This window comes from Paenibacillus sp. UNC499MF (genome assembly GCF_900107975.1).
Classification (GTDB): Bacteria; Bacillota; Bacilli; order Paenibacillales; family NBRC-103111; genus Paenibacillus_F.
Genome location: NZ_FNVF01000001.1, coordinates 245,098 through 294,310 on the forward strand (window position 1 = coordinate 245,098; position 49,213 = coordinate 294,310).

At 58.1% G+C, this 49,213-nt stretch carries 38 protein-coding genes (1 of these 38 cut by a window edge); 33 read left to right on the top strand and 5 right to left on the bottom strand.

All coding sequences use genetic code 11. The annotated features are described in order from the left end of the window. Together C4S74_RS01060 and C4S74_RS01065 are read left to right on the top strand one after the other, a co-directional pair. On the top strand, nucleotides 1-402 hold the final stretch of the coding sequence (locus C4S74_RS01060; RefSeq protein ID WP_103993525.1) for an aliphatic sulfonate ABC transporter substrate-binding protein. Its footprint begins 669 nt before the window's first position; 402 of the gene's 1,071 nt are visible here — the last part of the coding sequence; its start codon lies beyond the left edge, outside the window; its stop codon occupies nucleotides 400-402. 237 nt (nucleotides 403-639) lie between these two features. After that, nucleotides 640-3,078 (top strand): transglycosylase domain-containing protein, encoded by a 2,439-nt coding sequence (locus C4S74_RS01065; protein ID WP_103993526.1) that lies wholly within the window; start codon nucleotides 640-642, stop codon nucleotides 3,076-3,078. Nucleotides 3,079-3,605: 527 nt separating this feature from the next. Here C4S74_RS01065 and C4S74_RS01070 read toward each other — a convergent pair. Next, the gene (locus tag C4S74_RS01070; RefSeq protein ID WP_258042346.1) at nucleotides 3,606-4,565 is read right to left on the bottom strand and encodes a peptidoglycan-binding protein; all 960 of its coding nucleotides are present in this window, start codon (nucleotides 4,563-4,565) and stop codon (nucleotides 3,606-3,608) included. Between the two features lie 290 nt (nucleotides 4,566-4,855). On the opposite strand from C4S74_RS01070, the gene C4S74_RS01075 reads away from it, so the two are divergent. Together C4S74_RS01075 and deoC are read left to right on the top strand one after the other, a co-directional pair. Further along, the gene (locus C4S74_RS01075; RefSeq protein ID WP_103993528.1) at nucleotides 4,856-5,299 is read left to right on the top strand and encodes an NUDIX hydrolase; all 444 of its coding nucleotides are present in this window, start codon (nucleotides 4,856-4,858) and stop codon (nucleotides 5,297-5,299) included. Beyond that, entirely contained in the window at nucleotides 5,296-5,973 is a 678-nt protein-coding gene (gene deoC, locus C4S74_RS01080; protein WP_103993529.1) for a deoxyribose-phosphate aldolase, read from the top strand. The genes C4S74_RS01075 and deoC overlap by 4 nt, the downstream gene beginning before the upstream one ends. Here the strand turns inward: deoC and C4S74_RS01085 are convergent. Next, a complete protein-coding gene (locus C4S74_RS01085; protein ID WP_103993530.1) occupies nucleotides 5,939-7,183 on the bottom strand; it encodes a Na/Pi cotransporter family protein in 1,245 nt (414 codons plus the stop codon). The two genes, deoC and C4S74_RS01085, sit on opposite strands and share 35 nt — an antisense overlap. Before the next feature lie 164 nt (nucleotides 7,184-7,347). Here C4S74_RS01085 and C4S74_RS01090 point away from each other — a divergent pair, with 164 nt between their 5' ends. From C4S74_RS01090 to C4S74_RS01105, 4 genes are all read left to right on the top strand, one after another. Then, nucleotides 7,348-8,712, top strand: coding sequence for a class I SAM-dependent rRNA methyltransferase (locus C4S74_RS01090; RefSeq protein ID WP_103993531.1), 1,365 nt, complete (start codon nucleotides 7,348-7,350; stop codon nucleotides 8,710-8,712). A gap of 103 nt (nucleotides 8,713-8,815) precedes the next feature. After that, on the top strand, nucleotides 8,816-9,346 hold the full coding sequence (locus tag C4S74_RS01095) for a DinB family protein (protein WP_103993532.1): 531 nt from the start codon (nucleotides 8,816-8,818) through the stop codon (nucleotides 9,344-9,346). 125 nt (nucleotides 9,347-9,471) lie between these two features. Beyond that, complete coding sequence (locus C4S74_RS01100; protein WP_103993533.1) at nucleotides 9,472-9,921, top strand: NucA/NucB deoxyribonuclease domain-containing protein; 450 nt, start codon at nucleotides 9,472-9,474, stop codon at nucleotides 9,919-9,921. A gap of 56 nt (nucleotides 9,922-9,977) precedes the next feature. After that, the gene (locus C4S74_RS01105) at nucleotides 9,978-10,253 is read left to right on the top strand and encodes a hypothetical protein (RefSeq protein ID WP_103993534.1); all 276 of its coding nucleotides are present in this window, start codon (nucleotides 9,978-9,980) and stop codon (nucleotides 10,251-10,253) included. Nucleotides 10,254-10,321: 68 nt separating this feature from the next. Here C4S74_RS01105 and C4S74_RS01110 read toward each other — a convergent pair whose 3' ends face one another. Next, nucleotides 10,322-10,675 carry a hypothetical protein gene (locus C4S74_RS01110; protein WP_103993535.1) on the bottom strand — a complete coding sequence of 118 codons (354 nt, stop codon included), beginning with the start codon at nucleotides 10,673-10,675 and terminating at the stop codon, nucleotides 10,322-10,324. Nucleotides 10,676-10,797: 122 nt separating this feature from the next. On the opposite strand from C4S74_RS01110, the gene C4S74_RS01115 reads away from it, so the two are divergent. From C4S74_RS01115 to C4S74_RS01170, 10 genes are all read left to right on the top strand, one after another. Beyond that, nucleotides 10,798-11,721 carry an AEC family transporter gene (locus C4S74_RS01115; protein WP_103993536.1) on the top strand — a complete coding sequence of 308 codons (924 nt, stop codon included), beginning with the start codon at nucleotides 10,798-10,800 and terminating at the stop codon, nucleotides 11,719-11,721. A gap of 217 nt (nucleotides 11,722-11,938) precedes the next feature. Then, nucleotides 11,939-12,373, top strand: a complete 435-nt coding sequence (locus tag C4S74_RS01120; protein WP_103993537.1) for a GNAT family N-acetyltransferase — start codon at nucleotides 11,939-11,941, stop codon at nucleotides 12,371-12,373. A gap of 209 nt (nucleotides 12,374-12,582) precedes the next feature. Continuing rightward, nucleotides 12,583-12,807 carry a spore germination protein gene (locus C4S74_RS01125; RefSeq protein ID WP_103993538.1) on the top strand — a complete coding sequence of 75 codons (225 nt, stop codon included), beginning with the start codon at nucleotides 12,583-12,585 and terminating at the stop codon, nucleotides 12,805-12,807. Nucleotides 12,808-12,930: 123 nt separating this feature from the next. Continuing rightward, on the top strand, nucleotides 12,931-16,512 hold the full coding sequence (addB, locus tag C4S74_RS01130) for a helicase-exonuclease AddAB subunit AddB (protein WP_103993539.1): 3,582 nt from the start codon (nucleotides 12,931-12,933) through the stop codon (nucleotides 16,510-16,512). Then, nucleotides 16,509-21,290: a helicase-exonuclease AddAB subunit AddA gene (gene addA / locus C4S74_RS26895; RefSeq protein WP_258042347.1), complete on the top strand. Its 4,782-nt coding sequence runs from the start codon at nucleotides 16,509-16,511 to the stop codon at nucleotides 21,288-21,290. Before addB ends, addA begins: the two co-directional genes overlap by 4 nt. A 78-nt stretch (nucleotides 21,291-21,368) precedes the next feature. Further along, nucleotides 21,369-22,556: an exonuclease SbcCD subunit D gene (locus tag C4S74_RS01150; protein ID WP_103993540.1), complete on the top strand. Its 1,188-nt coding sequence runs from the start codon at nucleotides 21,369-21,371 to the stop codon at nucleotides 22,554-22,556. Between the two features lie 15 nt (nucleotides 22,557-22,571). Further along, nucleotides 22,572-26,189: an AAA family ATPase gene (locus tag C4S74_RS01155; RefSeq protein ID WP_103993541.1), complete on the top strand. Its 3,618-nt coding sequence runs from the start codon at nucleotides 22,572-22,574 to the stop codon at nucleotides 26,187-26,189. 326 nt (nucleotides 26,190-26,515) lie between these two features. Continuing rightward, nucleotides 26,516-28,951, top strand: a complete 2,436-nt coding sequence (gene nirB, locus C4S74_RS01160) for a nitrite reductase large subunit NirB (protein ID WP_103993542.1) — start codon at nucleotides 26,516-26,518, stop codon at nucleotides 28,949-28,951. Nucleotides 28,952-29,004: 53 nt separating this feature from the next. Then, a complete protein-coding gene (gene nirD / locus C4S74_RS01165; RefSeq protein WP_103993543.1) occupies nucleotides 29,005-29,343 on the top strand; it encodes a nitrite reductase small subunit NirD in 339 nt (112 codons plus the stop codon). A 104-nt stretch (nucleotides 29,344-29,447) separates the two neighbouring features. Further along, nucleotides 29,448-30,236, top strand: a complete 789-nt coding sequence (locus tag C4S74_RS01170) for a formate/nitrite transporter family protein (RefSeq protein ID WP_103993544.1) — start codon at nucleotides 29,448-29,450, stop codon at nucleotides 30,234-30,236. Between the two features lie 291 nt (nucleotides 30,237-30,527). Here C4S74_RS01170 and C4S74_RS01175 read toward each other — a convergent pair whose 3' ends face one another. Both C4S74_RS01175 and C4S74_RS01180 read right to left on the bottom strand, forming a co-directional pair. Continuing rightward, a complete protein-coding gene (locus C4S74_RS01175) occupies nucleotides 30,528-31,253 on the bottom strand; it encodes a Crp/Fnr family transcriptional regulator (protein ID WP_103993545.1) in 726 nt (241 codons plus the stop codon). 288 nt (nucleotides 31,254-31,541) lie between these two features. Further along, complete coding sequence (locus C4S74_RS01180) at nucleotides 31,542-32,069, bottom strand: hemerythrin domain-containing protein (RefSeq protein ID WP_103993546.1); 528 nt, start codon at nucleotides 32,067-32,069, stop codon at nucleotides 31,542-31,544. Nucleotides 32,070-32,233: 164 nt separating this feature from the next. On the opposite strand from C4S74_RS01180, the gene adhE reads away from it, so the two are divergent. The 15 genes from adhE (at nucleotide 32,234) to C4S74_RS01255 (ending at nucleotide 49,133) form a co-directional block, all read left to right on the top strand. Continuing rightward, the gene (gene adhE, locus C4S74_RS01185; RefSeq protein ID WP_103993547.1) at nucleotides 32,234-34,840 is read left to right on the top strand and encodes a bifunctional acetaldehyde-CoA/alcohol dehydrogenase; all 2,607 of its coding nucleotides are present in this window, start codon (nucleotides 32,234-32,236) and stop codon (nucleotides 34,838-34,840) included. A 198-nt stretch (nucleotides 34,841-35,038) separates the two neighbouring features. Continuing rightward, complete coding sequence (gene pflB, locus C4S74_RS01190) at nucleotides 35,039-37,309, top strand: formate C-acetyltransferase (RefSeq protein WP_103993548.1); 2,271 nt, start codon at nucleotides 35,039-35,041, stop codon at nucleotides 37,307-37,309. Nucleotides 37,310-37,350: 41 nt separating this feature from the next. Beyond that, nucleotides 37,351-38,109, top strand: a complete 759-nt coding sequence (gene pflA, locus C4S74_RS01195) for a pyruvate formate-lyase-activating protein (protein ID WP_103993549.1) — start codon at nucleotides 37,351-37,353, stop codon at nucleotides 38,107-38,109. A 328-nt stretch (nucleotides 38,110-38,437) separates the two neighbouring features. After that, nucleotides 38,438-39,382: a polysaccharide deacetylase family protein gene (locus C4S74_RS01200; protein ID WP_258042348.1), complete on the top strand. Its 945-nt coding sequence runs from the start codon at nucleotides 38,438-38,440 to the stop codon at nucleotides 39,380-39,382. A gap of 175 nt (nucleotides 39,383-39,557) precedes the next feature. Then, complete coding sequence (locus C4S74_RS01205) at nucleotides 39,558-40,967, top strand: hypothetical protein (RefSeq protein WP_103993551.1); 1,410 nt, start codon at nucleotides 39,558-39,560, stop codon at nucleotides 40,965-40,967. A 20-nt stretch (nucleotides 40,968-40,987) separates the two neighbouring features. Then, on the top strand, nucleotides 40,988-41,704 hold the full coding sequence (locus C4S74_RS01210) for a response regulator transcription factor (RefSeq protein ID WP_103993552.1): 717 nt from the start codon (nucleotides 40,988-40,990) through the stop codon (nucleotides 41,702-41,704). Then, entirely contained in the window at nucleotides 41,685-43,091 is a 1,407-nt protein-coding gene (locus tag C4S74_RS01215) for a HAMP domain-containing sensor histidine kinase (protein ID WP_103993553.1), read from the top strand. Before C4S74_RS01210 ends, C4S74_RS01215 begins: the two co-directional genes overlap by 20 nt. 560 nt (nucleotides 43,092-43,651) lie before the next feature. Next, nucleotides 43,652-44,728: a ribosome small subunit-dependent GTPase A gene (rsgA, locus tag C4S74_RS01220; protein ID WP_103993554.1), complete on the top strand. Its 1,077-nt coding sequence runs from the start codon at nucleotides 43,652-43,654 to the stop codon at nucleotides 44,726-44,728. Nucleotides 44,729-44,855: 127 nt separating this feature from the next. Next, the gene (locus C4S74_RS01225; RefSeq protein ID WP_103993555.1) at nucleotides 44,856-45,176 is read left to right on the top strand and encodes a hypothetical protein; all 321 of its coding nucleotides are present in this window, start codon (nucleotides 44,856-44,858) and stop codon (nucleotides 45,174-45,176) included. Nucleotides 45,177-45,350: 174 nt separating this feature from the next. Further along, complete coding sequence (locus tag C4S74_RS01230; protein WP_103993556.1) at nucleotides 45,351-45,698, top strand: histidine triad nucleotide-binding protein; 348 nt, start codon at nucleotides 45,351-45,353, stop codon at nucleotides 45,696-45,698. Between the two features lie 122 nt (nucleotides 45,699-45,820). After that, a complete protein-coding gene (rpsU, locus tag C4S74_RS01235) occupies nucleotides 45,821-45,994 on the top strand; it encodes a 30S ribosomal protein S21 (protein ID WP_024094532.1) in 174 nt (57 codons plus the stop codon). Between the two features lie 16 nt (nucleotides 45,995-46,010). Continuing rightward, nucleotides 46,011-46,451, top strand: a complete 441-nt coding sequence (locus C4S74_RS01240; RefSeq protein ID WP_103993557.1) for a GatB/YqeY domain-containing protein — start codon at nucleotides 46,011-46,013, stop codon at nucleotides 46,449-46,451. A gap of 219 nt (nucleotides 46,452-46,670) precedes the next feature. Next, entirely contained in the window at nucleotides 46,671-47,441 is a 771-nt protein-coding gene (locus C4S74_RS01245; RefSeq protein ID WP_103993558.1) for an NfeD family protein, read from the top strand. A gap of 51 nt (nucleotides 47,442-47,492) precedes the next feature. Continuing rightward, the gene (floA, locus tag C4S74_RS01250; protein ID WP_009675041.1) at nucleotides 47,493-48,476 is read left to right on the top strand and encodes a flotillin-like protein FloA; all 984 of its coding nucleotides are present in this window, start codon (nucleotides 47,493-47,495) and stop codon (nucleotides 48,474-48,476) included. 159 nt (nucleotides 48,477-48,635) lie between these two features. Beyond that, nucleotides 48,636-49,133 carry a hypothetical protein gene (locus C4S74_RS01255; RefSeq protein WP_103993559.1) on the top strand — a complete coding sequence of 166 codons (498 nt, stop codon included), beginning with the start codon at nucleotides 48,636-48,638 and terminating at the stop codon, nucleotides 49,131-49,133. Nucleotides 49,134-49,213: the final 80 nt, after the last annotated feature.

The window sequence follows — 49,213 nt, forward strand, 5'->3', positions numbered from 1 at the left end:
GTGGCGGGAGGAGCGTCGGTGCTGGCGGACGGAAAGCAGCTCGATCTTCTCGGGCCGGGCTTTATCGTGGCGCGCAGCGAATTTGCACAGGAGCATCCGGATTTGACGGTGCTTTTCTTAAAAACGTACGAAAAAGCCAGACTTTGGCTGACGGAGCATGAGGAAGAAGCGGTAGGTATTTTGGCCAGGGCCAAAAAGCTGAACCCCGATATTGTCCGGCAGGTGCTGGACAACCTCGAACCGATGAACGCGGTCATAACTCCGCAATTTGTGGAAGCGCAGCAGTCGACGGCGGATTTTATGCTGTCGCAGGACGCGATCAAGCAGAAGATCGACGTCACCCGGGTGGTGGATAATTCGTTCATCGAGCAGGCGCTGAAGCAGGCTGCGGCAGGCAAATAAGCGGCAGGGAGATCGTAAGCACATTCATTTGTTTGAGCTTTCCGGAGTACCGGAGAGCGGCGGCACAATTTTTTATCGGATAGGAAAATAGAGAGAAATGAAGCTGCGGATCGGCCGCCTGCAGGGGCGGAGATCCGTTTTTTCATGGGCAAAAACGCGACGTGTGTTTAAAACCTGTTTTTCCGGTGGTAATAGGTAGCAGGCATGTTACATACACAGCTGGATGGAGGGGGACGCATGACCGACACCGAGCAGACGGATAAGCCCGGAAAAAAAGACCGAACGACACCGAAGAAGAAGAGAAAAGCGCGTAAAATAGCCGGTTTTGTCGTTCTGGGAGCGTTAGTCGTTGTACTTGGTGCAGGAGCGTGGGCAGCGAAGACGGGGATCGAGATGTACCGGCAGACGGATCTTTCGAAGCTGGCGCAGGAGCCGCCGATGCCGCTGCGGGTTTACGATGCGAATAAGGAGCTGATCACGGAGCTGACCAATTCCAGAATGGAATATGTTCCGTATTCGGCGTTTCCGAAAATGCTCACGGATGCGATTGTTGCGGTGGAAGACTCCCGGTTTTACGAGCATGACGGGATTGATTACAAAGGTCTGAGCCGCGCGTTGTTTACAAATGTGAAAAACGGGGAGGTTGTGCAGGGAGGGAGTACGATTACCCAGCAGCTCGCCAAAGTGAAGCTGTTCAGCTCGGAGCAGACGCTTCAGCGTAAAATCAACGAAGCGGTCGCAGCGCTCAAGATCGAGAACAATTACGGCAAAGAGCAGATTCTTGAGCTGTACCTCAATTACATTTATTACGGGCGGGGGGCGTGGGGGATCGAGCGGGCTTCGCAGATCTATTTCGGCAAAAAGACGCCGGAGCTTACGCTGGCGGAAGCGGCGCTGCTTGCGGGGCTGCCCAAGTCGCCGAATGCGTATTCGCCGCTTAACAATCCCGATAAGGCGAAAGAACGCCGGGACCTTGTGCTCAGCATGATGGCGTCTCAAGGGAAAATTACGGCGGAAGAGCGCGATCTTGCCCAGAACGAGCCTATTAAGCTGACGGAGAATACGTCTTTGTCGGCAAGCAACAAGTATCCCACTTACGTGGATTATGTCATTCAGGAAACGCTGGATAAAACGAAAATGTCCGAGCAGGACATTTTATCGTCGGGGCTGGAAATTTACACGAATCTGGACCCGAAAGTCCAGGATGCGGCGGAAGCCGTCTACCGGGACAAGAAAAATTTCCCCGGGGACAAAGGCGGGCTGCAGAGCTCCGTTGTCGTTCTGGATGCGAAAACCGGCGCGGTTAAAGGGCTGGTCGGCTCCCGCAGCGAAACGAAGGAGTTCCGGGCGTTTAATTACGCGACGCAGCTTCAGCGCCAGCCGGGCTCGACGATCAAGCCGCTTGTCGTATACACCCCGGCGCTGCTGGCCGGATTCAAGCCCCAGGATCTGATCAACGACACGGAAACGGAATTCGCCGGAGGCTACAAGCCGAACAATTACGGCCACCGTTTCCATGGCTGGGTGACGATGGAGGAAGCGCTGGCCCAGTCATACAACATTCCCGCCGTGGCGATGATGAAGGAAGTGGGCGTCGAGAAGGCGCTGGCGTTCGGACGCAAAGCCGGGCTTCCGCTGGAAGACGATGACCGTGGTTACGGCCTTGCCTTGGGCGGCATGAAATACGGAACTTCTCCGCTTGTAATGGCGCAGGCGTACACGATGTATGCGAACGGCGGCAATCTGGCCCGCGCTTATGCCGTCACTCAGGTAAAGGACCGCAGCGGCAACGTTATTCTGGAGCAGAAAACGAATACGGAGCGCGTAATCGACGCCAATACGGCGTACACGATGTCGGAGATGCTCCAGAAAGTCATTACGGAAGGTTCGGGCCGCAACGCAAGGCTTAACCGCGATGTGGCGGGCAAGACGGGTACGACTCAGCTTCCCGATGTAGCCGAGTTCCGAACTTCATCCGGAGGCGTTATCGACGGCTCCAAGGATGCTTGGTTTGTCGGCTATACGCCGGAGCTGGTGACGGCCGTCTGGGTCGGTTACCCCGTTACGAACCGCGAGCATTACTTGACGACAGGCGGAGATAAGCTTCCGGCCGCCATCTTCCAGAAAATCATGAGCCAGGCGCTCAAGGGAAAGCCGGTCACGGCATTCAAAGCCCCCCAAGGCTACCGCCTTGCTGGAGGAAAAATCCAGCGGATCAACGGAGAAAACGGCAAAGCCTACGCCTCGGCAGATTCCAGAGAGCGCAAAAGCGGAAGTCGCACGCGGACGGCGGATTCCACGGCGGGGGAATCTCCCGCGACTGCGACGCCGTCTCCGTCACAAACGCCGGTAGAAGGAGCGGGCGCCACTCCCGGAGGGAAAGAGACTCCGGCGGGCACCGGCAGCCCGCCTCCCAAGGACGGGACGGCAAGCGTGAAGCCTCCCGCCGCGGGCAGCGAGCCTCCGGAAGGCACGGCGAAGCCTTCCGGAGAAGTAACCCCGTCGCCTTCGCCGGGAGTCAAACCGCCCTCCGGAGAGGCAACGCCTTCGGCTTCCGCGAAGCCGACTCCGAAGCCTCAGGCGAAGAAGGAGGAGGGCGCTGGAGTAAGCGCCGCCCGGCCGAGCCCCGTTCCTTCGCCTTCTCCGTCCGGCGCAGGAACGGCTGTCGGTTACTGAACCGGCAGGAGCTTGGCTGAGACGGGAAATGTCCTGAAGGACGGAGTCCGTTTGGCCCATGAGGATGCCGAGAGAGTATCCTTTGCCATCAAGAAACCGCGTTTATCGCGGTTTTTTTTGTGCGCGAAATGAGGGTTTTACTTGGGGATTGAAAGAAATCTTACCAAGGAAATCCGCTGAAAATCCGAAGGCTCGCAAACCTAAATAATGGGGAGCGTGAACGCAAAGCGGCAATGTGAAGCAATTCCGAAACAAGCCGCGAACGTAAACCGGGAGAAAGCAAGGCTTAAAAGTAAAACTGAAAAGCCAAAAACGGAAAAGCTAAAAACGGAAAAGCTAAAAACGGAAAAGCTAAAAACGGAAAAGCTAAAAACGGAAAAGCTAAAAACGGAAAAGCAAAGCCCAAAAGCAAAACGAAAAGCAAAACGAAAAGCAAAACGAAAAGCAAAACGAAAAGCAAAACCCGCTCACTATAACGTGAGCGGGCTCTATTTTATAAACAGGCATGAAATATTTGAGTCCCAAAATTACTGTCTTAGTTTAGACCATGTGGCGGAACCGACGATTCCGTCCGAAGTAAGCGAGTTAGCCGTCTGGAACTTCTTCACGGCCGTTTCCGTACCGCTGCCGAAAATTCCGTCGGCCGTGACCGTGTAGCCTTTTTTGGTCAGCAGGCGCTGAAGAACTTTCACTTCATCGCCGGAGCTGCCCGAGCGGAGCACGGTCGTCGTGGTGGAGAGCGCGTCCAGCTTGGCATTGGTCGCCACGCCTACGATCCCATCGGAAGTCAGGCCGTGCGCGGACTGGAACTGCTTCACCGCGGTGTCCGTGCCGCTGCCGAAGATGCCGTCCGTGGATACCGTGTAGCCGACTTTGTTAAGCTGCTGCTGCAGCTCCGTTACTTCCGGCCCCTGATCTCCGAGTCTCAGCACGCCGTCGTCCGGTGTGGTGGAGCCGCCAGCAACGATATGGTGAACGCCGTCGGTCGTCGGAAGCGGGAAGCTGAGGCCAGCCTGGGCCGCCACGTCTCTCAACTGGCTGTTGACGAACGTTCTGCCGTTCAGGGCGTTGCCCGCCGAGTCTCTCACGGTGGCGTCAAACGCGATGCCGCGGGTGTGCGGAGCGGTATTGCTGGGTCTCGCGACTTCCGTGCCGAGTCCGTGCGCCGCTTTTTCCGCCGCCACGCAGGACGATTTGGAAGCATTCTGTACGATTTCATACAAATGCCGCTGATACTGGTATGGACGGTAAGCCGAGTTGAACGTGATCGTCCAGTTTTTCTGCTTCAGCAGGCTGACGTACTTGTCCCGTTTTTGAATCAGGACGGGGTCTACATTGTCCCAGATTACTTTTTCTCCGTTTTCCATTCTGATTGCGAGAGGATCCGTCATATTCGACAAATATCCCCCGCACGTCTCGGTTGCGGATGCGGAGTTGGCTATCATCAGGGAAGAGAACATGAGGCCCGTACACGTGACTGCGATCATTGATTTTTTTCCTAACATAAGTTACCTCCAGTAAATATAAATTTGGGAAAGATACCCAACTATAATTAAACAAAATAAAAGTTTTATAAGCAATAAATTCCATATTAAGATTTTATAAACATAATTTCGGAAGTTTCTTCTCTAAAGAAAGCTCCTAAAATTTGATACACCCGTAAGAACAAGGCCGCTTCTCAAAAAAAAGAAGCCGTGCGCGTGATGCACCGTTGCTTGTCTCCCCGTATATTCGGTAGAATGTAACAATGACCCGGCTCAGGCCGGAGGCCGAAAGGATGGTTCCGATGAAGGAGATTTCAGGAGGCGGCGTTGTGTTCCGCAAGCAAGGGGAACGTACGGAGGTGCAGCTGATTCAGGACCGATTCGGGAAAATGACGCTGCCCAAAGGAAAAATGGAGCCCGGCGAAACGATCGAGGAAACGGCGCTGCGGGAAATCGCGGAAGAGACCGGCATTACGGGCCGGATCGTGGAACCGCTGGACGTTATCGCCTATCGCTACGAGCATCCCGACCACGGTATCGTGGAGAAGGAAGTGCACTATTATCTGGTGGAAGCCATCGGCGGCGATCTGCAGGCTCAAATTGAAGAAATCAGCGGAGTGGAATGGATGAATCCGGAAACGGCCTGGAAGAAGCAGGCGGAATCGGGATACGATAATAACGACGGGGTTGTGCTTGCGGCGCTGCAAAAACTCGGATACGAGGTGAGGCTTGTATGACGGCGGCTCTCGATCTTGCGTCTTATATCGATCACACGCTCTTGAAACCGGATGCGCAGAGCGGCGCTGTCCGTAAGCTGTGCGGGGAAGCGAAGGAGTTCGGCTTCTACAGCGTGTGCGTGAACAGCGGGTGGGTGCCGCTGTGCCGGGAGGAGCTTCAAGGCACCGCGGTGAAAATATGCGCGGTCGTCGGTTTTCCGCTTGGGGCGTCTCTGCCGGAGGTTAAAGCTTTCGAAGCGGTAAAAGCGGCAGAGCGCGGCGCCGAAGAAATCGATATGGTTCTGGCGGTCGGCAGCCTGCTGGAAGGAAACGCAGAAGCGGTAAGAGACGATATCCGGCAAGTCGTGGACGCCGTGAAAGGCCGGGCGATCGTAAAAGTGATTCTGGAGACGGGATTCCTGAGCGACGAGCAGATTGTGCTCGCCTGCCGTCTTGCGGAGGAGGCCGGTGCCGCTTTCGTCAAAACGTCAACCGGGTTCGGACCCGGAGGCGCGACTGTTGAGCACGTGCGTCTGATGCGGCAATCCGTATCATCCTCGGTACGCGTCAAGGCTTCCGGCGGGGTACGCGATCTGGAAACGGCCCGCAGCATGATCGAAGCCGGAGCGCAGCGTCTGGGCACAAGCTCCGGCGTCGCCCTCATGTCCGGGGCTGCAGGTTCTTCTTCCTACTGATGGGGAGATAGCAGAACGGCAGCGCAATCAGCGAACTGGCCACGTTAAAAAGCGTCTGGGCACGGGCGATCTGAGCCGACGGATCGGCGGTCATCCAGGACGAGACTTCATGAAGCAGGCCGATCAGCGGGAAGAAGAGCACCGTGCCTCCCACGTTGAGCAAAATATGCGACCAGGCGACGAAAACGCCCGCCCGTGTGCCGCCTACACTGGCGAGCCAGGCGGTTACGCACGTTCCGATGTTGGAACCCAGCGTGAGGGCGATGCCGAGCTCCGGCGATATGACGCCGCCGGCAGCAAAGCCCATGGCCATCGCGATAACCGCACTGGAGCTGTGAATCAGGGCGGCGACGGCCGCGCCGGCAATGACGCCCCACAGCAGGCTGACTTTGGCCTGCTCGATAAACCAGGCGAACAGGCCCAGGTGCTGGAGGGCCGGACCAATGCTCTGCATGATCCGGATGCCGATCAGCACGAGGGCGAAGCCGGCCGCGGCCAGCGCCGCATAGCGGACGGCGTGCAGCCAGCCGCTCGCGGCGGGCGGCTCCTGCGCGGGGCCTTGGGCGCCGGCCTGCGGGGCCGCCGGGCGGACGACCTCCTGCGCGGGGGAGGGCCCGTGCGCCTGCGTGCGCACCGCCGGACGAGCGCGGTCCGGCGCCGGGCGGGAACCCGCTGCGGGGCCGCCCGCGTGCGCCGAGCCGGCAGGCCGTTCCCCCGCGCGGCCGCCGCTTCGCTGAACCGGCGCCGGAGTGCCGGCCCGGCCCGTCTTTGCGCCGCCGGAAGCGTTCCCGCCGCCGACCGCCGCGCCGGCTCGGCCCCGGGCCGGACCCGGCAGCCAGCTGGCGAGCCACACGGCGCTGGACGCCAGAAGCAGCGGCAGCGCGGCGGCGCCGAGGTTCAGCCCGATCAGCTCGGTCGTCAGGCACGTGCCGATGTTCGTGCCGAGTATGATGCCGAGCGTTCTCGGGAAGGTCAGGACGCCGGCGTTGACCAGGCCGATCGAGATCACCGTAACGGCGCTGGAGCTTTGAAGCAGCGCCGTCAGCGCGGTTCCGGTGACGAGGCCGTGGGCCGGGGTCCGGGTGGCGGTTTCGAGAAACCGGTATATACGGGGCCCGGCCAGCTGGTTCAGGGCGAGCTCCATCATCTTCATCCCGAAGAAGAAAACAGACAGCCCGGCGAGTAAGGGAAGAGCCAGTGATAGCCACATAGATCCTGCTCCTTTGATCGTTATTCCGTGAATAACGGGTTGTCTTAGCAGTATATGAACGGGCGGGTGAGGGCATGACAAGCACCCCTGCCCGCCCCGATCGATTTGAAGTGCTTCCCGTCCGGGCAGGACGGGGGGCTTTGGCAGGAGGAAGGAGCCTTACAATGGCAGCAATCGTTTTACAGAAAAAAAGAAAAAAACGGCTTGAACAGGGTCATCCCTGGATCTTCGCGAGCGAAATCGAACGCGTGGAGGGAGAGGCCGTTCCCGGTCAAGTCGTGGAAGTGCGGTCCCATGCCGGGCAGCCGCTCGCATCGGCTTACTATAATCCGAAGTCACAGATTACGGGACGCGTAGTCAGCTATAAGCCGCTTGAAGCCATGACGAAGGAGTTTTTTGTCGAGCGTTTCGAACGCTGCGCCAGACACCGGTCGCGGTTTTTGCACGATTCGGATTCTTACCGTCTCGTATACGGGGAAGCGGATTTCCTCCCGGGGCTTACCGTCGATAAGTTTGCGGACGTGCTCGTCGTGCAGATTTTGACGCTCGGCATGGATGTATGCCGGGAAGCGATCACGGCCGCTCTGGCGGAAGTGTTCGCACCGCAGGGCATTTACGAGCGCAGCGACGTTCCGGTGAGAGAGCTGGAAGGTTTGACGCAGACCACGGGTCCGCTTTACGGGGAATGCCCGCGGTACGTCCGCATTCTCGAGAACGGCCTTCAAATCGAGGTCGATATCGAGCAGGGACAGAAGACGGGCTATTTCTTCGACCAGCGGGAAAACCGCGCGGCAACCGAGCCGCTTATGAAGGGCTGGGGAGCCGAAAGCGGCATCAAGGTCCGCGAGGTGGAGCACGAGGGACGCCAGCAGCGGCTGCCGGTCAACGCGAACGGCAAGGTCGTCACGTTCCCGTACTGGGACGGCGCCACGGTGCTCGAATGCTTCTCGCATACGGGAAGCTTTACGCTGCATGCCTGCAAATACGGCGCGAAGAAAGTCACCTGCCTGGACATTTCCGAGCATGCGGTGGAGAGCGCCCGTACGAACGTCAGGCTGAACGGGTTTGAAGACCGGGTGGAATTCGTCGTGGCCGACGCATTCGACTATCTGCGCAAGCAGGTGAAGGGAGTCGAGGAACGGCGTCAGAGGGCGTCGGCCGGCCAAGGCGCCAAGGTCGACACCTCCAAACCGGTCGGAGAAGGACGGACGTGGGACGTAGTCATTCTCGACCCGCCCGCGTTCGCGAAGACACGCGGCGCCGTCGAGGGCGCCTGCCGCGGCTACAAAGACATCAACCTGCACGGGATGAAGCTGGTCAACGAAGGCGGCTATCTGGTGACGGCGTCCTGTTCGTATCACATGGCGCCGGAGCTGTTCCTGGAGACTGTCCACGCGGCCGCCGTCGATGCCGGAAAGATACTCCGCCTGGTCGAATTCCGTGCCGCGGGCAAAGATCATCCGCGCCTGCTCGGAGTCGACGAAGGAAATTATTTAAAGTTCGCCATCTTTGAAGTACGGAGCCGCTGACCGCGGTCTCCGGCTTTTTTTATTCCGGCATCCGGCGTGGTACAATAAAAGAGGGAAAAAGCATACAGACAAGCAGACAACACGAGACCCGGAGGGGATTGGATTGGTAACGTTTAAAGATATCGTGCCTTTTATGGATAATGTGCGCCGGCAGCTTACGGAAGTGCTGGACTCGTTCGGTCCGGACGAAAAGCGGCTCCGCGAGAAGCCGGACGGCTGGACTGTGACCGAAGTGGTGGAGCATCTGGCGAAGCTGGAAGGAATGATCCTGCACCAGCTTAAGCAGGTTGTGGGCCGGACGCCGGCCGGACCGTCCGAGCCGCTGGACGATAAGGTGACGGACGTGATGGGCATTCTTCAAGCCAGCGGCATTATCGGCAAAAAGATCGAAGCGCCGGACCCGGCCAAGCCGACGGGCGCCCTGTCTTATGAAGAAGCGCTGCAAAAGCTGGATGAAGTCCGCGCGGCGACGAAGGCGCTCATTCCGAAGCTGGCCGAGCGGAACACCAACGATCTTCTGTTTCCTCATCCGTCGGGCTTTGAAATGAACGCCGCCCAGTGGGCGCATTTTATCGCTATTCACGAGACGGCCCACGTCAATCAGCTCAGAAGAATCCGCGAAGCCAACCGCTGATACGGCGGCAGGCGGAATAAACCGCTCGGGGCGAAAGCCCTGCGGCGGTTTTTTTGCGTCCGGAAAGCGCGTTTGTATGATACAATGGCAAAGATCGCCACTCTATAGAAATTCGGATGGACACCATGGCCCAAACACGAAAAAAGAACAAAAAAACGGTCTCTATTTTTCTTTTTCTGCTGATTGTACTCGTCTCGGTCGTCGCCAAAAACACCGGTCTGTTCGACGGCGGGACGGGCAAGAGCCCTGCTGCCGATCTGACGATCTATTTTCCGAGCGAGAAGTATCCGGAAACCGCCAAACACATCAAAGACGCGGTGGCAAAAGGCGCGTCGCCCGTCTGCACGATCGACCGGAAGGGAGCCGATGAGAACCGCAGGCAGTCCCTGGCCGGTGTCGCGACCAAAAAAAATTACGACCGCGACGAATGGCCGATGGCCATGTGTGCCGAAGGCGGCAAGGGAGCGGATATCGCTTATATTAAACCCGCGGACAACCGGGGAGCCGGATCGTGGATCGGCAATCAGCTAGATAAACTTCCCGATGGAACACGGGTCGAGATCGTGGTAAAGTGAAGAGTCGGAACGTCAATGACGGAATTTAATTTGTACAAACAGGGGAGTTAATGAAGATGGGTAAAAGAAAGAACGCAGGCGCCGAGTCGCTGGACAAGCTGGATTACCGGGTTAAGGTCCTTTTGAAAGAATGGGCCGGACTCAGCGGCTTTTACGGATATAAATCCATGAGCCTGGACGAGATTCTGGAGCTGTTGAACACGGAAGGCTGGGAAACCAGAGTCGATAAATCGGATCCTTCTGTCAGAGGAGTGGTTATGATTAAAGAAGATACCGTGCGGAAGGCGAAATTTTTCCTGGATGACAAAGGAAGAGCGCTGAAGGCCGATTAAAAACAAGCGAAAACAAAAAACAACCACTGAAGAAACGATCAGTGGTTGCTGCGTTTTCCGGCGTCCGTTTAAAAAGACGGATAAAGACTGACGGGACCCAGACTGCCGTAACTGCCTTGAAATTCTCCCTGGATAACATACGTTCCCGGGGCCAAGTAACCTACGGATAATTCTACCGGGCTTGGAACGGCCGGACCGATAGTTACGGTTTTGGAGAAGACGGGGCTATGCTGACCGTTCGGGCTCTTGGAATAAACCGTTAGCTGGACGATTTCGTCCTTAGCACTCCACAGCCCTACGCTCGCTTTGTGCGGCGCAGCCTGGCTGACGTACAGGTCGTGGGAGACGGCCGTATAGGCTGCCGATGCGTTGGCGGAAAAAGCGAAAAAAACGGCAAAGATCAGGATGACGATTTTTTTCATTCGTTTACCTCCTTTCCTGCTTATAAGAGAATAGATTTCGAATACTCCTGGTCATTTTACCATATATAGGTTTATTTGTCTGATTTATCTTTCCCGACTAACTGACGAGAAGTGATGAAAGCATGACGTATTTTATACATATCTTTCTCAATAATATCGTGCCGCTGGCCGTGATGATTCTGATCGGCGCGGCGATGTTCCGGGCTTTTCACCTGGATATCAAAACATTGTCAAAATTAAATTTTTACGTGTTTGCACCTGCGTTGGTTTTCGTCAAGCTGTACGAATCGGAGCTGTCTGTGGCGATTCTCGGTCAGGTGCTGCTGTTCTTCCTCCTGTTTTTCACGGCTATTTCCGTGATGACCGAAATATTCGTGCGCATCCGGAAGTACAAGGGCGGAATGAAAGGAGCCATGCGCAACAGCATTATTTTTTACAACAGCGCCAATTACGCGATTCCGCTCAATCAGATGGTATTTGTCGGGGATGCATTTACCTTATCCGTGCAAATGATCGTGATGATGATGCAGAATCTGCTGCCCAATACGCTCGGTGTATATAACGTAAACGCGCACAAGAGCAGCTGGAAAGATATTGTGAAAACGGTCGCTTATCTGCCGACGATTTATATGATTCCGCTCGCTTTCGTTCTGCGCCATTTTCAGATTCCCGTTCCCCAGCCGCTCAGTATTCCGCTGCATTATATCGCGGACGGTTTTATGGCGACGGCGCTTCTCACCCTGGGTGTGCAGCTCGGCGGAATGAAATGGTCTTTCCGGTTCTCCGACGTGCTCTGGTCCAATTTCCTGCGGCTGTGCATGGGCCCGCTGATCGGTCTCGGCGTTGTATACGCGCTGGGACTTCACGGCGTGATGGCGCAGGCGCTTGTCCTGTCGTGCGCGGTTCCGACCTCCCTCAGCAGTGTCCTGCTCGCGGTCGAGTACGACAACGAGCCCGAGTTTTCTTCACAGGCCGTGTTTATGTCTACCGTGCTCAGCATGTTTACGGTTACGCTCGTGATTTACCTTCTGCCTTATATCGGATAAACGGGCTGGACGTAAACCCGGGACGCTTGATGCAAAAGAATGCCGGACAACTGCGGGGTTTGTCAGCCGGACAGCCGTGCACACGTATACTTGACGACGGGACAGGCATGCTTGTAAGAGGCAGCGCGGATAAGCCGGACGCAGGACAAAATTAGACGTCGGACACTTACAGGTCCTTATTTTACGGAATGGTACCGATACGAATGGAGGAATTTCCATGCTCAAAAACATAAAATCGCAGAGGGACGAGGAGAAGGTAAGGGAACTGCTCGGCTATGCCGTGTTTCCGGACCCTGAATCGGTGGACAAGACGGTGGAATTCTACGGGCAGGCACCGGAGCGCGAGCTGTACGGCTACGAATCGGAAGGCGACCTTATCGGCTTGATCGGCTTTTCGGCGGACGCGGAAGGGACGCTTACGATCCATCATCTGGCCGTGCATCCGGAGTGCAGAGGAGCCGGCTACGGCCGGGGGCAGATCCTGGAGCTGATTCAACTCCAGAAGCCCCGGGTAATCGTGGCGGAGACGGACGAGGACGCCGTCGATTTTTACCGCAGCATCGGATTTACGGTGAGTTCGCTGGGAGAGAAATATCCCGGCACCGAAAGATTCGTCTGCCGCTACGAGGCGGAGCCGGAAGACGAAGAGTAGGCGGAGCGCTCTCGTTCCGAGGTGCGGCGCGTGCTTTTTCGGGATATAGGTGGTAAGAAGGGCGGTCCCCGGACCGTCTTTTTTTTATGCGCAAAAGTGTCTGACCGCGGGTGCGCCGCCGTCTCCGTAACGAAATGAAAAGCCAAGTGACACTTGGGCGGGGGGATACATACAATAGTACACGGCCAACAGGTTTGGAGGGGGTTCGGATGTTGGGTTCAATTGTCGGGAGCATCAAAATAAACAGCGTATCTAACAGCTCTAATGTACAGATCGGAAATGCCGCCTATATCGTGATGTCCAGCAACAACAAAATGAACGGAGGAAGCAACTCGTTCTCCCCGGGTGACAGTTTCGGCAGCATTACCAACGTTCCCAATAACATTACGAATGACCGTGATATCGTTGAAGGAAACAGCGCCGCCGCCGTGTAAAATTGGAAATAGTCCCATGTCCGCCCGCTTGCCTTCCCTCTCTCAACTTATGGTACAATAGAGCGATAGAGAACATAGATTCCCCATGGGGCAAGTAACAAGGCGAAAGGGGCGTGCCCGAAAATGCCCGTACGTTTTATAACCGGCCGTGCAGGGAGCGGCAAGAGCAAGCTCTGCATGGATGAAATTATAGAGAACTTGAAGGACCGGCCCGAGGGGCCGCCCTTGATTCTGATCGTTCCCGAGCAGGCGACCTTTCAGACGGAGCTGGCGCTTGTCGACCATCCCGACGTGGGAGGAACGATACGCGCGCAGGTGCTCAGCTTCCGCCGTCTGGCCTGGAGAGTGATGCAGGAGAGAGGCGGAACGGCCCGCCAGCCGATTGACGAAGTCGGGAAAAAGCTGCTGCTTCACAAGCTTTTACATAAGCGGAAGGGCGACCTGCGCTTTTACCGGTCGGTCTACGAGCAGACGGGTTTCGTCGACCGGCTTAATGACCTGTTCGCGGAGTGGAGGCGCTACTGCGTGACCGGAGAGAGTCTCCGCGAGCATGTGGACAGATACGACGATTTTCTCGGCAGTAAGAAGCAGCTCCTGCGGGATAAAATGCGGGATCTCCAATTGATTTACGGGGCTTTCGAACACGAAATTTCGCTCCGTTATCTCGACGGGGAAGGAACGCTATCCAAGCTGGCCGAAGAGCTCGGGCAGTCTTCGCTTATTCGGGACGCGCAGATTTGGATCGACGGGTTTCACGGCTTTACGCCCCAGGAGCTCATGGTGGTGAAGGAGCTGTTTGAGCACGGTGACCGTACCACGGTGTCGCTCTGCGTGAACCGGCCTTATTATGCCGGAGAGACTCCGGACGAGCTGGATTTGTTCCACCCGACGGCACGGACGATGGTGCAGCTCCAGGAGCTGGTGGATGCTTTAGGCGCCGGACCGGCCGAAACCGTCACCGTTAAGCCTGTCCTGCCGCCCCGGTTTGCCGCAAGTCCCATGCTCGCGCATCTGGAGAGCTCGTTCGAGCAGCGAATCGGGCGTTACGGCAGCCCGTATCTTCCGGCCGGACCCGGCGAACGGGAGCAGTTGTCGCTGTATGCCGCCGTCAACCGCAGGGCCGAGGCCGAAGGCGTTGCCCGCGAGATGACGAGGCTGGCCCGTGAACAGGGAGTGCGGTGGCGGGATATGGCCGTGATGGTCCGCAATATGGCGGACTATGAGGATCTGCTGGAGACCGCTTTTACCGATTACGGGATTCCGCACTTTTTTGACCAGAAAAGAACGGTGCTGCATCACCCGCTTGCGGAATTTATCCGCTCGGCTCTGGAGACGGTTTTGCATAACTGGGGATACGATGCGGTATTCCGCTGTGTAAAAACGGACCTGCTCCTGCCTTGGAACGGAGACGCCGATGACAGGGCAAAGACGCTGACGGAGCAGCGTTCGGCGATGGACCGCCTGGAGAATTACGTGCTTTCCTACGGGATCCAGGGAAACCGCTGGACCGACGGCAGGCCGTGGACGCACCGCAGCCGGGCCTCGCTGGAAGACGAGGAGAAGGCGGCGAATGAAGCGGAGGAGCTGTATCTGCAGGAAATTCAGCAGACCCGGGAATGGGTGGCGGAGCCTCTGCTGCGTTTTCAGAAAAATCTCAAACGGGCCAAAACGGTCCAGTCGCGCACGCAGGCGCTGTACGAGCTTCTCGAAGACGTGCATGCGCCGGAGCGGCTGGAGCAGTGGTATGCCGAGGCGGCCGAAGGCGGCCGGCCGGAGAAAGCCCGGGAGCACAGCCAGATCTGGGGCAGCCTGATGGACCTGCTTGATCAGCTTGTCGAGCTGATGGGCGAGGAAGAAATATCGGCCGAGCTGTACGGCGAGCTGCTGGAAACCGGACTGGAGAGCATCAAGCTCGGTCTGGTGCCTCCGGCGCTCGACCAGGTTCTGGTCGGAAGCATGGACCGCACCCGCTCCATGAAAATCCGGTACGCGTTCATACTCGGCGTTAGCGACGGAGTCATTCCGGCGTCGCCGACCGAGGACGGCGTGCTGGCCGAAGCGGAGCGTGAGCTGCTGCTGCAGACGGGACTGCCGATGGCGGACGGCAACCGCCGGAGGCTGCTCGACGAGTCCTTCCTAATCTATTCTTCGCTTGCCGTTCCGAGCGTACGGCTGTCGTTGTCTTACCCGCTTGCCGATGAAGAAGGCAAATCGCTGCTTCCTTCGGAACTGATCCGGCAGGTGAAAGGATTATTTCCGGAACTGCGGGAAATCCAGTGGATGGGCGAGCCTTCGCCGCTTATGTCCGCAGAGGAGCAGCTTTCCTATATGCAAAATCCGTCGCGGGCCATGTCTTACCTCGGAGTCCAGCTGAAGCAGTGGATGAGAGGAGCGGCCATCGGGGACTTGTGGTGGGGCACCTACAACTATTTTGCGGGAGAGCCGGAGTGGAGAGGCAGCATGAACCGCCTCGTTCAGGGGCTGCTTTATGCCAACCGGGAGGACAAGCTGCCACGGGAAACGAGCCGTCTTCTGTACGGACGTCATCTACGTGCGAGCGTATCCCGGATGGAGCGCTACGTAGCATGCCCGTTCGCCCACTTCCTGACGCACGGCCTCAAGCTCAAAGAGCGCCGGGTGTTCCATCTGGAAGCTCCCGATATCGGGCAGCTGTTTCACGGCGCGCTCAACTTGTTCGTACGCGGTCTTCAGGAGGACAAGGTCGATTGGGCGAGTCTGAGCACGGAAGAAACCTACCGCCGCACATCCGACGTCGTCGACCGGCTTGCGCCACGGCTGCAGGGCGAAATCCTTCTGAGCTCGAAGCGGTACCGGTATATTTCCCACAAGCTCAAGCAGGTCGTGGGCAAAGCGGCCGTCATGCTGGGCGAACACGCGAAGCGCAGCCGGTTTGCACCGGTAGGGCTGGAGATCGATTTCGGACCGGGCGGCATGCTGCCCTCCCTGACCTTCCAGCTCGACAACGGATGCACGATGGAAATTATCGGCCGGATCGACCGGGTGGACCAGGCGCAGGGAGACAGCGGTCTGCTGCTGCGCGTGATCGATTACAAGTCAAGCCCGACGGCACTGGATTTGTCCAGTGTTTACTATGGTTTGTCTCTTCAGATGCTCACCTATCTGGACGTGATTCTGACCCATGCCCCCCAGTGGCTCGGCATGAGCGCGACACCGGCAGGGGTGCTGTATTTTCATGTGCACAATCCTCTGCTGCAATTCACGAACGGCATGACCGTGCAGGATGTGGAGAAAGAACTGCGCAAGCGCTACAAGATGAAAGGGCTCCTTATGGCGGACCCGGAAATCGTAAAAATGATGGACAGCGACCTTGCGGGCGCAGCGGGGCACTCCCAACTCGTACCGGCCGCCTTATCCAAGGACGGGGGCTTTTATAAATCGTCCTCCGTCGCTTCGGAAGAGCAGTGGGATACCCTGCGCGGTTTTGTGCGGGACCGTATCCGCGATATCGGCACGGAGATTACGGAGGGACGGGTGGATATCACCCCGTACCGCACGGGCAATAAAACGGCCTGCCAGCACTGTTCTTACAAGGCGGTGTGCCAGTTTGATCCGGCGCTGGACGGCAACGAGCCCAAACATCTGGCCAAAATCGGACGCGAGCGCGTCTGGGCCGAGCTTACCAGGAAAGAGACGGGAAGCGGAAAGGAGGAGCAAGACCGATGACAACGACACCGAGAACAAAGCCTCCGGGAAGCACGTGGACGGATGAGCAGTGGGATGCCATTGCTCTGCGTGGACAAAACATGCTTGTGGCGGCTGCGGCCGGTTCGGGGAAAACGGCCGTACTGGTCGAGCGGATTATCCGCCGCATTTCCGACGAGGCTGCTCCCCTGGATGTGGACCGTCTGCTCGTCGCGACCTTTACGAAGGCCGCCGCAGCCGAAATGAAGCAGAGAATACGGGAGGCGCTGGAGAAAGAACTGACGGCACATCCCGATTCCCAGCACTTGAAGCGGCAGCTCGCCTTGATGGGACGGGCTTCCGTGACGACCCTTCATTCCTTCTGTCTGGAAGTGATCCGCAGGCACTACAGCCTTATTCGGCTCGATCCCGGGTTCCGCATCGCCAACGAAACGGAAGCGGAACTGATGCGGCACGACCAGCTCGAAGAGATGATGGAGCAGTATTACGGGGAAAGCGGAGAAGACAGCCCGTTCTGGCGGCTGGTCGATACGTTCGGCGGCGAGCGGAGCGACGTTCCCCTTCATCTGCTCATCCAGAAGCTGTACGACGAGTCGCGGAGTCATCCGTGGCCGGAACATTGGCTGCGCGAGATGGCGAATATGTTCGGGCCGAAGAACTACGAACTGATCACGGGAAGCGATGCTTCCGGTGAAGACGAGCGGACGGCCGCCTTGGCGGAAGTAAGCGAAGGGTATGCGGAAGCGGCTGCGGCCGTTGATGCGGCTGCTAATTCGGCTACGGCAGGGACCACGGAGCAAGCCGCTTCGGCTACTGAGGTGGAACCTGTGCAGCATCCGGCAGCGGAACGGACGCATCCCGACGATCCGGGCGGCAGGGAGACGACCGAACGGATGGCGGCAGAGCGGGCGGAGACTTCGGCGGCTTTGGAGTCAGAGGGCCTGACGCAGGAGCTGGTGCCGGAAGCTGCGGCAACCGGGGCGGCTTCTTCGGCAGGTATCGAAGGTTCCGAAAGCGAGGGGGCCGAAAGCGCGCTTGCTGCGGACAATAAGGTTAACGCTGGACGGAGCGAAAACGAAGGGGAAGGGGCAGGCGCTTCAGCCGAGTTCTGGCTTAAGGGGCTCACCGACGATGTCCGTCTGGAGCTTCAGGGGACCGCCGAGCTCTTGAAGCAGGCTCTCGAAATTACCGCTCAGCCGGGCGGCCCGCTTCCTTACGCGACAGCCGTGCAGGATGATCTGACCATGGTCGAAGGACTGGCGGATATCGCCGGGAACTACCCGTGGGAGATCCTGTTCCGCGCGTTTCAGTCCGTGTCTTTCGGCAAGCTCAAGCCGTGCAAGAAAGACGAAGTGGATCCGCAGCTCCAGGAACAAGTGAAGCAGCTGCGCAGCCGGGCCAAGGAACGCATTACCTCTCTCCAGGAGGAATTGTTCGGGCGGCCGCCGGAAAAGTTTCTGGAGGAAACGCGGGAAATGGCGCCCGTCATTCACGCGCTGGTCGATCTCGTTATCGACTTCGGGGGGCGCTACAGCAAGGCCAAGGCCGCCAAGGGTCTGGTCGATTTCGCCGATCTGGAGCATTTCTGCCTGCGTATTCTGCGCGCCGAAGAGTCTGCGCCGGATCACCTGGTTCCTTCACGGGCGGCGCTTGAATACAGGGAGCAGTTTGCGGAGGTGTTGCTTGACGAATACCAGGACACGAACCGCGTCCAGGAAGCGATCGTCGAGCTGATTGCCGAGCCGCTCCCGGGCAACCGCTTTATGGTCGGCGACGTGAAGCAGAGCATTTACCGCTTCCGTCTGGCGGAGCCGGGGCTTTTTCTGGAGAAGTACAAAAGCTTCACCGGGGACGGCAGGGGTCCGGGAAGACGGATCGACCTGGCCCGGAACTTCAGGAGCCGGGCGGAGGTAGTCGATGCCGTCAACTTTATTTTCCGGCAAATCATGAATGAGGGCGTCGGCGACATTGCTTACGACGAGCGGGCGGAGCTGGTGAACGGCGCGTCTTATCCTGCGGCCGAAGGCCAGAATCTGTCCGTCGAAATGATGCTTATCGACCGTGCGGCCGCCGCACAGGCGTCCGCCGGGGATGAGACCGATGGGGAGGAAGCGGCCGGGGAGATTCCGGCTGAGGAGCAGGAGGGCGAACCGGGCGGCATTTTGGAAGGCCAGGAGCTGGAAACCGCCCAGATGGAAGCCCGGGCGATCGCCCGCAAAATACGGGCCATGCTGGAACCGCAGGACGGGCAGCCGTACCTCGTGTACGATAAGCGGTCCGGTTCCATGAGGCCCGCCACGTATCGGGATCTGGTTATTCTGCTGCGCGCCACCCAGCAGTGGTCTCCGATTTTCATAGAAGAATTAAGACAGCTAGGCATACCGGCTTATGCCGATTTGAATACAGGATATTTTACGGCGACGGAAGTCGAAGTCATGCTTTCCCTGCTGAAAGTGATCGATAATCCGTATCAGGACGTTCCGCTTGCGGGCGTCCTCCGTTCTCCGATTGTCGGTCTGACGGCGGATGAACTGGCTTCCCTGCGTATATCCGGCAAAAATATCCCGTTTTACGAGGCGGTCCGGGCCTACGCCCAAGGAAGCCGTCCCCCGGGAAATGCAGATGGCGGAAACGGCTTGGGAGATGCTGCCGAGTGGAAGCCGGACGAAGAGCTGCGCGGCAAAATCGCGGACTTTCTGCGGCGCCTGGAGGAGTGGCGGAGCGAAGCCCGGCAGGGAGCGCTCGCTCGTCTTATCTGGAAGGTATACGGGGACACCGGCTATTTCGACTTCGTGGGAGCGATGCCCGGAGGGCAGCAGCGCCAGGCGAATCTCCGCGCGCTCTACGACCGGGCGAGACAGTATGAGAACACCTCGCTGCGCGGGCTGTTCCGGTTTCTCCGCTTTATCGAGCGGATGAAAGACACCGGAGGCGACCTAGGGACCGCCCGGGCGCTGGGCGAGCAGGAAGACGTCGTGCGGATCATGTCCATCCACAAGAGTAAAGGACTCGAGTTTCCGGTCGTTTTCGTGGCCGGACTCGGCAAAATGTTCAACCAGCGCGACCTGCTCGATCCGTTCCTGATCCACAAGGAACTGGGCTTCGGTCCGCGCTTTGTGGATACGGAGCTGCGGGTCGGCTATCCGACTCTTCCGCAGCTTGCGATCCGGCGCAGGATGCGCATCGAGACGCTGGCCGAGGAGCTTCGCGTCCTGTATGTGGCGCTGACCCGGGCCCGGGAGAAGCTGTTCCTGCTCGGAACGGTCCGCTCGCTGGACAAGCAGCTCCAGGGCTGGGGCAGGCACCTGGAGAAGAACGGCTGGGCGCTTCCGGATGACGAAGTGGCGCGTGCGCGAAGCTACATGGACTGGCTGGGGCCGGCTCTCATGCGGCACAAGGATGCGTCTTTGTGGAGAGAGAAGGCCGGGCTTCTGGAACACAATCCGCCGGCGCTGGCGGCTGACGGCTCCAAGTGGAGTTTTGAAGTGATTGCGCCCGAGGAGCTGGCGGCTATGGGCAAAGCCGACGAATCCGTCACGATTCAGGCGGACCGGATGGAGGCGCTGAAGCACCTGAACAAGGTGCCGACTTTTACCGGGGAATGGGACGTTGCGCTTGCGAAATCGCTGTCGTGGACGTATCCGTTTGCCCAGGCGACCGCTTACTTTTCCAAAACGTCCGTATCCGAGCTGAAAAGACAGGCAGACCGTACGACGGCTTCCGATCACGAAGAAATTCCGTCGGCCGAGCTGCTGCCGGCAACGGGGAGCGGACTTATACTGCCGACCCGGCTGCTGAAAATGGCGGGAGCGGCGGAAGCTTCGCGGCTGAACGGGGAGCACTCGCCCGGTACGCCTGCTTTTCCAGGCGATACGGAAGGGAACCGTACCGGAGGGAATTCTCTTATCCGTCTGACGACGTTTATGGACGGACCTGCGCTTATAGGGGCGGCAGAACGGCGTGAGCGGGAAGCGGCAGAAACGTGGGACGCACAGGAGCCGCAAGAGACGCGGGATGCGCAAGACATGCAAGACACGCGGGATACGCAAGCGGCAGGAAACATGCAGGGCCGGGAAAGGCCGCAGCTCACACAAGCGGCATGGAACGCGCAGGAATCGCAATCGGCAGAGGACACTCAAGCATCTAGCGAGCCGTTTGATCCTCCCGATGAAGCAGACGGCGAAGCTGCGTCCGGTGCTGCTATACCGGGTACGCCTTCGGCCGCTTCCTCGGCAAGAACGTCGCTTCTGAGACGTCCCCGTTTTATGGAGGAGAAGAAATTGACCTCTGCGGAACGGGGAACCGTTTATCACGCCGTCATGCAGCATATGCCGCTGAAGGAAGTGACTCCGGCGGCGGTGGAAGCTGTCATCCGGGAGATGACCGATAAGGAACTGCTTACCCCGGCTCAGGCGAGAGCGGTGGATGCGGAGATCCTTGCGGGCTTTTTCCGGACGGATATCGGCTCGAAGCTTGCCGCCTCTACCCGGGTATGGCGTGAAGTGCCCTTCAGCCTGGGGCTTCCGGCCGGCCGTGTCTACCCGAATGCGGATGCGTCGACCCGCCAGGAAACGGTGCTTGTGCAGGGCGTGATCGACTGCCTGTTCGAATATGACGGCCACCTGATCATGCTCGATTACAAGACGGACCGCGTTAAAGGCACAGGCCTTGAAGCGCTGCGCGAAAGATACCGGATTCAGCTCGGATTGTACGGGCAGGCGGTGGAAAAAATCTGGAAGCGCAAGCTTGCGGGAACGTACCTGTTTTTCTTTGACGGCGGGCATGTGGTGGAAATTTGAACGAAAGAGGCCGGACGAGCCGCTCGGTAAGGGCGGACCGGCCGTTTTTACAGATACAATCAGATTTGGGGGATAGGTATGCGCATACTGCACACCGGTGACTGGCACCTGGGGAGAACCCTGGAAGGACGGAGCCGGTTCGAGGAACAGGTTGCTTTTGTGGACGAACTCGTCCGTATTGTCAGAGAAGGGAACATCGATCTCGTGCTGCTGGCGGGAGACGTGTATGACACCGTCAATCCGCCCGCCGCTGCGGAGCAGCTTTTTTATGACGCCGTGTCCAGGCTGGCCGAGGACGGACGCAGGGAGGTGGTCGTCATTTCGGGCAACCACGATCATCCCGACCGTCTGGGGGCGTCCTCCCCGATTGCCAAGGCGCAGGGGATTACCCTGATCGGGCTGCCGAAAGAGGGCCTCATGGAGATCGGAATTCCGAGAACCGGGGAAAAGGCCAAGCTGTTTGCGCTGCCGTATCCGTCCGAGTCGAGGCTGGGCGAATTGCTCAGCGACGACGCCGGAGAAGAAGTGCTCAGGAAAGCTTACTCCGAGCGGGTAGGCGAGCTGGTCAAGGCTCAAACGGCGGGCTTTCGTCCCGACACCGTGAACCTGATCATGAGCCACATCTACGTGCTGGGAGGAAAAGAAAGCGAATCGGAGCGTCCGATTCAGGTCGGCGGCGCGTACACGGTCGATACGTCGGCACTCGATGTCGGCGCGCAGTATGTGGCGCTCGGCCACCTGCATCGTCCGCAGACGCTTAAAGCGCAGAGCCCTATCCGCTACTGCGGTTCTCCGCTTGCCTACAGCTTTTCCGAAGCGGGACAAGCCAAATCGCTGACCGTTCTGGACGTCAAGCCCGGGGAACCGGCCTCGATCGAAGAAATTTATTTGACCTCCGGCCGCCCGCTGGTGAACTGGAAAGCAAAGGAAGGGCTGGCGGAGGTGCACCGCTGGCTGGACGAAGGCCGGGACGCGAACGCGTGGATCGACCTGGAAATTCATATCGCGGAAGCGATGTCTCTGCACGACATTCAAGCCCTGCGCAAGGCGCACGGCGGGTTTATCCATATCAAACCGGTCTATCCGCAGCGGCAGCCGGCCGAGGAAGAAGCCGCCGCACTGTCGAGCGCGGGTCTGCCGGTGGATGAGCTGTTCCGCCGTTTCTACGAGCGGCAGACGGGCGGAGCCAAGCCCGAGCCCGAGCTCGTGCAGCTCTTCATGGAGCTGCTGCAGGATCATTCGGACGGCCCGGAGCAGGCCGAATAAAGGGAGGCGAAACGTATGCGTCCGATACGGCTGCAAATATCCGGTCTGCAAAGCTACCGGGAAACACAGGAAATCGATTTTACACAATTGTGCGATGCCGGCGTGTTCGGTATTTTCGGGCCGACGGGAAGCGGAAAATCTTCTATTCTGGATGCCCTGACGCTGGCGCTCTACGGCAAAGTCGAACGGGCTTCCGGGGGTACGCAGGGGATCATGAATCATGCCGAAAATACGCTGGCGGTCTCGTTCACTTTCGAACTCAGCCATCCGGCAGGCGCCGTCCGGTACCGGGTGGACCGGCAGTTCAAGAGAGGATCGGACGTTTCGGTCACGAATACCGTGAGCCGTTTTGTCGAACTCAGCGGGGAGGAGCCGGTCGTTCTGGCCGATAAATCCACGGACGTGACCAGCCGGGTCCACCAGGTGCTCGGCTTGTCCATGCAGGATTTTACCCGCGCCGTGGTGCTTCCCCAGGGAAAGTTCGCCGAATTCCTTTCGCTGACCGGCAAAGACCGGCGGCAGATGCTTCAGCGGCTGTTCCATCTCGAAGCCTACGGAGATCATCTCAGCGCCCGTGTAAGCGGCAGGCTGAAAGAAGCCGACGGCCTGCTTAAACAGATCGCCGCCGAGCAGCAGGGGCTGGGGGACGCGTCCGAAGAGGCGCTTGCCGGGGCCGCCGAAAGGCTGAAGGAAGCGTCCGGGCATGCCGCCGTCCAGCGCAAGCTTTTTCAGCAGGCGTCCGCCCGCTACGAAGAGATGAAGCAAATTTTAAGCGTGCAAAAGGAAGAACGGCAGACGGAGCTGGAACTCCGCAAAACCGAGGAGGAAGAGTCCGGAATCCGGCGGCGCGAAGAGAGTCTGAAGCGTGCGGAGGAAGCCGAGAAACTGCGTCCTTACGTCGAGCATGCGGAAACTTCAGCCAAAGCCGAGGCGGAGCATCGCGGACGGATCGCTCAGGCAAGGGAACGGTCTCTTCAGGCCGAAGTCAAGCTAGACACGGCCCTGCAGGCGTCCGAGATTGCACGGCAGGAGCTGGCTGATCGTGAGGAGCCGCTGCTGATCCGGCTGGAGCATTTGAACCAGGCCCTGGAGCAGGAGCGCCAGCTTGCCGATCTGCACAAGCAGTGCGACGGGCTCAAAGCGAGCGAGGAACAGCTGTCAGCGCAGCTTTCCGCTGTGAAAGAGGCGTTCCGGAAGGAACAGGAAACGAAGGAAAAAGCGCTGGGCAAACAAGCGGAGCTGAAAGAAGCGCTGAAAAAAGTGGAAGTCGGCTACGAACAGCGCAGCCTTCTCCAGGAAGCGTGGGACGCCAAAAAGGAGTTGGATATGCAGAAGCGCCAGCTCCGGGAACTCCGGCAGGAGAGCGGCGACAGACGCCGGACGATGGAGGCCGGAGAGCGCGAGCTTGCGGCCCGCGCGGGGGAACTTACCGCATGGACGGAGCATTTTGCCCGCTGGCTCGGCGAACTCGGCGCCGGACGGACAGAAGCCCGGGAGCTGCGTAAACAGCTGGCGGAGCAGGAAGAAGCGGCGGCCGGGCTGCTCCGGGTCCGCAAACGGGAAGACCGTGAGCGCGAGCTTCGGAATCTGGCCGGAAAGCTGGCTCATGAGCTGCATGAGGGGCAGCCCTGCCCCGTGTGCGGGGCTTTGGAGCATCCGGCTCCATACCGTGAAGCTGAGGACGAAGCGGACCCGGCATCTCCTGGCGCAGAAGAGTGCGAGTCGCTCCTTCGCGCCATCCGTGAAGCGGAATTGGCGGCGGATCGTCACGTCTTTGGGCTCGACAGTCTCGCCAAGCGGGCGCTTGAGCACGAACGTGCCGGGGCGCATGATCCTCAGACCGCCGTTTTCGGAGCCGAAACCGAATCCGCGGACGAAACCGGCCATGCGGCAGCGGAAGCTGTCCGCATGCTCGCTGAAGCGGCTGCGGGGGTTCAAGCTGGGCTGGAGCTTCTGCCGGAAGCGTACCTAGCAGGTTCCGCGGGCCGGGTCGGGCGAGACGGCAGCAACGAAACGTCTGTCACAGCGGGCACAGCGGCGGCAGAGAGCGGCGCGGCCGGCGAAGAAGCCGGAATTTCCGCCGGGGAGGCTTTGCGGCAATTGGCCGGGTTCAAGCGTCTGGAAGCGGAAACCGGACGTATGGGCCGCTTGGCGGCAGAACTCGAAGCCGGCTTCCAGGCCCTTCTGAAACGGCTGAAGCCGCTTGAAGCGGGCATGCAGGCCGCCGGGGCCGAGCTGCGCACGCAGCGCGCGGCCCTGCAGGCCGAAGAAGCCAAAGCGCAGGCGCTGGAGCAAAGCATCCGCGGACGGGAAGAAGCCTGGCAGCGGCAGTTCGGCGCCAAAGGCCTGGAGCTGGATGCCGTAGAGGCGCGCCTGAAGCGGCTGAACGAGCAGGAGCGCCAGGCGGAAGAGCTGCGCGGCCGCATCGAGAAGAGCATCCCGTTCATCGACGGGGTGCTCGCCAAGATCGAACAGCTCCGCACCGAGGCGGCGGAGCTCGACAAAACCGCCCTGCAGCTTGCGACGAAGCTGCAGGGACTGTCCCAGCTCGCCGCCGAGAAGGCGCAGCAGCTGCACGACCGCGTCGGCGACGAGCCGGTGCCGCGTCAGATCGCGGCGGCTCAAGCCGAGCTCGACGTGCTGCGCGGCCGCGCGGGTCAGACCCGGCTCGCGCACGAGCAGGCCCGCCGCGAGCAGCAGGAGGCGGCCCAGGCGCTCAGCGCCGCCGAACAGGCCGCCGCTTCCGCCGCCGGGCAGCTCTCCGAAGCGCTGGAGCGGCTCGAACGCGCGCTGGAGGCGTCCTCTTTCGCGGACGCTGAAGCCGTGCGGGGCGCGTACGTCGCCGAAGCGCAGCGCGCCGAGTGGAGCGCGGAGGCGCGGCGTCACCGCGAGCGCGAGCAGACGCTCCGCTCCCGGCTCGCGCAGCTGCGCGAGCAGCTTGCCGGGCGGACGGTCAGCGAAGCCGACTGGACCGGCATGCTGGTCGAGCTGCGCGAAGCCCAGGAGCGCGACGAAGCCGCGCTGGCGGTCCGCGCCAAAGCCGAACGCGACTGTGAGGAGCTGCAGGCGAAGCACGAGCAGTGGCGCCGGCTGGAAGAGCGGCGCAGCGCGCAGCAGACCTTGCACGGACGGCTGGCGAAGCTGCAGTCCGTGCTGAAAGCGAACGCCTTCGTCGAGTTCCTCGCGGAGGAGCAGCTGATGCAGGTGAGCCGGGCCGCTTCACAGCGGCTCGGGCAGCTCACCCGCCAGCGCTACGCGATCGAGGTAGACTCCGGCGGCGGCTTCGTGATCCGCGATGACGGCTCCGGCGGAGTGAAGCGCCCGGTCGGCACGCTGTCCGGGGGCGAAACGTTCCTGACGTCGCTTGCCCTCGCGCTCGCTTTGTCGGCGCAGATCCAGCTCAAGGGCGAAGTTCCGCTGGAGTTTTTCTTCCTGGACGAAGGGTTCGGTACCTTGGACCAGGATCTGCTCGATATGGTAGTCACTTCCCTGGAGAAGCTTCACATGGACCGGCTCGCGGTCGGCGTTATTTCGCACGTGCCGGAGCTGAGGGCCCGGCTGCCGCGCAAGCTGATCGTCGAGCCCGCCGAGCCGTCCGGCCGCGGCAGCCGGGTAAGGCTGGAGCTGCTGTAAGGCCGGAGAATCCGCAAGCGGCCGCACTCCGGGATCCTGCCCGCGTTTTCAGGCTCGGGGGAACGCCCTTTTAAAAAATAACGGCATTCCGGTTTGTTTAAGAAACCGGCCAAGAAAGCACATTCCCCGTTTAACGGTGCGAGTGTGCTTTTTTTTGCAGGAAAGGCAGGGGCTGTTCACGTTTCATTCAAGCGATGTTCACATCATCTTCGTGTCCTGTGACTTTTCTCACATCTGCCGGGTATGGAAGCCGTTTATACTAAGTATGTGCTTAATTTCACAAATGAAATTCTTCAAAGATCGATCAAGGCAGGGGGCGTTAGACTATGAACCGCAAAAAATTGGTGCTTATCGGGAACGGCATGGCAGGAGTGGGTGTGATCGAGCAAATTTTGAAAATCAACACCGGCTTGTTTGATATAACGATTGTGGGAAGCGAGCCTCATCCGAACTACAACCGGATTCAGCTCTCTTATGTGCTTGAGGGAAGCAAAACGACGGAAGAAATCGTTCTGAACGACTGGAACTGGTACCGTGAAAACGGTATTGAGCTTATGACGGGGACAACGGCTACCGCGCTGGATACGGCGGCCAAAACGGTTACGACGGACCGCGGGGATGTCCTTCCTTATGACGTCCTGATTTTGGCGACGGGCTCGAAGCCTTTCATTCTGCCGGTTCCGGGCGCGGATAAGGAGGGGGTCGTCGGTTTCCGGGACATTGCCGATTGTGAAGCGATGACGGAGGCGGCCCGGATTTTTAAAAAGGCGGCTGTTATCGGCGGCGGTCTCCTCGGTCTCGAAGCGGCCAAGGGTCTTTCGAAGCTGGGTATGGAAGTAACGGTGGTTCATCTGATGGAAGATCTGATGGAACGCCAGCTGGACCCGGCGGCTTCGGGAATGCTGCGGGCGGAGCTGGAGCGTCAGGGACTGCGTTTTGCGATGGGAAAACAGACGAAGGAGCTCACCGGAGGCGTGCGCGTCGAAGGACTGGCGTTTACGGACGGAACGATGCTGGAAACGGACTTTGTCGTCATGGCGGCGGGAATCAAGCCGAACAGCGCTCTGGGCGCGGCCGGAGGCCTGGAGGTCAACCGCGGAATCGTCGTGGACGATTTCATGCGGACCTCGGCGCCGGACGTTTATGCCGTCGGCGAATGCTGCGAGCACCGCGGTGTATGCTACGGGCTTGTCGCTCCGCTCTTTGAGCAGGGCAGCGTGCTCGCCAAGCATTTGTGCGGGGGGCAGACGGCTCCTTACGAGGGCACGGTGCTGGCTACCAAGCTGAAAATATCGGGCGTGGACGTATTCTCGGCCGGCGAGTTTCTGGATCGTCCGGATCTTACGATCGTCAAAATGCAGGATGACTGGAGAGGCGTGTACAAGAAGGTGCTCGTCCGCGGCAGCCGGATCGTCGGGGGCGTGCTGTTCGGCGATGTCAGCCAGGCGACCCAGCTTCAGCAGTGGATACGAAGCGGCCGCGAAATGACCGAAGACGTGCACGCCGCTCTGATGGGAACTCCTGCGGGAGAGGAAAGCGGCGGAGGAGCGGAGCTTCTTGCCGACGAGGATATCGTCTGCGGCTGCAACGGGGTGACGAAAGGCACCATCGTGGAGGCCGTCCGCACGCAGGGGCTCAAAACGGTCGACGAAGTGAAGGCCTGCACCGGAGCCTGCCGCTCGTGCGGAGGCTGCAAGCCGCTTGTCGAGCAGATTTTGGCGGGCGTGCTGGGGGACGGCTACGAAGCGGGCCCGGCGGCCCACGGCATCTGCGGCTGTACGCAGCTCGGCCGGGACGAAATCGTGGCGGCGATGCGCGAGCGCAAGCTGACGACGATCCGCGAGACCATGACGGCTCTGAATTGGAACAATCCCGAAGGCTGCTCGAAGTGCCGTCCCGCGCTTAACTATTACTTGACGATGCTGTGGCCGGAAACGTATGTGGACGAAAAGGAATCGAGATTCGTCAACGAGCGCCTGCATGCGAACATCAACAAGGACGGCACATATACGGTCGTCCCGCGCATGTACGGCGGCGTAAGCTCGGCGGAAGAACTGAAGCGGATCGGCGACGTGGCGGTGAAATACAACGTCCGCGCCGTCAAAATGACGGGAGGCCAGCGGATCGACCTGATGGGCGTGCGCAAGGAAGATCTTCCGAAAGTCTGGGAAGAACTCGGAATGCCTTCGGGCTACGCGTATGCCAAAGCGCTGCGCACGGTCAAGACGTGCGTGGGTTCGACCTTCTGCCGGTTCGGCACCCAAGATTCGATGGGGATGGGACAGCAGCTGGAGAAAAAATTCGAAAGAATCGACATGCCCGCCAAGTTTAAAATGGCCGTAAACGGCTGCCCGCGCAACTGTGCGGAATCGTGCACCAAGGATGTCGGCATCGTCGGCAATGACGGCGGCTGGGAGATTTACATCGGCGGCAATGGGGGCATTAAACCGCGGCTTGCCGATCTTGCGGTGAAAGTGAAAACGGATGAGGAGCTTCTGGAAATTACCTCGTCGCTGATCCAGTTTTACCGGGAAACCGCCAATTACCTGGAAAGAACGTCGGATTGGGTGGAGCGGCTGGGCCTGGCTCATATCCAGCACCATGCGATCACGGATGAAGCGAACCGGCGGGAACTGGTAAACCGTATGGAGATAGCCCTGACCCGTGCGCATGATCCTTGGCAAAAAGTGATCGGCGATCGCCAGCTCCGTCAGGAACTGTACGAAGGCGTCAACGTGCCGGTAGGACCGCCTGCGGAATAAAGCGAATCTGACATTCAGGGGCTGCCCGGCAGCCCCAAAAGGAGGAATAATCGATGACCCGACAGCTTCAGGAAAAACCGGAAACCTACGTTTGCATCGGACGGCAAGGAGATTTTCCGGCCAGGCTCGGCAAGACCGTTTTTGTGGGAGAAGAAGAAATAGCGGTGTTTCACTTGACGGACGGCCGCCTCTTCGCGCTTCAGAACCGGAGCCCTCACCGCAAGGGTGGCCCTCTCTGCGAAGGGATGGTATCGGGGGACCTGCTGTACGATCCTCTGTATGACTGGAAAATCAACCTGCTGGACGGTAAAGTGCAGGCGCCCGATACGGGACAGGTGAAAACCTATCCGGTGAAGATTGAAGGGGAGCATGTCTGGATCGGGCTGAACTAGCCTTTTCCGGCCCTCGCCCCGCAGGCTATTCCGCACAGCACGCTTAACCGGAATATTCACTGTCCGGCTCAACCCGTTTTCAACCCGCGAGGAGATGACGCATAATGTTTACTGAAACCGTGGAAAAAATGGCTGCCGCGGCCCTGCAGAAAAAGAATTTTCTCTCCGACAGCCTTATCCGCTACCTGACGGCGGCCGGTCTGGCCGGTGCTTACGTAGGACTCGGCATCGTCCTTATCTTTTCCGTAGGAGCGCCGTTATTCGCCGCAAAGTCGCCCGTCACGACGACGGTTATGGGGCTGTCTTTCGGAGTCGCGCTCACGCTGGTCATTTTTGCCGGCTCGGAGCTTTTTACGGGAAACAACATGTATTTCACCATCGGAACCCTTTCGCGCAAAGTCACCTGGAAGGATACGCTCGTCAACTGGTTCTGGTGCTACCTGGGAAACCTGGCGGGAGCGATGGTCCTTGTGCTGCTGGTCGCCGGTGCCGGAGTGTTCGCCAATATTAAACCGGACCATTTGTTAATGACCATTGCCGCCAAAAAAATGGCCATGGACCCCGTGCAGCTGTTTTTCCGGGGAATTCTTTGTAACTGGTTCGTCTGTCTGGCGATCTGGACATCGATGAGAGCCAAGGAGGACACGGCGAAGCTCATCCTTATCTTCTGGATGCTGTACGGCTTTATCGCGTCGGGGTATGAGCACAGCGTGGCGAACATGACCGTGCTGGGGCTGGCGCTGGTCCTTCCGCATCCCGAAACGGTAACGCTGGCCGGCTGGTTCCACAACATGATTCCGGTGACGCTCGGAAACATTGTCGGCGGCGCCGTGTTTGTCGGGCTGCTGTATTACTTCATCTCGCCCGTGAAACGGTTAAGCGGACGGCTTTAAACATACGCAGGCGCCAGGCCGCAGCCACCAAACGAAGAACCTCCCTGAGTTCGAACTCAGGGAGGTTTTTTACGGCGTTCCGCCGGGGCCGGGTGAGGGAGCAGGTGCTTCGCGGCATCTCTCTCGGGGACCCGTTACGGCACCCGTTACGGGAATTCCGCGCTTGCCGCCATGAGCCTGCGCCATGCTTTACGGAACCGTCTCCGGGCCGGGAATCGGACGCCGCAGTATTTCCGTACTTTCCGCACGGTGAGTCGCCGTATCCGTCACATACAAAAAAAGCGTGCCGGGTTACATCCGGCACACTTCTATGGGGCAGTTTTCACAGTGGCAAATGCCCTTTAAATAATTCAGATCACGGATCACGATATAGCCGTTATCCATTTCAATCGCTTGAGCTTTGCGCAGATCGCTGAACATCCGGTTCACGCTTTCGCGGGTCGAGCCGATCATATCCGACAGCTCGGAGTGGGTGAGCTTCTTCGTAATGCGGATCGTTCCGTCCGCTTCGGGACGGCCGTACGTGTTCGACAGGCGGATGATGGTGGAGCACAAGGCCCCGGGTTTGCCGTACAGCATCATATCGCGGTATTTCGTCTGCGTCATCCGGTGGCTGAGCCCCATCCAGCGCATAAATTCCAGGGCGAACTCGCCGCTCTGCCAGATCAGCATTTCCACGTCTTTCTTATGGGCCACGCCGATCGTGGTTTCTTCCAGCACTTCCGCGCTGTACCAATGCTTCGTGTCGTCGTAGGGATCGATCATTCCGATGAGATCGCCCTGCTGATATAAGTAAAGCACGAGATCCTTGCCTTCGTCCGTAGACTTCGTAGCGCGTACCCGGCCGTTTTTTATGAAATAAAGCTTGTCAGCCGTATCGCCTTCCCAAAACAAATAGGCGCCGGGTTGGAGCTTCTGCTCATGCATAATATCCGTCAACTTCTGCAGGTTTTCCGTCTTAAAGGCAGCGGTGTTGCGGGGATTCGTATAGTAAACGGGATTTGTGCCGGTGTTCATGATGGCTTCCCTCCTCTTTGACTTCTGCTTCCAGTATACCGGATATGACGTAAATCATATATGATAAAAATCACACTTTCCATACAATGTTGTTTACCAAGCCTGTCCGTATTCAACGCAAACCTTCCTTTTACAGGCAAAATAACGCAAAAACCGGAGCCCGCATCCATTAGGCGGCTCCGGTTTTTATAAGGGTGTAGAGAGGCGGTTCCATTTTCGGCTCGTTTGCACGAAACCCCGCGTTCCGGTTCGCTTTACGACCGGTTCGGCTATGCCGCGATCCCTTTTCTACGAATAAAACTGCTCGATATCGGTCAGCATCTGCTCCGCAAGGGGGAATACCCATTCTTTTTCTTTACGCATATGCTCAAGAAGAATGAAGCACGACTGGAGCACGTGGGATACCGAGCGCTTGGCGCACAGGGGATCGAGGGTCTGGCTGTCTTCTTTGAATGCCTGGAAGAACAGGCGTAGATTATGCACGGCCATGTTGTATTCCTGCTTCATAACGGCGGTAGGGCCCATTTTGTCGCCCGTATACAAATCCACGATGGGGAAAAGCGTTTCCTGCTCATCCTGTTGGTACTGCTGGAAAAACTTCAAGAACCGTTCGGCGCGTATCTTCAGCTGATTTAAATCGGCTTTGAGCGTATCCCGGCTTCCGGCGGCTCCGATTCCGCGTGCGAGCATTTGCAGCTCCAGCAGATCGGCCTCCAGAAATTCATGCTGCTGCTTCAAATAATATAGGGCATCGGACAACTGGCTGCCTGGGTCCATAGCGGCATACGGCAGACGTTCCACGGTCATTGTGCTCATCGTCATTTCCTCCTGTCGGGTCCTGCGGATGATGGTAAAGCGCGCGCGTGTTTCCTGTCTTCACCATAAGGCGCGGCAGCTTTTTTGTCTGTGAGAAATGTCATAGTGAAAAAATTCACAAACTCCTATAATGAGGGTGTAGATAGAACAGAGGAGGCGGAGAGATGGCTGTACAGGAAAAGGAGTCTTTGAAACCCGGCGGGGCGGCCAAAGAACAGGTGGACCGGCTGGTGCAGAAAGCAAAAAAAGCGCAGGCCGCTTTTGAAGGGCTGGATCAGGCCCGGATCGACCGGATCGTGCAGGAAATGGCGCTGGCCGGGGTAGACCGGCATATGTATCTCGCCAAGCTTGCGGTGGAAGAAACGGGCCGGGGCGTGTATGAAGACAAGATCATCAAGAACTTGTTCGCGACGGAGTATATTCATAACTCCGTGAAGTACGACAAAACGGTCGGCGTGATCGACGAAGACGCGACGACCGGACTCACCTCCATCGCCGAACCGGTGGGAATTATCGCGGGGGTCACCCCGGTCACGAATCCGACCTCGACGACGATGTTTAAGGCGCTGATCGCAATAAAGACGCGGAACCCGATTATTTTCGCCTTTCACCCGTCCGCGCAGAAATGCAGCTCCGAAGCGGCCCGCGTTCTGTATGAAGCGGCCGTCAGCCACGGGGCACCGCAGGATTGCATCCAGTGGGTCGAGAAGCCTTCCATGGAAGCGACGCACGAGCTGATGCACCACGAGGGAGTGGCCCTGATTCTCGCTACCGGCGGCTCCGGGATGGTCAAATCCGCCTACAGCGCCGGCAAACCGGCGCTCGGCGTCGGCCCGGGCAACGTGCCGTGCTTTATCGAGAAAACTGCGGACCTGCGCCAGGCGGTCACGGATCTGATTCTCTCGAAGACGTTTGACAACGGCATGATCTGCGCATCCGAACAGGCCGTTATTCTGGACGAGGCGATCGCGGCAGAAGCCAAAGCGATGCTGAAGGCGCAGGGCTGTCACTTCCTGAGCGCCAAGGAAACGAAGAAGCTGTCCCAGTTCGGCATGAACGCCGGATGCGCCGTGAACGCGGCGATCGTGGGCCAGCCGGCGGTACGGATCGCCGAAATGGCGGGCTTCGAGGTTCCCGCCGGGACGAAAATCCTGATCGCCGAGCTCGACGGCGTCGGTGCGGCCTACCCGCTGTCCGCCGAGAAGCTGAGCCCCGTGCTGGCCTGCTACACGGTTGCCACGGCTCAGGCGGGTATTGCCCGGGCGGCGGAGATTGCCGCATTCGGCGGGCTCGGCCACACCTCGGTCATTCATTCCAATGACGACGGAGTGATCGCGGCATTCGCCAAGGAGCTGCCGACCTGCCGCATTATCGTGAACGCGCCTTCGACTCACGGGGCGATCGGGGATATCTACAACGCCAATATCCCCTCGCTGACACTCGGCTGCGGTTCGTACGGACGCAATTCCACTTCTTCGAACGTAACGGCAGTCAACTTGATCAACGTCAAAAAAGTCGCACACCGGACGGTGAATATGCAGTGGTTTAAAGTGCCCGAGAAAATTTATTTCGAGAGAAACGCCACCCAGTACCTGGCCAAAATGCCGGACATCACCCGTGTTCTGATCGTGACGGACCCGATGATGGTGAAGCTGGGCTACGTGGAACGCGTGGAACATTATTTGCGCCAGCGCAGGATGCCGGTTGCCGTCGAAGTTTTCAGCGATGTCGAGCCGGACCCTTCGGTCGATACCGTTGAACGCGGTACGGCCATGATGAACGCCTTCCAGCCGGACTGCATCGTGGCACTCGGCGGCGGATCGCCGATGGATGCGGCCAAAGCGATGTGGCTGTTCTACGAGTACCCCGATGTCACGTTCCATTCGCTGAAGCAGAAGTTCATGGACATCCGCAAGCGGACGTTCAAGTATCCGAAGCTCGGCAAGAAGGCGAAGTTCGTTGCCATTCCGACGACTTCGGGAACAGGTTCGGAAGTGACTTCGTTCGCTGTCATCACAGATAAACAGAACGGCCACACGAAATACCCGCTCGCCGATTACGAGCTGACGCCGGACGTGGCTATCGTCGATCCCGAATTCGTATATTCGCTTCCGAAAACGGCCGTGGCCGACACAGGTATGGATGTGCTCACCCACGCGATCGAAGCGTACGTCTCCGTCATGGCAAACGACTATACGGACGGACTGTGCCTGCAGGCCATCAAGCTCGTCTTCCGCAACCTGGAGCAGTCCCATGCGACGGGCGACAAGCTGGCGAGGGAGAAAATGCACAACGCGTCCACGATCGCCGGCATGGCCTTTGCGAACGCCTTCCTCGGCATCAACCACAGTCTGGCGCACAAGTGGGGCGGTCAGTACGGAACGGCGCACGGACGGACCAACGCGATCCTGATGCCTTACGTCATCCGGTATAACGCGGCGAAGCCGACGAAATACGCTTCGTTCCCGAAATACTCGCACTACTGCGCCGACGAGCGCTACGCCGAGATCGCCCGGTTCCTGGGGCTTCCGGCCGCAACTACGGAGGAAGGCGTGAAGAGCCTTATCGACGCCATCCGCGAGCTGAACAAGAAGCTGGGCATTCCCGCTTCGTTCAAGGAACTCGGCTTCGACGCCGGCGACTTCGAAAGCCGTGTCGACCATTTGGCGGACAAAGCGTTCGAAGACCAGTGCACGACCGCCAATCCGAAAATGCCGCTCGTCAGCGAGCTGGCCGAAGTATACCGGGACGCCTTTTACGGCAGAATCTGAGCGGGCGGACCGGGTATGACCGGTTGGCTGAATAAGCGGGAACAGAGCCGCAGCCGCAGCAGCCGGTAAGGTAAGAAGACGGATATAAAGACAGCAGTAACGACGGGCGCGGGCGGAAAGGTTTGCGCTGAAACGAAATCAGCTTTGCCGGGCGGCCGCTCCGCGGCCCGTCCGTTCATTCCAAGGAGGGAACAAAAGATGGCTATCGAAGAGCGCGAAATGCGCATGAAGTCTGCTGAAGAGGGAGTATACCGCGGGTTCCGCAAAGGAAAGTGGCAGCACGGGATCGATGTCCGTGACTTTATCGAGCTTAACCTGACGCCTTATGAGGGAGACGAGGCTTTTCTTGCCCCTCCGACGGAAGATACGAAAGCGCTGTGGGAAGTCGTCAAGGAGTTGACCCGTCGCGAAAGGGAGCAGGGAGGCGTGCTCGATGTGGACGTGAACACCGTGTCCACGATCGTGTCTCACGCTCCGGGCTATCTCGATAAAGACAGGGAGCGGGTAGTCGGGCTCCAGACGGATGAGCCGTTCAAGCGCTCCGTGCAGCCGTTCGGCGGCATCCGGATGATGGAGGATGCCTGCGAAGCTTACGGCTTCAAGCTGCCGGAAGACATGGTCCGGCTGTTCACGGACATCCGCAAGACGCATAACCAGGGCGTGTTCGACGCCTACACGAGCGACATGCGGGCCGCCAGAAAAGCCGGCATCATCACGGGCCTGCCGGACGCATACGGGCGCGGACGGATCATCGGCGATTACCGCAGAGTGGCGCTGTACGGCATCGACGCCCTCGTGACGGATAAGAAGAAGGATCTCCTTCTTCTCGAAGTGGATGCGATCACGGAGGATGTTATCCGTGCCCGCGAGGAGCTGTCCGAGCAGATCCGGGCGCTCGGCGAGCTGAAGAAGATGGCGGCCGATCACGGCTTTGATATCTCGGGGCCGGCCGCCGATGCCGGCGAAGCGTTCCAGTGGCTGTATTTCGCCTACCTGGCGGCGATCAAGGAACAGAACGGTGCGGCCATGAGTCTGGGACGGGTGTCCTCTTTCCTCGATATTTATATCGAAAGAGACCTCCGCGAAGGAACTTTGACCGAAACGCAGGCGCAGGAGCTGGTCGATCATTTCGTCATGAAGCTGCGGATTGTGAAATTCCTGCGTACGCCGGATTATAACGAGCTGTTCAGCGGGGACCCCACCTGGGTAACCGAATCCATCGGGGGCATGTCCCTGTCGGGCCGGACCCGCGTAACGAAGAGCTCCATGCGGTTTCTTCATACGCTGTATAACCTGGGTCCGGCTCCCGAGCCTAACTTGACGGTGCTCTGGTCCGAGCAGCTGCCGGAGGCGTTCAAGAAATACTGCGCCAAAGTTTCGATCGAAACGAGCTCCATCCAGTACGAGAACGACGACCTGATGCGTCCTTTCTACGGCGACGATTACGGTATCGCCTGCTGCGTATCCGCCATGAAAATCGGCAAGCAGATGCAGTTCTTCGGAGCGCGGGCCAACCTGGCCAAAGCTCTCCTGTATGCCATCAACGGCGGCGTGGACGAGAAGCTGGGGATCCAGATCGGACCCGAAAGCGTGCCGGTTACGTCCGATGTGCTCGATTACGACGAGGTTATGCACAAATTCAAGGGTGTCATGGAATGGCTGGCGAAGCTGTATATGAACACGCTGAACGTGATTCACTATATGCATGACAAATACTGTTACGAGCGGATCGAAATGGCTCTGCACGACCGGGAAATCGTCCGTACGATGGCTTGCGGCATCGCGGGATTGTCCGTCGTCGCCGACTCGCTGAGCGCGATCAAATACGCCAAAGTGCGCCCGGTCCGCAACGAGAAGGGAATCGCCACCGACTTCGAAATCGAAGGCGACTACCCGATGTACGGCAACAATGACGACCGTGTCGATTCCATCGCCGTTTCGCTCGTCGAAGCGTTCATGGGCATGATCCGCAAGCACAAGGCGTACCGGGATGCGGTTCCGACCCAATCGGTCCTGACCATTACGTCCAACGTCGTCTACGGCAAAAAAACCGGCTCCACGCCGGACGGCCGCAAAGCGGGCGAACCGTTCGCGCCGGGTGCGAATCCGATGCACGGACGCGACCGCAAAGGCGCCCTGGCCTCGCTCGGCTCCGTCGCCAAACTGCCTTACGAGCACAGCCTGGACGGTATCTCGAACACGTTCTCGATCGTGCCCAAAGCGCTCGGCAAAGAGCCGCAGACGCGCAAAGACAATCTCGTCCATATGCTGGACGGCTACTTCGAAAACGGAGCGCACCATCTCAACGTGAACGTATTCGACCGGCAGCAGCTCCTGGATGCGATGGAGCATCCCGAACAGTACCCGCAGCTCACCATCCGGGTATCGGGTTATGCGGTCAACTTTATCAAACTCACCCGCGAGCAGCAGCTCGACGTTATTAACCGGACGTTCCACGGCGCCATGTAACGAGGGACCGGGGCACGCCGAAGCAAAGGACGTGTGTAGTCATGAAAGGCAGAATCCATTCCATCGAAACGTTCGGCACGGTAGACGGCCCCGGTATCCGGTTTGTTCTCTTCATGCAGGGCTGCGCCCTGCAGTGCGGCTACTGTCACAATCCCGATACGTGGGACACCTGCGGAGGACGGACGGTGACCGTCGATGAAATCCTCTCCGAAATGGAGCCCTATCTTCCGTACTACCGGAAGTCGGGCGGGGGGATCACCGTAACGGGAGGAGAGCCGACGCTGCAGGCGTCGTTTGTCGCGGAGCTTTTCAAAGCGTGCAAGGAACGCTTCGGCGTGAACACGGCGCTGGACTCTTCCGGCTTTTGCGAGACGGGCCACGAGCATGTCCGCGAGCTTTTTGAAGAAACGGACCTGGTCCTGCTCGATCTGAAAATGATGGACCGCGACAAGCATATCGCGCTGACGAGCCAGCCCAACGACAAGATCCTGCGCACGGCGCGCTGGCTTTCCGATCACGGCAGGCCGATGTGGATCCGGCGGGTGCTCGTTCCCGGCATGACGGATACGGAAGACGAGCTGGAGCGGCTCGGTTCCTTTCTCGGCAATCTGGCGACCGTCGAAAAATTCGAGCTCCTTCCTTATCACCGGATGGGAACCTATAAATGGGATCTTCTTCAGCGGGAATATCCGCTTAAAGACGCCCGCACGCCGACGGAAGAAGAAGTCGCGAGAGCGTATGAGCTTATCGGGCGTGCGCGAAGCCGGAAATTTTTGCAGGAAAGCTGCCAGTCTCTCTAAAAAATTGGGCTTTACAGGAAATAAAACTTCTACTATATTAAAGCTTTCGGCCTTTGTGCCGGAAGCTTTTTTCGTCATGCTTGTACATTTTTTTACAATTGTGCCGGCGGCGTAACGTCTTCTTTGTTCAAATGTAATGGTTTCGTAACTACTTGTGTCGAAAGTTGGAGTACACTTAGGGTAAGGTAACACGTTGAAGGGAACGGACCCGGGGAATACAGGAGAAGACGCGATGCCGCGTCTGTCGTTCCTATGTGCTGGAAATCATAGACAGGCTGGTAGGTTCATAGAAATCGGCCGAGGAAACAAATGGGAGATGGAAGGAATCATGAAAAAAAGAAAAGTGTTCAGACTGCGCTATGTCCTGATGATAGCGCTGGGGTTGTTTATTGCATACAATGTCAGCCATGCATTGTTGACTAAGGAAGCGGCTTCGGGCTCCATCAAGGAAGAGACGGCGGCCACGCCAAGCCCGACGCCGGTGCCGACCGTGAAGGAACCGGAGAATACGCCCGACAAGAGCGCAAGTCCCGATCCGAGCAAGACGCCGGTGCCGACGCGCAAGCCCGATCCTACTCCGACACCGACGGCAACGCCCACGCCGACCCCTACGCCGCAGACGACACAACCTCCGGAGGGAGGCGGATCGGCAAACACGGCTTCGCCGATCTATTCCGTTCACACCAAGAATAAACTCGTGGCGCTGACGTTCGACGACGGTCCGGATCTGCACTGGACGCCGCAGGTTCTGGAAGTACTGAGCAAGTACAACGCGAAAGCGACGTTCTTCCTGGTCGGACGCCAGGTCGACAAATATCCCGATATGGTGAAGCGGATCGAGGCCGAAGGCCACGCGATCGGCAACCATACGTGGAGTCACGCCCAGCTGCCCAAGCTGACGCCCGAGCAGGCCCGTGAACAGATGACGAGCACGGACGAAGCGCTGAAGAGAGCGCTCGGCAAGGGAACCTACCTGTTCCGTGCCCCGTACGGCGCCGTCAACGATAACGTCAAAGCGGTAGCCGCCCAGCAGGGGCAGCTTATCATCGGCTGGTCGATCGACACGAAAGACTGGGCCGGTAATACGCCGGATCAGATTATGAACAATGTGAAACAGCATATTCATCCCGGCAGCATCATCCTGCAGCACAGCTTCGGAGGCAAAGGCGGGGACCTCAGCAATACCGTGGAGGCGACCCGGAGAATTTGCGAGTATCTGCAGGCTCAGGGCTATCAGTTTGTTACCGTGCCGGAATTGTTGGCCGCGAAATAAGGAAGTGCCCCGGTAGCGGCTTTGCGGAAGGCTGCCGAACCGGCGGAAGCGCGCCGTCCATGCCGTATTTGCCGGCATCGGACGGTTTTTTCGTTCGCGTTCATGCAGAATTTTCAGGTCCTGCTTCCGGGACAGCTTTGATATAATGGTACCAGCACTAGAAAAGGGGAATGTCATGAAGAGAAGAATCAAATGGATACCGCGACCGGCAGCGGGCCTGCTGACGGCCGGACTCTCCATGCTGCTGCTCAGCGGCTGCCAGCTCATATCTTCTTCTCCCGCCGCTTTGCTGAAGGCTCCGGCCATGAGCTCAAGCCTGTATCAGCTCAAAGAGGCGGTGACCCACTATCTGCCTCCGGGCGCGGTGCTCAACACGCCGCTCAAGCTGCCCGACAACTCGGCGGCCGGCCCGATTTACCAGGTGGACCTTAACGGGGACAGCCAGAAGGAGGCCGTCGCCTTTTATAGGCTGCAGAAGAACGAGTTTGAACTGGGGGCCCTCATTCTCGAACAAGTGAACGAAGAATGGCGGAAGGTCACCGATATTCATGAGCTCGGCAGAGAAATCGACCGCGTCGACTTCGTGGACGTTACGGGAGACGGGGCTCCGGAAATGCTCGTGGGCTGGAGTGCCGGAGAGGCCGTTAACCTCAACAAGGAATTGTTCGTTTATTCCATGAAAGGCTCGGTGGTGAGCCAGATGGAGAAAATACCGTACACCGAGATCGCGATCGGCGATCTGACCGGCGACGAAGTGCCTGAAGTGGCCGCCCTGCTTCTGGACCGCGACAAGCTGGACGCTTCCGCTTCTTTATACTCGTTCAAGAACGGGGAGAAGAAGCTGATGCAGAAGCTGCCCATGGACGGCGGCGTCAATGGTTACTACCAGGTCGTGATCGGCAAAGCGACCGACTCGCAGAACGGGATTTTCGTGGACGCGGGGCTGGGTGCCAATACGTCCTATACCTCTCTCCTGGTCTGGAACAACGGCAAACTGAAAGACGTTTTCAGTGCCAAGGACGAACAGGGGAACGTTCAAACTTTCAAGGAATACAAAGGAAGATCGCAGGACGTCAACGGGGACGGTATTATGGAGATCGAGCTGCTCAAGATTCCTCCGTTTATCGAAAACAGTAATCCGACCGATATGCCCTGGATTCACCAGTGGTACCAGTGGGACGGCGCGAACGGGCTCAAATGGGTACACGAAAATTACTACGATAACAATGTCACGTACCGGTTTGATTTTCCCGAATCGTGGAGAGGCAAAATTACGCTGGAACGGTCCAAAAGCGATCGTGCCGACGGGTACACGACTTTTTATTATTTAAGCGCGAACCGCAAGGAAAAAGCGGAACTGCTGACCATCCGGTATTACCCGACGGAGCAGTGGGAGAACATGAAAAACGAGCTGCAGAAGAAGGAAATCGACTTCGTGGAGCTTGATACGTCTTACGGACGCAAAACCGTGGCGTTTTTACCGGAGAAGCCGACGAACCTGTCCGTCAAATCCTTGCAGGAATATAACCAGATGAAACTTGGATTGAAAGATATACAGGAGCGGCTGAAGCCGGTCTATTATTAGAGAAGGGGAGGGAGACCGGAATGAGAGTACTGATTTTGGAAGATGAAGAATCGATCCGAGGATTTATCCGGATTAATCTTAAACGCAACGATATTGATGTTACGGAGGCGGCGACGGGCGAGGAAGCCCTCCAGCTTGTAAAGGATGAAGGCCCTTTTCACATCGCCATTCTGGACGTTATGCTCCCGACTCAATTATCGGGATTCGACGTGTGCGCCCAGCTGCGGAAGATGTACCCGAAAATGGGCATCATCATGCTGACCGCGAAATCGCAGGATACGGACAAAGCCGAAGGGCTGGAGATCGGAGCGGACGATTACGTCACGAAGCCGTTCAGCCCGGTGGAGCTCATCGCGAGAATTAAGGCCCTGTACCGGAGGCTGGAAATTCCCGAGCAGGAATCGGTTAAACAGAGCCTGAGCTCCGGCATTTTTACGCTGCAATTGAAGGAGCGGAAACTGTTTAAGGGACGGGCCGAAATCGATATCACGCCGACCGAGTTTGCCATTCTGAAGCTGTTCATGGAACAGCCCGACCAGGGGATTTCCCGGGATGAAATTCTGGATGCCGTCTGGGGCAAGCACTTTGTCGGCGATTTAAAAATCGTGGACGTCAACATCCGCCGTATCCGTCAAAAAATCGAGGTAGATCCGTCGCACCCTGCACATATCGAAACCGTTTGGGGTTATGGGTACCTCTGGAAGAAGGAATCCGCCCTTGAGCAGCATAAGGAGTAAAGTCGTCTGGAATTTTTTGCTGATCATCGTATTTATTGTGCTGCTTCTCGGAGGCTTGTTTCTGGGAACCATCTATCAATACTATTACGGAAGCGCCCTGCAGGCGTTAAGCGAACGCGCCAAATTCACCGTCGACTACAATAACCGCTACAATTCGCTTTCTCCTCTCCAGGAGCGGGCCCGCAATATTTTAAAAGAGCTTGCGAAAGACGAAATCAGCCGGGTCGAGGTCGTGGACCTTGAGGGCAACCTGATCCGGGATTCGTACGGATTCACCTCCAAGCGGAAAATCGATACGTCCGACGTCCAGTCCGCTCTGCTCGGAGAACCGGGCAAATGGATCGGATTGAATACGGATACCAAAGAGAGGATAATGGCACTGTCGTATCCGCTTAAAAACGGGGACCGGGTCGTCGGCGTCCTGCGTTATACGACCTCGATCGAACAGGTTGACCGTATGGTTATGCGGACCGCCTGGATTATTATCGGCATCGGGGTGGCCGTTATCCTCGTTTCGCTGGCGGTCAGCCTTCTTCTCGCGAACCGGATCGTACGGCCGATCCGCGAAGTTACGGATGTCGCCCAAAGCATGGCTCAGGGGGATTTTCATAACAAGGCCGTCAAACGGCATGACGACGAGGTCGGACATCTTGCGGATACGCTCAATTACATGGCGGATGAAATTCTCCGCAACGACCGCCTGAAGAACGAGTTCATCTCCTCGATTTCCCATGAGCTGCGGACGCCGCTGACGTCGATTAAAGGCTGGAGCGAGACGCTGGTTTCCGGGGATCTCAACGAGAAGGAAGAAACGCTCACGGGACTTTCCGTCATCTCCAAAGAAACGGACCGTCTGATCGGGCTGGTTGAAGATCTCCTTGATTTCTCCAAGCTCCAGTCCGGCAATATGAAAATGCACCGCGAACCGGTGGACGTCAACCGTCTCGTAAAAGATATTTACCAGCAGTTCGCGGGGAACTGCCAGAGACGCAGAATGGAGCTGCAAATTTCTCTCGCGGAGAACAGCCTTTACGTTTTCGGGGATCAGAACCGGCTCAAGCAGGTATTGATCAACTTGCTTGACAATGCGATGAAATTTACGCAGGAAAACGGGGTCATCCGCATCATGACCCGCGTGGAAGGCAGCCAGGTGCAGCTGATCGTGGAAGATGAGGGTGAAGGGATTTCGCCGGAAGCCGTGAAGTATGTGACGGAGAAGTTTTACAAGGCGGATAACCGGCAGCCGGGCAGCGGCCTCGGCCTGTCAATCTGCCAGGAAATCGCCCAACTGCACGGAGGAACGCTGCAGGTCACGAGCGAGCTCGGCCAGGGAACGATCGTAACCGTCGAGCTGCCGCGCATGCCGGAAGAAGAGAAAGCCCTGTAAAGGGCAGTGTGAGGTCTCACTCCGGGCTAATCTGTGAGCGGGCCGGCGTAAGCCGGACTCGCCTGGAGCGTCCTGTGAGGGGCTGCTGCAAGGCGGATTCACTCGTGCCGCTTTGCGGGGAACGCAGGCATAAGCGGCGCGGGCGCTCCTTCCCAAAAGCCGCCGCGGCAAGCTTGGGCTGATCTGCGCCCAGGCAGCACAGGTACCCGACGCAAAGCCGGGGCGAAAGCGCACCGCCGCCGAAGCCCGTCCGGCGGCGGCACAGGGCTTCTACGGTATTTCCCGTACTCAGTCATGTTCAGCTCAGGCATTATACGAGGCGGAGTATACATACAGTTTCATGCTAAGACCCGGCACAACTGCCGGGTCTTTTTTGCCGTTCACGCTGCAGGTGAGATGGGCCATAGCTTACTGTCGGGATTGCCGCCGTGTCTTAATTCTTTTTTTACCGGATAGCGGAGCCGCATGTAAAAAACAGCTATGAATGATTGTTTCCCGGTTAATCCGGACCGCTTCCTGTTAGACTGGGAAGCAGACAGGATGAAAGGTGTGTTTACGGATTGAATTTAACTGAACTGGGCTGGAACGAAGAGCTCCGGCAAGCTTTGACGAATATGTCCGCGGAAGGTCTCACGGCAGGCCGCGTCGCGCTTGAACATAAAAGAATGTACCGGATCAAAACCGGCTCCGGCGAGGTGCTCGCCGAGGTATCGGGCAGCATGCGCTACCAGGCGCGCAGCCGGGTAGATTACCCTGCGGTCGGCGACTGGGTGGCTTTAAGCGTCCGCGAGGAAGAGGGCCGCGCCACGATTCACGGCGTTCTGCCGAGAAAAAGCATGTTCGTCCGCAAAGTGGCGGGCAACGTGAACGAAGAGCAGATTGTCGCCTCGAATGTCGATGTCCTCTTCCTTGTTAACGCGCTTAACGGGGATTATAATCTCCGCCGGCTGGAGCGTTACCTCGTCATGGCATGGGAGAGCGGCGCCTCTCCCGTCATCATCCTCAGCAAGGCGGACTTGTGCGCCTCGCCCGAGGAAGTGGCCCTCCGAATCGCCGAGACGGAGGCCATAGCGCCGGGCGTACCCGTCCATGCCGTCAGCTCTCTCCTCGGCGAAGGAGTGGAGGGCCTCCAAGCCGCCTACCTCGGCATCGGCCGGACGGCCGCGGTCGCTGGTTCCTCCGGAGCGGGGAAGTCCACGCTCATCAACGCGCTGCTCGGCCGCGAGGCGATGGATACCGGCGCGATCCGCGAGGATGACGCCCGGGGCCGCCATACGACGACCCACCGCGAGCTGTTCCTGCTCCCCGGCGGAGGCGTGCTGATCGACACGCCAGGCATGCGCGAGCTCCAGCTGTGGGATGCGGACAGCGGCCTGAGCCAGTCGTTCGACGATGTCGAGACGCTGGCGGCCTCCTGCCGCTTCCCGGACTGCCGCCACGGCAGCGAGCCGGGCTGCGCCGTGAGAGACGCCTTAGAAGACGGGACGCTGGACCGGGCGCGTTATGACAGCTATGTCAAACTGCAGAAGGAGCTTGCCTTCCTGGCCCGCAAGGAGAGCAAGGCTCTCCAGATGGCCGAGAAGGACAAGTGGAAGAAGCTTCACAAGGAAATGAGGCGCAAGCCCTCCAAGCCATAAAATTTGCGTATCCGGGTAAAATTAGCCCGTCCGGACACGACGCATCACCTCTAATTCAACTAAAATGCGGCGAATTAGTGGCCTTTTGCCCATCCGTGCATATGTTGAAGGCAGGAGGTGTTTGTTGATGCAGAAACACGAAGCGAAAAACTTGTGTCAGCAGCATAAATACCGGTACGTTCTCATTCAGCTGAACGACGGTACGGTGCATGACGGTATTATCGAGAGTGTGGACGATGATTATGTATACCTGGCGATTCCCGTAGAGGGCAGAGCCGGCGGCGAAAGCGAGACGCGGGCGTTCGGCTGGGGATACCCGTATTACGGCTATCCCTACTACGGGTATTTCCCGTACGGCGGGTACCCCTATTATCCGCGGCGCCGCTTTTACCGGGGGATCTTCCCTCTGGTCGCTCTTACGGCTCTTTCGCTGCTTCCGTATTATTGAGACAAAGCCTCATGACCGCCGGGGAGACAAAACCGTCTTCCGGCGGTTACCTTTTTTTCGGGGAGGCCGCTCACTTTTTATTTTCTTTTTCCCCCGTTATTCAGTATGATAAAAATATACATACAAACATGTGCACACGAGCATGTACGATTCGATAAAGGAGGAGACGAGACAGTGGATTGCTTATTCTGCAAAATCAGGGACGGACAAATTCCTTCCAAGCAGGTATACGAAGACGAGCACGTGCTGGCTTTTCACGATATCCAGCCGGCCGCTCCGGTTCATATCCTGATCATTCCGAAAAAGCATATCGCATCGATGAAAGACGCGGGAGAAGAAGACTGGGCGCTGATCGGTTCGGTTCACAAGGCCGCGCAGCAAATCGCCCGGGATTTCGGTATCGAAGAGAGCGGCTACCGGCTCATTAACAACTGCGGACCCGACAGCGGACAAGTGGTTTTCCACATCCATTACCACCTGCTCGGCGGTACGAATTTGGGCCCTCTAGTAGCTCAAAGATAATTCATAGAATTTATTGTCATAGGAGTAAAGCTTTTAGGTTGACACCTATTAACGTTTTCCCCTATAATGAAGTTTGATGAACCGCTTTGATTGGACGGTCTGTTCGGAGGGAGGGAAAACTGGTGTCAGAAACTCGAGTTCGCAAGAATGAAACCATAGATGCTGCACTTCGCCGCTTTAAGCGTTCCATTGCTAAGGATGGCGTATTGGCGGAGATTAAAAAGCGCAAGCACTACGAGAAGCCGAGCGTTAAGCGCAAAAAGAAATCTGAGGCTGCTCGTAAGAGAAAGTTCTAGGAGGCAACCCAAGTTCATGAGCTTAAGCGAACGTTTGAACGATGATATGAAGCAAGCGATGAAGAGTCAAGACAAGTTTACACTCTCCGTAATCCGTATGGTAAAAGCATCTATCAAGAATATCGAGATAGACCAGCGCCGAGCCTTAGATGACAATGAAGTGCTTGATGTTCTGAATCGCGAAGTCAAACAACGCAAAGATTCCCTCCAAGAATTTAAAAATGCCGGCCGGGACGATTTGGCCGACAGCCTGCACGCTGAGATCGACATTCTAATGAAGTACCTGCCGCAGCAATTAACAGAGGAAGAAGTAAGCGCAATTGTAAAGCAGACCATCCAAGAAGTTGGCGCTTCCTCCAAAGCGGATATGGGAAAAGTCATGTCGGCTCTCATGCCGAAAGTAAAAGGACGGGCTGACGGGAAATTAGTGAACCAACTGGTGCAACAAAACCTGTAATAAACCGACGGGGTCGGAAGCAGCGATGCTTCCGGCCTTTTTTCATAGCCGGAAAACGATAAAACGGGCACCGCTGAGCAAACTAGCTTATGCCCCTAGTGACGGTAGTCCGCGGAGCCTGCCGCCAACTTTTGTACATTTGGTGAAACGTTTTTCATCCCGTTACGTAATAAGAACTAAACTAACTAAATAAAGGCTATAGGGTTAGGAGGAGAAGCCATGATCAGCTTACGAAGAACATTTCTGGGCTGTGCCGCGGTCCTCGGATCAATCGGCTGCCTGCCCGGTCTGGCGGCGGCATCCGCCGGAACTGCGGCGCAGCAGGGCTTTACGAGTGCGTTCGGCGGTTTCCTGACACATCCGGCCGTTGCCGCGATCCTGCTTCTGATCGGGATTGTCGGAATCGGACTCGAGCTGCTTTTCTGGACGTTCGGTCTTCTCGGATCGATCGGAGTTATCGGCTTCGGGCTTTATTTTCTCGGCAATTATCTTGCCGGGGGAGCGGGATCCGGAGATATCGGCCTGTTTGTTTTGGGAGTGCTGCTTCTGCTGCTTGAACTGGTCATTCCAAGCTTCGGCATACTCGGAATCGCGGGGAGCATCTCCTTGTTCAGCGGAGTGATTCTGGCGGCCGATAATCCTCAGACAGCTGCGCTTTTGCTTGTTATCGCTTTCGTGGCGGCCGTTGTTCTTCTCTTTATCGCCGTGAAGAAATTTCCGGCAAGGGGTGTGTGGAACCGCTTTATCCTCAAAGAGGAGCTTACAACCGAACAAGGTTTTGTATCCAGTTCGTTCAAGCTGCATCTTATGGGGCAAACGGGAACTTCGCTTACTCCGCTTCGCCCGTCCGGTACGGCTCAATTTGGGGAAGACCGGGTGGATGTGGTAACGGAAGGCGGATTTATTCCCGCGGGACGCCTTATTAAAGTCGTTCATGTGGAAGGAAGCAGAGTCGTGGTGCATGAAGAAGAAGCTGGCGCAGAAAAATAAAGTAAAGCCGGCGGGCGCCATTTAATTACGTAAAGGGAGGTTTTTTGACGCATGGAATCTTATTTCTATCTGTTAATTGCCGCAGTAGTTCTGATCTTGTTGATGGTATTTTTCACGTTCGTGCCGGTTATGCTCTGGATTTCCGCTCTGGCATCGGGCGTGCGCATCAGTATTTTGACGCTGGTGGCGATGAGGCTGCGGCGTGTTATTCCGAGCCGGATCGTGAATCCGCTCATTAAAGCGATTAAAGCCGGACTGGGACTTAACATTAACCAGCTGGAAAGCCACTATCTGGCCGGTGGTAACGTAGACCGGGTTGTTAATGCCTTGATCGCGGCACACCGTGCGGACATCCAATTGCCGTTCGAACGGGCGGCTGCCATTGATCTGGCCGGCCGTGACGTGCTGCAGGCCGTCCAAATGAGCGTAAACCCGCGTGTCATCGAGACGCCTACGGTTTCCGCGGTTGCCAAAGACGGGATCGAAGTGAAGGTTATCGCCCGGGTAACGGTACGGGCCAACATTGACCGCCTCGTCGGGGGTGCCGGCGAAGAAACAATTATCGCCCGTGTCGGCGAGGGGATCGTTACGACAGTGGGCTCCAGCGGCTCGCACAAGGATGTTCTCGAAAATCCGGATATGATTTCCCGGACCGTACTCGGTAAAGGTCTGGATGCGGGTACCGCTTTTGAAATCTTGTCCATCGATATCGCGGATGTCGACGTAGGCAAGAACATCGGCGCCCACCTGCAAACCGAGCAGGCCGAAGCCGACAAGCGGATCGCGCAGGCCAAAGCGGAAGAACGCCGGGCCATGGCCGTCGCCCAGGAGCAGGAAATGAAAGCCCGCGTCGTGGAAATGAGAGCGAAAGTCGTCGAGGCCGAATCCGAGGTGCCGCAGGCTATGGCGGATGCTATGCGCAACGGAAAGCTCGGCGTGATGGACTACATGAATTATAAAAATATCGATGCCGATACGCATATGCGCAGTTCCATCGGCAAAATGTCCGAAGAAGGCAAAGAAGGCAAGGAATAAAAGAGGTTAACATCTGCCGGGCGCTGCTGCCCGGCAGATGAGCCGGTTCCCTTCGGTCCCGAAGGGAATTTGCTTCTTCTTTACTAATCGTTTCAACAAAGCCAAACAAAGCCAACTCGGGAATCTTGATGCAGCCTGCTCGGGAAAGGGGGCGTCTTTATGGAGCGTCTGATCGAACTGATTGCGAACAATTTCTTTTTTGTGATAATGATCGGTATTTTTCTGGTATCGATGCTGTCCGGCAAGCGCAAAAAAACCGGCAGCCAGAACCGGATGCCGGATTTCAGCGGACAGGGTCTTCCGCGCCGTCCGGCCGCACCGGCCCGGACTGAGGCCGGAACAAGCGGGGACCGGGACCGCCGCGTGAGCGCGCCGCCGCAAACGCGGCGCGGGGATTTGTCCGCCGAAGCTGCGGCGGACGATTGGACCGCGGCCGAGCGCGGACGCAGCGGCGGTTTTGCCGCCAGCGATGCCTGCGGGAGCAAAGCCGCGCCGGCGGAGACGCCGCGCATGCGGGAAGCGCGCGCCGTGCGCGAAGAAGCTTCCGGCAGCAGCCCCGCTGCCGGTGTCGACCTGCACCCGCGTCAGGCGGTGCAGGGGGTTATCTGGGCCGAAATACTCGGCCCGCCGAGGGCAAAAAAGCCGTTCCGCCGGTAATACCGGCCGGAACGGCTTTTTTTTGCGCCCGAGCGACGAGCGCCCGAGCGACGAGCGCCCGAGCGACGAGCGCCCGAGCG

What these genes read in the sequence shown, in the direction of transcription:
- C4S74_RS01065 (WP_103993526.1), top strand. Translation starts at nt 640, where the DNA reads ATGACCGACACCGAGCAGACGGATAAGCCCGGAAAAAAAGACCGAACG.
- C4S74_RS01070 (WP_258042346.1), bottom strand. Translation starts at nt 4,565, where the DNA reads ATGATCGCAGTCACGTGTACGGGCCTCATGTTCTCTTCCCTGATGATA.
- C4S74_RS01075 (WP_103993528.1), top strand. Translation starts at nt 4,856, where the DNA reads ATGGTTCCGATGAAGGAGATTTCAGGAGGCGGCGTTGTGTTCCGCAAG.
- deoC (WP_103993529.1), top strand. Translation starts at nt 5,296, where the DNA reads ATGACGGCGGCTCTCGATCTTGCGTCTTATATCGATCACACGCTCTTG.
- C4S74_RS01085 (WP_103993530.1), bottom strand. Translation starts at nt 7,183, where the DNA reads ATGTGGCTATCACTGGCTCTTCCCTTACTCGCCGGGCTGTCTGTTTTC.
- C4S74_RS01090 (WP_103993531.1), top strand. Translation starts at nt 7,348, where the DNA reads ATGGCAGCAATCGTTTTACAGAAAAAAAGAAAAAAACGGCTTGAACAG.
- C4S74_RS01100 (WP_103993533.1), top strand. Translation starts at nt 9,472, where the DNA reads ATGGCCCAAACACGAAAAAAGAACAAAAAAACGGTCTCTATTTTTCTT.
- C4S74_RS01105 (WP_103993534.1), top strand. Translation starts at nt 9,978, where the DNA reads ATGGGTAAAAGAAAGAACGCAGGCGCCGAGTCGCTGGACAAGCTGGAT.
- C4S74_RS01110 (WP_103993535.1), bottom strand. Translation starts at nt 10,675, where the DNA reads ATGAAAAAAATCGTCATCCTGATCTTTGCCGTTTTTTTCGCTTTTTCC.
- C4S74_RS01115 (WP_103993536.1), top strand. Translation starts at nt 10,798, where the DNA reads ATGACGTATTTTATACATATCTTTCTCAATAATATCGTGCCGCTGGCC.
- C4S74_RS01120 (WP_103993537.1), top strand. Translation starts at nt 11,939, where the DNA reads ATGCTCAAAAACATAAAATCGCAGAGGGACGAGGAGAAGGTAAGGGAA.
- C4S74_RS01125 (WP_103993538.1), top strand. Translation starts at nt 12,583, where the DNA reads ATGTTGGGTTCAATTGTCGGGAGCATCAAAATAAACAGCGTATCTAAC.
- addB (WP_103993539.1), top strand. Translation starts at nt 12,931, where the DNA reads ATGCCCGTACGTTTTATAACCGGCCGTGCAGGGAGCGGCAAGAGCAAG.
- addA (WP_258042347.1), top strand. Translation starts at nt 16,509, where the DNA reads ATGACAACGACACCGAGAACAAAGCCTCCGGGAAGCACGTGGACGGAT.
- C4S74_RS01150 (WP_103993540.1), top strand. Translation starts at nt 21,369, where the DNA reads ATGCGCATACTGCACACCGGTGACTGGCACCTGGGGAGAACCCTGGAA.
- C4S74_RS01155 (WP_103993541.1), top strand. Translation starts at nt 22,572, where the DNA reads ATGCGTCCGATACGGCTGCAAATATCCGGTCTGCAAAGCTACCGGGAA.
- nirB (WP_103993542.1), top strand. Translation starts at nt 26,516, where the DNA reads ATGAACCGCAAAAAATTGGTGCTTATCGGGAACGGCATGGCAGGAGTG.
- nirD (WP_103993543.1), top strand. Translation starts at nt 29,005, where the DNA reads ATGACCCGACAGCTTCAGGAAAAACCGGAAACCTACGTTTGCATCGGA.
- C4S74_RS01170 (WP_103993544.1), top strand. Translation starts at nt 29,448, where the DNA reads ATGTTTACTGAAACCGTGGAAAAAATGGCTGCCGCGGCCCTGCAGAAA.
- C4S74_RS01175 (WP_103993545.1), bottom strand. Translation starts at nt 31,253, where the DNA reads ATGAACACCGGCACAAATCCCGTTTACTATACGAATCCCCGCAACACC.
- C4S74_RS01180 (WP_103993546.1), bottom strand. Translation starts at nt 32,069, where the DNA reads ATGAGCACAATGACCGTGGAACGTCTGCCGTATGCCGCTATGGACCCA.
- adhE (WP_103993547.1), top strand. Translation starts at nt 32,234, where the DNA reads ATGGCTGTACAGGAAAAGGAGTCTTTGAAACCCGGCGGGGCGGCCAAA.
- pflB (WP_103993548.1), top strand. Translation starts at nt 35,039, where the DNA reads ATGGCTATCGAAGAGCGCGAAATGCGCATGAAGTCTGCTGAAGAGGGA.
- pflA (WP_103993549.1), top strand. Translation starts at nt 37,351, where the DNA reads ATGAAAGGCAGAATCCATTCCATCGAAACGTTCGGCACGGTAGACGGC.
- C4S74_RS01200 (WP_258042348.1), top strand. Translation starts at nt 38,438, where the DNA reads ATGAAAAAAAGAAAAGTGTTCAGACTGCGCTATGTCCTGATGATAGCG.
- C4S74_RS01205 (WP_103993551.1), top strand. Translation starts at nt 39,558, where the DNA reads ATGAAGAGAAGAATCAAATGGATACCGCGACCGGCAGCGGGCCTGCTG.
- C4S74_RS01210 (WP_103993552.1), top strand. Translation starts at nt 40,988, where the DNA reads ATGAGAGTACTGATTTTGGAAGATGAAGAATCGATCCGAGGATTTATC.
- C4S74_RS01225 (WP_103993555.1), top strand. Translation starts at nt 44,856, where the DNA reads ATGCAGAAACACGAAGCGAAAAACTTGTGTCAGCAGCATAAATACCGG.
- C4S74_RS01240 (WP_103993557.1), top strand. Translation starts at nt 46,011, where the DNA reads ATGAGCTTAAGCGAACGTTTGAACGATGATATGAAGCAAGCGATGAAG.
- C4S74_RS01245 (WP_103993558.1), top strand. Translation starts at nt 46,671, where the DNA reads ATGATCAGCTTACGAAGAACATTTCTGGGCTGTGCCGCGGTCCTCGGA.
- floA (WP_009675041.1), top strand. Translation starts at nt 47,493, where the DNA reads ATGGAATCTTATTTCTATCTGTTAATTGCCGCAGTAGTTCTGATCTTG.
- C4S74_RS01255 (WP_103993559.1), top strand. Translation starts at nt 48,636, where the DNA reads ATGGAGCGTCTGATCGAACTGATTGCGAACAATTTCTTTTTTGTGATA.